Consider the following 57,671-nt stretch of genomic DNA (forward strand, 5'->3'; position numbering starts at 1 on the left):
TGCCCCCCTCTAAAAAAAACAGAAGTCCACTCATGCTAGCGAGACCCCAAACGGTGGTAACCGTTTGCGGCGACGTTCGTCGACGTAGTGGAGACAATGCAGGATGCGGTGGAAGCCTGCTCTTGGCTTTCACAAGCAAACGGCATTGAATCCACGAACAGGGGCGAGCGATTCCAACAACTCCTCCCTAGAACCACGAAACTTGCACCACCCCATGAGCGGGCACCTCACCCTTTTATAAACCACTACTCCATTCGTGCCCCCCTCTAAAAAAAACAGAAGTCCACTCATGCTAGCGAGACCCCAAACGGTGGTAACCGTTTGCGGCGACGTTAGTCGACGTAGTGGAGACAATGCAGGATGCGGTGGAAGCCTGCTCTTGGCTTTCACAAGCAGACGAAATTGAATACACGGTCAGGGTCGAGCGGTTCCAACAACCTCAGCTTTATAATGAAAAATAACCCTTGCAACAGCAAGAGTTATCGATATTGCGCTTCACAACGATAAATGCGCATCCCCTTATTCGAGAACTTCTCTTCATACTCCGTCATAATGTTTCCCTCAACATCACTATTGTGCAAATCAAGACTTACATTATTTAAAATTAACCCATACTTCGAAAAGCTATGCAACGAATATTCAAACAGACCTTGGTTATCCGTCTTAAAATGAATCTCACTTTGTGGCTTTAAAACCGACTCATACATCGCCAAGAAGCTCTTATACGTCAAACGGCGCTTCTCATGACGATTTTTCGGCCAAGGATCCGTGAAGTTAATATAAATCCGATCAATCTCTTCATCCGCAAAAAACGAAGTCAGCTCATTGACATCATCATTCAAAAACTTAACATTCTCAATTTCAGCATCTTTCACGCGCTGCATCGCACTAACGATAACACTATCATACTTTTCTATCCCAATATAATTAATCTCCGGATGAGCTTGTCCCATCCCTGTTAAAAACTGACCTTTCCCAGTACCAACCTCAACATGGATCGGATTATCATTCCCAAAAAGCTCTGACCACTTCCCACGATACTCACCCGGATTTGGAACAACAATTGAAGGGTGCTTAGCAATCTCTTCAGTTGCCCACGGTTTATGACGTAAACGCATCACTTTCACTTCCTCTTACGATTTTTAATTGATTATTACAGGACTTGTCCTTCTTCATAGACGACGACATCCCACTTCACTGCAAACGTTGGATCATGATCGAGTGCCGCAGTGACATACAGGTTTTTCGCAACGTTCCATACAAGTACATCTTTATAATCCTCTTCAGGATCATCGCCTACAAACTGCTTATGAATTTTTTTATATAACGAACTTGTTGTATCATACAAAATATCATCTATTGTTATTTGATTCCACGGATGACCTTTTACGTGCTGCATCGCTGCATTAAACATCATCACTTCCTGAACGAGCTCTTTTTTTTCAATCGACGCAGTTGTTATCCGCCTCTTCGCATCCATTAAGATTTCATCAATGATTTCATCTGTAAAAATGGACATCTCACACTCTCCCTCTTTTCTAGACTCCTACGATAGTTTACCATGATTAGTAATGATGAAAAAGAAAGGAAGCGCTGAACTTATGTTAAACCAACCACAGGCAGTCTTTAGTTATACAATTCCTTATTTTATCTCGAATGATGGGGAAAGTATAGAACTATTTGTGTCGGAAAAGACGTACGAAAAATACTTACAAGTCCAATCTGCTTTCAAAATGACCATCATTTCAGGTGACATTCATCCACTTGGCCGCGATTTAGGTCTTGTCACAACGACACTATTCGATGCAGATCAAGCGATTCTAATTATCGGTACGAAAGATATCGCAGACTATTCGAATGAACTTCTTGACATCAGTATCGCAACTGAGCTTGAGCGTATTCTACAGTTTGATCCTAACCGCTTTTTCCACTACTTATACAGCGACCAAACACCTGAACATATCCAGATGTTTATCGATGATATCCAACAAACCCTTGAAGACATCGCCATTTCAAAACGGTTAGCAAAAGCGGGTTACAGAATCGACCAACGTGAAGAAGAGATGATGGAGAGTATTGTTGCAAATGCTGATGCCTTTCACTACTTAAAAAAGGAGGACCCGATTGAAAATAAAGATGCTCAATACGTACTGATGAAATTGTTTTTTGTTTATCATTTTGATAAAACACTCTACAAATCGTACAAACAAAAATTACACGGGATTTACCCACGATTATTTATTGAGCACGAACAACTACAAAAACAAATCCAAAAATTCAACCTGTCTACAGAAAAAGGACAAGCACGAGCGTTAGATAAACTCTTTCAAACACTAGGCTATCAACGTTTCGTTCAGAAAATAACGGTTGCTGATGTGCCAAAATGGGAGTTACCCGTATCTCAATAAGAAAAGAACCAATATTTTTATGTGTAGACTCCTTTTGTGCTGGGTATAGACAAGCAAGGCCCAGAAATAAAGGAGGTTATTCAGAAGTGATTGCACATGAAGCGAAGTACACAGATACAATGATTGACATCCTTGAGGCACAAAAGAAACACCAAAGCGGAACGGATGAACAATTTCACGTGCTAGCAGAACAGTTACATCACCTCACTGCCAAGGAAGAGGTTGATCCTAACTTTCTAGGGACAGTCGCTGAATTAAAAGCGTACATTGAAACAAAAGATCAAAGTGAATCAATCGCTGAGCACGTCCGCCTCAATGAATTAAATATCAAACGATGGATCATTGAGTTGACCTTACTAGCCAAGGGTAGTCAGGCTGTTACGATTGACTTTGAACAACGAAAAGGTAGAGAAATTTAGGATAAATTCTTTTTGCAGGCACATCCTATACGTAAAAAAGGATGTGTCTTTTTCATGCCAATGAATTATCACCACCAATTAGGTTTGTTATCTGACATTTTAAAAAATCAAGCATCAGAGCAATATATGACAACCGATGAATACAATCAAGTCCAACGCTTAACCTCATCACTGTTGAACAATGCAAACATCGACCCAAACGTACAGCAAACACTGGCAGGGATCCAACAAGCCACACAAACCCAAGGAGGGACCTCGTATTTTGCTCAACAAGATGTCGAACAGTGGATAAATACGATTAATCAGTATTAAACAGATAACGACAATCGCTGTCGTTATTCCCCAGGAAATTTTTAATTTCCACAAATGAAATTTCATTTCCATGAACTAAAAAAGGGACCGCGTTCAATAGCGTTGTCCCTTTTTAGCGTTCAATTTTTAACAAGTCTATTAAATACTCTTCCCACCGCTTCACATCCTGGTACTCATTTCGCTCTAAATGCCAAATGATCACAAAAATTGTTTGTGAGATGACATACCAATGCATCCGCATTTTTAAATGGTCGGTTAATTCAATCCCATAGTTTGATAACCATTGTGCCCATTGATCTTGTGGTACATATAAATAAAGCAACAGGCCTAAATCTAGTGCTGGGTCTGCAACCGTTGCCCCGTCCCAATCAATTAAATAAAGATCACCAACTTCACTTAAAATCCAGTTGTTATGGTTAACATCACAATGGCAAACGACCACTTCATCATGATTGACAAGATCTTGGTGATCAACAAGGTACATCACGGCTTCATCAACGAGCTGACTGTTCAGTTCGACAAAACTTAAGCGTTCAATCATATCACGAACAATAATCTTTGGGGTGAGCGGTTCATTGCCTATCCGTTTGAACATATGTAACAGTTCACTAGAGTGATGGATTTTCCGTAACAATTGAGCAACTTCAGCATCTGTCATTTCATACGATTTTAATTCACGACCTTGGATCCAACGCTGCGCTGTAATGACGTCACCATTTTCTAATCGCTTCGTCCACAGTAATTTCGGAACAATCCCTTCTGCAGATAGCACAGCCAAAAAAGGTGACGAATTACGCTTTAAAAACAGCTTTTGATCACCATGCCACGCAATGTATGCTTCCCCTGTTGCACCTCCAGCAGGCTTAACCTGCCATCCATCACCTAAGAATAGTTCCAACAATTTCACCCTCGATTTCATTTGTACTAGCGTCTCTTGCTCTACAATTTCCTATCACTACCTAGTATAGCGTATTTTTTGCGGTATACCTATATAAAAACAAAAAAATGACAGAAAGGCATACACGTTCCATGTGTTTGAACGTGAAAGTAAGCAGAGCCCTATGCTTCACACTTACTCTGCTTACACTTGGTATAATACGATTGTATTTAATGGCTTTACTAGCAAGTTTTCGACATTTATTTTATATAATGGTACCAAACTTGCACTTTTTTCGTCAACGACAACATTCCACTCCCCGTCTTCAAACGGAATCTCTATCGTTGACCAGCTCCCATTATGAATGACAACAACCCTGCTCCACGTATCATCACCACGAATGTCTGTGAGCATATAACCAATAACATGACTTGGTGTATCAAAAAATGTAAGCGATCCGTGAATTTGGTCATAACTCTGTAGTCGAAAAATGGGGTGTGCCTTACGGATCGCAATCAATCCTTTAACATACTTGACATCATCCTCATACATAGCTTTTCGCTTCCAGTCAAGCTGATTAATATGATCTGGTGCGTTATAGCTATTCTCAACTCCACCCTTTGTACGATAAAATTCTTGCCCAGCGTGTAAAAATGGAGTCCCTTGTGAGAAAAGAACAAGCGCCGTCCCTAACCGTTGCATTCGTTGCCGCCAAACTGTCGATTCATCTGGATTCGATAAAGCTAATTTATCCGTTAACGTATGGTTGTCATGAGATTCAATATAATTAACTGATTGAAACGGTTGAGCAAACATGGTCGTACCATCCGGTCTGAGTCCCGCTTGAATCTGCACCTTTAACGGATCTACGGTATCTTTATTGCCGTTAATAAACCCACGGTCGCTTGACTGGAATGTACTCCCTTTCACCATATCACGAAACCGGTCATTAAAAAAACAAATGTCCGGTAACTTTTTTGCCTGGTCAATCATCGCTTTTTGATCATAACGAAGTGGTGTATCGAGGTCCCATCCTTCGCCAAGGATCACAATATTGGGGTCAATCTGATCTAGAGCTTTTCGTATCATCCTCATCGTCTTGCGATCATGCAATCCCATTAAGTCAAAGCGAAAACCATCAACACGATATTCCGTAGCCCAATACGTGACACAATCGATCATAAATTTTCTCATCATTTCCCGTTCAGAGGCGGTATCATTACCAACACCACTACCATTCGCTAGCTCGCCATCCTCCTTGTAACGAAAATAATACCCAGGGACGATCTTCTCAAAGTTTGATGTCTCCCACACATAGGCATGATTGAAGACCACATCAATAATGACTCGAATCCCCGCTTCATGAAGAGACGCAATCATTTCTTTTAATTCACAAACGCGCACAAGTCCATCTTCTGGATCACTTGCATAGCTTCCTTCTGGTGCGAAGTAATGTGTCGGATCATATCCCCAATTGTACGGCGGGTGTGCTAGTGACTCATCAATGCTGCCGAAATCATTCAGCGGTAACAATTCAAGGTGGGTAATCCCTACATCAATGAGGTGTTCGACTCCCGTGGCCGTTTGATTGGGCCCATGTGTCTGCCGCTCTGTTAATCCTAAAAACTTACCTTTGTTTTTTATCCCACTATCCGGGCTAACAGAGAGGTCACGAAGATGAGCTTCATAAATGATCGCATCGGAGATCGTCGTAAATGGTGGCCGAGGACACCATTTGTTCGGTTCCGTTTTTGTTAGATCAACCACTTGGCCTTTTTCCCCATTTGTTGTCACTGTTTTTGCATATGGGTCAACCGCTTCTTGCCACTGCCCATCAACGCAAACCAGGTAGGTGTAAAGCAAACCGTGTTGATCCCCCAACAAGCGTATAAGCCAAACTCCTTTTTCAGCGCGTGCCATTGCGAATTCAGTGCCGTCATGATCGTTTGTATCTAGATAAATGACTAGCCTGACATCTATAGCTGTCGGTGCCCAAACTTTAAAGGTTGTTTCTTTCTGATCATAGAGCGGTCCAAGTGAGCCTGAATAGCTATAGGTGCGATCAAATCGCTTGGTGCGAACAACTTCTCCAACCGTCACTGGGTAAGCATCATCGTTAACAAAGAGCGTAAACTCATTCCCAAGCGGAAGAGTCTGCTCGAGTTTTAGTTTAATTGCATCAGCTTTCCTTTGGATATTTTTGATGGGAATGACTTTATCCTTTTGCTTTACAATAAAAGTAAGCTTATCATCATGTAACGCTATCATATCCCCGCTAACCGTAATCACATCGAGTTGATCAATCGTTGCTCTGCTCACAAAAGACGCTTGCAAGTGATCCAAAAAAACAACCCCCTTCACCTCGTAAAATAACTATAGTATTATTATATTTGTTTTTTCAGGACTGCTTACCGAAATTTTTATTTTATACCTTTTTATTTCAAGGATTTTTATATATAGTTATGTAAGCAAAACATTTGTTAATGGAGGAAAAAAAATGATTGAAAACCAAAATACAAACCGAGCAAAGTTGTTAATTTCTTGCTCAGACAAACCAGGCATCGTTTCAGCGATCTCAAATTTCCTATATGAGCACGGGGCTAACATCGTTCAATCTGATCAGTACACAACGGACCCAGAAGGCGGCAGATTTTATATGCGTGTCGAATTCGACCTTTCTGATTTCGATAAAGATTTTGCAACGATTTCTGAGCGTTTCGAAGAGGTCGCACAACAATTTGACATGCAATGGCGTTTAGAAAGCGAAAAAAGAATGAAACGTATGGCAATTTTCGTTTCAAAAGAGGATCATTGTTTATTAGAACTGCTATGGAAGTGGCGTTCAAGTGAGCTACATGTGGATATTCCACTCGTGATTAGTAACCACGCTGACTTACAGCAGACGGTTGAATCTTATGGAATTCCATTTTATCACATTCCGGTCACTAAGGATACGAAACCAGCAGCAGAACAAGAAGCGATTGACTTATTAGAAAAGCACAACATCGACTTTATTGTTCTTGCTCGATACATGCAAATTCTATCAGCTGATTTTGTTGGTCATTTTCCAAACCGTATTATTAATATCCATCATTCATTTTTACCAGCGTTTATCGGTGCTAACCCTTATGCACAAGCATTTGAACGCGGCGTAAAACTCATCGGTGCTACCGCTCACTATGTGACTAATGACCTAGATGAAGGGCCAATTATTGAGCAAGATGTGTTACGCGTAAACCATCGCTATACTACTCCTCAATTAAGAGTGGCCGGACGAAATGTTGAGCGGATCACACTTGCACGCGCCGTTTCTTGGCATACGGATGACAAAATCATCGTCTATGGAAACAAAACAATCATTTTTTCTTAAAAAGAAAAGCGATCCATGCATAGGCTGGATCGCTTTTACTTATACTGTCTAACGAAATAATTAATTTGTTCAAATTCTTCTTCGGTCATTGGTGGTTGAATGTAAACAAGTTGCGTTGAATGGACAGGCTCTGGTAGTGCTTCAACCCCATGCTTCATCACCCATAAAACCATTGCTTCTTTCAAACCTTTCTTTGCTTCAGCAATCGTATCACCATAACTGAAACAGCCTTCAACCTCTTTTAATTCAATGAGATATTCATAACCGCCTATCCAATTAAACTGTTTACGAACCAGCCATGAATAAGAATGCAATGGTAGCAGGGAATTCAGTTGATCCTTCTCTTTCGTCTTCATGATAACAATCCCCTCTTCAGAATAAAGCCCCCCATACGCTCGGAGGGATCTACTTTCTATCTATTTTTAGAGTCTGTTCAAAAAAGGGCGATTATTCCCCGTTTGAATAGACTTGAAGCCATTGCAAAAAAAAACTATTTGAACACATACTTTTAATAATAAATCACAACACAAATCATGACATCAAATATAATTATACGCCCATTTCGACCGAAAATCAACACTAGTAAGGAAACATTTTCCTACTCTTCGACGACATCTTGTCGTTTATAGGCGCTTGTTTGGCAATGGCTTAACAGTGCTTTTGCCACTTGTAATTGGGTTGATTTTATAGGAGATGGCTGGCGCTTCAGCTTATCAAGCCAGTCATCAATATTCCTACGATCGACACATTCGACTTTCGAGCCTTGCATTTGATTATCAATTAAACTATATTCACTCAGGACGACCTTTCGAATGGGCATTGAAAGATTACTGTCTCTCATCATTTGACTAATGAGACTAGCCATTCGATTCAGCGATAAGAGCGGGCTTAATTTGCGCCTTTTCCCACCATCGATAAATTCCTCCCAGAACCGCTGTGAGGTTGCTGTGAAAATACTATGTTCAGTTCCCGGTAAAAGCGCGATGCAATACACATCCGTCGGGCTGATGACGATGACCTCCATTTCAACCCGCGCCTGTTTGAACCAGAACACCGGCTGGTACATCACTAAATAATTATCGGGAAGTTGCTGCACAAACAACTTTAAGGTACGGTCGTATTTATATTTCGGATCAAGCGATGACTTTTCTAAAATCGAAGAACTCGCCCAGCGTAGTTGTGATTCAAACAGTTCTTGATAGAAAATGGCCTTCACTTCATCTAGCGTTTTTTCTTTAAAATGATAGTAATCTACAGGTTCGTTCGTTTCTACTACCTCTTCTTGATCCGTTTTTTTCAAAAAGGATAAGCCTTTGATTTTTTCTAGCATCCCTGACCAGATCCCTTTACTCTCATCGGAGAACCAGTCCTCTTCTTGACTGGGCTGCTGCGCTCGGTTCGATTTTATCATCGAGTGATTTACATTCTCCCACTCGGTCTTTAAATAATACCAGCGGTCTTTTTTTAATCTCGTAAATTGACTCGGATAACGCGTGATATCAAATTGATAACGAGAAATATAATCTTCAAGTTTAATTAAATGAGCCACAACGGCTAACCTCCAAATCGTTATCAGATGATCTAGATTTTATATCTTAACCCATTTATTTTATCATATATCGTAAAGTTAATAGATGAGAAAAACGAGCATAGGCCCGATAATCGATACGACAATCGCACTTAACGTCATCGCAACTGAACTTGCTGCCCCTTCTTTCTCACCATTCTCTAGCGCCTTCGCGGTCCCAATCGCATGTGAAGCACTGCCAATCCCGATCCCTTTTCCTAAATAGTGATCGATCTTGAACCAACGTAGTACGTATGGTGATAAGACTACACCACCAAGTCCGGCAACCATAACGAATATCGCAGCAAGCGGTGGTGCCCCGCCTAATGTAGCAGCGACATCCATCGCCACAGGTGTTGTCACTGATTTAGGAACGAGTGAATAAATCACCTCTTCTTCAACGCCTAACCATTTCGCCAATTGTAAGCCACTGACAACACCAATCACGGCACCGATAAGCACACCTGTCATAATCGGTACAAAATACGTTTTTAACATCTCCCATTGTTTATATAATGGATATGCCAACGCCACCACTGCGGGACCTAATAACATCTCAATCCATTGTCCGCCAATCATATACGTATCATAATCGATTTGGAATGCAACGAAAAAAATAACCATAACAGCTGTCCCGACTAAAAGTGGAAGTGTGAACGGATTTGGGAAGCGCTGATTAAATTTCTTTGCCGCCATATAAATAAATACAGTAAAACTAATCGCTATAAGTGCAATGACAAATTCTTTCATACCCTTTCTCCCCTACATTCCTGTCGTGATTTTTTGCTCTCTGTGCTCCTTCTTAATCGTCTGCGAGCGTTCTTTTCTCACTGCTAACCATTGACTTGTCAGGCCTGAGGCGACCATGACCAACAACGTACTGAAGAGAGCTATGAAAACGAGCAAAATTCCTGACCCAGCAAATAAATCTAAATAATTTAACACTCCAACTGTCACCGGCAAAAACAATAATGGCATATGACGCAATAAGAGCGTCGTCCCCTCTTCGATCCACCTTGTTGGTAGTAGCCTCGTGGCAAATAGCACGAGTAGGAGTAACATTCCAATAATACTCCCTGGGATAAATAAGTCAAAGCGCTGTTGGATCCAAGAACCAATAAAATAAAATCCGTACAAAACGCTAATATGGATACAAATCCTGATCAATGTCATGTTCTCACCTACTTACTGTCCTAATTGGAAAATTGTTAACGGCTGATATTTAGGTGTACGGCGCATATGTGTTTGATACAAAACAGCTTCACGCACTTGCCATTCGTACACACCATCATGAGGGCGCATGCTCTTCATCAACTCGTCGTTTGTAAACCTTTCATCCCCCAGCCAGCGCCTTGCTAACGTAATATGTGGACGATAAGGACGTTGATCAAGCTGAAATCCTATCTCATTGCAAACATCACGAACATCTCTTTGTAAATCTAATAGCGCTTGATCATAGTTAAGACCTGCCCATAAAATTCGTGGACTAGTTTTTGATCCAAACGTTCCTAACTGATCAACAGCCAAAGAAAACGACTGATGACCAGCAATCACTGGTGTTAGCTGCTTTTTTAAAGCATTAATCGCTGGAAATTCAGCATGGCCAAGAAAGGCAAGGGTAATATGCAAATCAGCGGGGTGAACCCATGTTTTAAACCGAACGTTTTCTGCTAATTGCTGTGACCAGCGAGCAAGTGATTCACGAACATCGATGGCAAGTGGAAGTGCGAGAAAAAAATGCGTCTTTTGATTCGTCACTACTGACACCTTCCTTCTTTGATTTCATTTTCCTAACCTATTTGTTCCTCATTGTAACGCAATTCGTATCAATTGTCTTTATCTGTAAATAATGTTACCAAGCACACAAAGCCATCCAAATACAAAAGCTAGCTTTCCCTGATCGCGATTATCGTTATTCCTTTATCATATAACAGTCGCAGATCATTCGGAAGAAGGGATCAATGTTTTTAAATCCAATTTATGAGATAGGAATTACATTTCTATATATGTTAAAATAAAAAAAAGAATAAAAAGGAAGTGAAAAGATGCGAGTCGTAAATAATATCGCTGAACTGATTGGACAAACTCCATTGCTCAAATTAAATCGAGTTCCAGATCCAAACGGAGCAGCTGTTTATTTAAAATTAGAAATGAATAACCCTAGTGGCAGTGTTAAAGACCGCGCCGCTTACAATATGATCATTCAAGCTGAGAAAGACGGCCATTTAAAGCCAGGAGCAACGATTATTGAACCGACTTCTGGTAATACAGGGATTGGGCTGGCGATGAACGCATCCGCCCGCGGTTATCGTTCGATCCTCGTTATGCCTGATACGATGTCACAAGAGCGAATCAACCTTCTCAAAGCGTATGGGGCCGATGTTGTCCTCACTGAAGGTGACAAAAAGATGCCAGGAGCCATTGAAAAAGCGCATGAGCTTACAAAAGAAATCGAAAACAGCTACATGCCGATGCAATTTGAAAATGATGCCAACCCTGATGCCCACCGCGCAACAACCGCCGTTGAAATTAAAGAGTCCCTAGATTCAATCGGAAAACCGTTAGGCGCTTTCGTAGCTGCATCTGGAACGGGTGGAACGATTACCGGAACTGGTGAAGAATTACGAAAGTTCTATCCAGAGGCAACGGTACATGTTGTTGAACCAGCGGGCTCACCTGTACTTTCAGGAGGAAAACCTGGTCCACATAAACTAGTAGGAACGAGCCCAGGATTCGTGCCACCAATCCTCAATGAAGAAGTTTACAATGAGATCCTTAAGATTGAGGATGATGATGCATACAGGGCGGCGCGGGACCTTGCACGCCTAGAAGGCTTATTAGTTGGTCCTTCTTCTGGTGCTGCTGCTTTTGCAGCGATGGAAGTTGCAAAAACGCTAAGCCCTGATCAAGCTGTTGTTGCCATTGCTTGTGACACAGGTGAGCGTTATCTATCAACAGATTTATTTGTGTTTGAGGAATAGAAATGTTTCAAAATCACAGGTTGAGCTTTTAGAAAAATTTTTTAATAAGAATTGGACATTCTCGTTAACAGTATAACTAGCAAGTAAAAACGCTCAGATTAATTAATCTGAGCGTTTTTTGACGTGTAAATATGCTATCCTTGATCCACATGACTGTTTTGATCGGATCCTCATTTGTGTTGCTTTATTATGGAGCTACTTTATTATTTCGCTAATTCATAGATTGCTTCAGCATAGAGAGCAGTTGCTTGTAGTAAATCTTCTATGGCAATTGACTCATCCTTCTGGTGGGCTGCATCTGCTCTTCCAGGGAATAAAGGACCAAACGCTACACCTCTTTTTAAGGCGCGTGCATAAGTACCACCACCGATCGCAATCAACTCTGCTTTTTCACCTGTCTGACGCTCATAGACGCCTTGTAATGTTGTCACGAGTGGGTCCTCTTTCTCGACATGATGTGGCTCCGAGTTATCGACGTTCTCTACCTGAAAGGCATGTGGCTGAATTTGTGTTGTTAACGTTGTCATCATATCACTAAAGTTCACTGCTGCTGGATAACGAAGGTTAACACCAAGCTTCCCACCGGTTTCTTTTTCATAGGTTAGCCGTCCAATATTAATCGTCAAATCACCGACCTCTTCATCATAACAAGCAATCCCCAACGCTGTACCACGAGAATCATCGACAAAGTACTGCTTCACGAAGGTTAGAAAAGTGGCTGCTTGCTCGTCAAACGAAAAGCCAGCTAAAAACTGTGCTAAATAAAGGCCAGCATTACGGCCATTCTTTGGCTCCATCCCATGCGCAGATACCCCTTTCACTTGCAAATACACACGTCCATCCTCAGTTCGACTTGAACCTTCAAGCTCGTGACCCTCAATAAAGCGTGAAAATGCCTCAATAAGCTCCTCTCCGTTGTTATCTCCTAACGAAATCGATGCTTCCGCCAAGTCAGGCACCATATTTAAACGTCGCCCTGATTCAAAGTGCTCAAGCTTCACCTTTCCTTCGCTATTTACGTTTGCTTTCGCCTGAATAAGCTCGAAATCACAAATTCCCTTTTCCGCAAAAATAATTGGAAAATCTGCATCAGGGGCAAAACCTACGGCAGGCATCTCTTCATGTTTAAAATAATGATCCACACAGCGCCAATCACTTTCTTCATCGGTACCAATGATCATACGGACTCGTTTGGATAACGGAAGGTCGAGCTCTTTAATGAGTTTGAGCGCGTAATAGGCTGCCATTGTCGGCCCTTTATCGTCAAGTGCACCACGAGCGACAATCTCACCATCACGAATCTCAGCTGCATATGGCGGACTCGTCCAGCCATCACCTTCTGGTACAACATCGATATGACAGAGGACACCGACAATCTCTTCCCCTTTTCCCCATTCGATATGGCCCGCATATCCATCTACATTTTTAACTGAAAACTGATCATGATCTGCTTTTGTTAATAAATATTCTAATGCTTCTTGAATGCCTTTTCCAAACGGCGCATGATCTGATTTCGTCTCTTCGTCTAAAACACTCTTGATGCGAAGCAATTGCTGTGCATCAGCAATCAATTCACCTTTACGTTTCGTAACTTCTTCTTGCCAATCAATTGATTTCATTCGACTACATCTCCTCTTTTTCTACAATATGTTTCCTTACCAATGCTTTGCCAAATTGATGGAATTATTGTACAATGAACCTGAGGAAAGGGAATTGATGTGAGTGTGAGCCGAGAAGTGGCACAAGCTACTTTATTTGAATTAAAACAACTAAACATCATACCCTCACTTTACTCTAGGACACAACAGCAATCAAGAATGGCTAGTGTCATGTCAATAACGCTGATTCAGTTGTGCAATCATCTCACAGTTGCACACGATGAAACAGCCCCCTTTTAGAATGGATGTTTATGACAATCATCTTTATAAGGAGTGGTTTCTTGAGTACTTCAACTGATCGTATGCTGACTCGTATTAAATCAATTTACCTCTACATTAAACAAAGGGGGACCGTCACAACGAATGAATTAGTTGAAGAGTTCGGCATTACCCAAAGAACTGTGCAACGAGACCTTAACGTCTTAGAGTATAATGGCTTGGTACGAAGTCCAAGTCGTGGGAAATGGACCACAACTGACAAAAAAACGAAAGTATCCTAAGATACGAGTTCAAAAGGAAGGACAAAAAAGAGCCGAGAAGATCAAGAAAGCGGCACTTTGCCAACCGAAACGTATGTTTTTCATACGTAAGGAGAAAAGACAGCGGACGCTACGATTCGCCCACTATGTTTCCCGTACTTTTGAACATGACTTAAAACAAAAATAATTTCAATTATATTTTAATGTTGAACCACCGTTAACACAGTGGTTCTTTTTTTGGACGCTATCCTCACTCACCTCGACCTGCTTGCAAGAGGTCAACCTCCTCGTCCGTCAATTCACGGTACTCGCCTTCTTCTAAGCTTTCATCAAGAGCAAGTGGTCCAATGCTGATTCGTTTTAACTCCACTACCTTTTTACCAACAGCTTCAAACATCCTCTTCACTTGATGAAACTTTCCTTCAGATATGGTCAATTCGATCTGAGAATACTCCCCTGCTTCATGAATGATCAGTTCAGCAGGCTTCGTTATGTATCCATCATCTAGCTCGACACCTTCTTTAAATTGACTCACATCATCTGCAGTCACTGTCCCTCTCACTTTTGCCACATATGTTTTTGGTACATGTTTCTTAGGTGATAGCAATTCATGAGAGAGTTTACCATCATTGGTTAACAACACAAAACCGACAGTATCTTTATCCAGCCGACCTACTGGAAACGGATTATAAACAGCGTCCTCAAGCTCTAATAAATCGACGACAGTGTGATGCTCAATATCTTCAGTTGCTGAAATGACCCCTTTTGGTTTATTCATCATCAAATAAACGTATGGCTTATATTCAACAATTTCACCATGAACAGTGACTTCCTGTTCATCAGTATTGACCTGAACCTTACCATCCTTTATTGGTTGTCCATCGAGGTGAACGCCACCTCCTTTTAATAACTTTTTAACTTCTTTTCGTGTTCCATAACCCATATTCGCTAACAACTTATCAACTCGCATTTTTCATCCTCTACTTTCTTTGGTCTTCAATTTCTTTTATAACTGTCTTGCCAAATCCACCTAATTTCCCATCAGAAAACGCTTGAATCACACCTCTTGTCGTGACCTCGAGTGATTGCTGAATGATTTCATCAGGAAGACCTTGTTGTCTTAGCTTCTCCTTTAAGTCGACCGCCATTTCAACCGCCGCTCTTGTCGCTTCTTTATTCGCAGCGAGCACTTGTTGTTCGCTACCAGCGACGATCGAAACCTTTTCACCAAACCAGTCCTTCAAGTGAGAGACCTCAGATAAATGCTTTTTTGGAGTAACAAACACAACTTTTTGATCACGACGTATTTGCGCGGCCTGCCCTACACATTTAAATGGGACAACGCTCCCATGCGAGATGAAGGCTTCAATGTCTTCTACCATTAATGCCGTCGCACAGTGGTAAAAGACGGTATCGTCCGTGAACAAATGACCATATGACGTAAAAAACGGTTCGTAGGCTGTACTCGGTAGCGTAATAAAAGCATGACTCACCTGATGAAGCTGGTCTTCCGTTACTTGGACGATCCGCTGATCTTGCTTCTGTGCTTCTACGATCTTTTCAGTCGAACGAGAAAACACGTAAATCTTCTCATTACTGCTAGTTAGTGAAATTAACGCTTTCGCCAACTCACCAAATCCTATAAATAACTTCAACACCTTCACCCCTATCATCTGTCTCTACCCTTGATTGTAAACGTACCCAACCTGTCTTCTCAAACATTTCGTTTATAGGCATTACAAAGGACGTTGAAAGCCTGCTTTTTGGCTTTCACAAGGACTCAAAATTGGCTCACACGGCCAGGTGATCCTCGTAGCGGGCAACTTTCACCATCTTTCAATCCTATCATCATTCGTAATTACCTTTATAAAAAATGATTTAGAACCTTAGGCTAGCGAGACCCCAAACGGTGATAACCGTTTGCGTCGACGATAGTCGGCGTAGTGGGAACAATGCAGAGGACGTTGAAAGCCTGCTTTTTGGCTTTCACAAGGACTCGAAATTGGCTCACACGGCCAGGGTCGAGCGGGTACCGCACTCACATTTCTTCAAGCTAAGGCGGGAGCAAGCCTCTTTCTCTGAGTACCCGTCCTCGTTCACGCGCTCCACAGCCCCTTAACAACCAAAAGAGCTGTTAATCCAATCGTTAACAGCTCTTCTCACTTGATGCTTATGTTTCTTCAGCCTTAAACATGTAATGCCTCGTTCGCATATTGACGTTGAGGACAATGCCGATCGCAATCATATTGGTCAACAGCGCACTCCCCCCGTAACTGATAAACGGTAATGCCAGACCGGTAATTGGCATTAACCCAATCGTCATCGCGATGTTTTGGAAAATTTGAAAGACAAGTAAACCTATCACACCAGCAACAAGATACGTCCCAAATAAATTATTACAATTAAATGCAATAATAATCATCCGGTAAAACATTAAGAAATAAACAACAATTAACACCGTTGCACCAAGAAAGCCAAACTCTTCCCCAATCACAGTGAATACAAAATCGGTATGCAACTCTGGTACACGACCACTTTGCGACTGAATACCTTGGGTAAAACCACTTCCATACAACTGTCCTGCCCCAATCCCTTGCAGAGCTTGAACGAGTTGATAACCGTAACTACCGGCATGTTCTGTTGGGTTTAACCAACCGTAAATTCGTTCCATCTGGTGGGTTTTAATAATTTGACTAAACAAAGAGAAATGGTTGTTATGAAGCCAAACGAGCGAGATAATCCCAACGACAACCGATGAAGCAAGTAACGATAGCATTCGAAAAGTTACACCAGACATTAAGATCATCGTTGCCATCACACTTGCAACAACAAGCGCCGTCCCTAAGTCTGGCTGTTTTAAAATGAGCAGAAATGGCGGTAACCCTACTGCTAATACCTTCCCAACAAGAATACAATCAGATTTAAAGCTAATTTCACGTTTCTCCTTCGTCATCCGGTAGACAAGATGAGCCAAGGCAATGACGAGAAAAATCTTCATAAACTCTGATGGTTGAAATAAAAATAAATTAGGGTGACCAATCCAACGCTGTGACCCATTCTGGACAACCCCAAAAAACTCCACAAGTAAAAGTAAGATCATACCGATCACATATAAAGGGATCGAGAAATTTCGGAATAAATCATAATCAAGCAGCATTGCTGTGATCATAAAGAAAATTCCAATGATAAACCAAATTACTTGTCTCTTGACAAAATAAGTAGGGTCATCAACAAAATATTGCGCACCTGACCCACTATAAATGGCCAGCAAACTTATACACATCAATAAAAACAATAAGAATAACAATGTATAGTCAATTTGTTGAATATTCGATTTTCTTTCTTGCATGTCTGCCTCCATCTATATCACGTGTTCAAAAAATCGAGAAAAAATCCGTATCGACGAACATCATAGTAAATCTACTCTGAGGACGAAAGCATGCTTCACTGCTTAAAGCTAAGTTTCCCTTCTCAGACTTTTTGAACTTCATCAATACCTAAAAACGAAGCTTTACTCATCGTATCATAACTAGATAAGCTGAAAAAGCTTCGTTACAGTTTGATCGCCACTTCTAAGCAGAGACTGTCTGCTCTTCGTTAGCAGCATGTCGCTGTCTAATATTATACTTTGAAATGTTGGCGAGTATCGCAATTGATAGCAATGATACCATAAGCGACGAGCCACCGTAACTTAAGAAAGGCAACGGAATCCCGGTAATTGGCAACAATCCTGTCACCGCACCAACATTAAAAATCACTTGCACCCCAACCTGAAAAACAATACCAAAGGCTAATAAGCTTCCAAATACACTTTTACAGCGTGTCCCAATCATGACACCTCTAAAAAAGATGATTGAGAAGCACAGAAACACAAATCCAACACCAAAAATGCCAAGCTCTTCAGCAATGATTGCTAAGATGAAGTCTGTATGAGGCTCAGGTAAGTACAATAGCTTTTGTATGCTTTGCCCTAGTCCCGCACCGGTTAAGCCTCCATGTGCAATAGCAATATACGATTGCACAAGCTGATACCCAGTTTCACTAGCATAGGCAAATGGATCAAGAAAGGATGTTAACCGTTGTAGGCGGTATTCTTGTGAAGTCGCTAATATGATAAAGATCGTCCCACCGACAGTGCCAAGTCCAATTAGATGGCGCATTTTTGCTCCTGAAAAGAACACCAGTAACCCTGTCACAAGTAGAATAGATGTTGCGGTTCCTAAATCAGGTTGTAGCATAATCAGTGAAAAGACAATACCAACGATCACAAGCGGTGGCATAACACCTTTTACAAAATCATTAATATATGACTGTTTTTTTGAATAGACATGGGCCAAGTAGATAATTATACCCACTTTCACAAATTCAGACGGTTGAATCGTTAGCGGGCCAATTCGAATCCACCGCTTCGCACCATAGACTTCAGCCCCTAAGCCCGGCACATGAACAAGCAGGAGCGCAATAATGGAAACGAAGATAATCGCAACAGAGAACTTGCGGTAATATTTATAAGGAAAATGCATCACGACAAAGAAGATGAGTAAGGTGAGGACAAACCACATCAATTGCCGCAAAAAAAAGTGACTAAAACTATTTCCGTGGTCAAACGCCCACACGTAGCTGGCACTATAAACCATCACTAATCCAAAAATACATAATAGCAGAGTAGTAATGATCAGTAGCCAATCATTATCTCTCGTAAATGAATATTTCATTGCTTCCCCCATCAGCGACATTGCTTGTAATCTATGACTCTATGATACTTGTTCAATTATATCAAACCGCCAGCAGCAGGACTAGGGACATTCCTTGGCAAACCTTGTCTAATTATAGGAAGTTTCAACAGATTAGCTAAAAATAACTCGTCAGCGTTCCTCAATCACTCTCCTTTCTATTTATGGTTAAAACAACCACCTCGATGACATAGAGGACATGCTAGTTATTGCGGCTAAAACGTTGCGATCTTCACCAACTTTTGTCTACTTTATGAAACAGAATCTATAAGTGTTGCAATGTTTAAACAATACAGTTAAAATAGTCTTTCAGTAAACTAACTTTTGGAGGTGGTAACGTACGATGGGAAAACGAATCTTGTTATTTATCGGCGTTAACTTATTGATCTTAACAACCATTATGATTGTTATGTCAATTTTCGGTGTGTCTACAGGCACAAATATAGCGACTGGGGAAATTTATTTAGGCGAATTGCTAGTTTTCTCAGCAATTGTCGGCTTTAGTGGTGCGTTTATTTCTTTAGCCCTTTCACGAATCATCGCGAAAAAAATGATGAATGTTCGTGTCCTTAATCCAGATAAGGATAACCTCAATTACGAAGAAAGTGAACTCATTGAGATGGTTCACCGTTTATCACGCAACGCTGGACTCATGCACATGCCAGAAGTTGGGATCTATGAATCAAATGAGGTCAATGCCTTTGCAACAGGTCCAAGTAAAAAGCGTTCACTTGTTGCCGTCTCACGTGGCCTATTAAATCAAATGGATAAAGATGCCGTTGAAGGTGTTGTAGCCCATGAGGTTGCTCACGTTGCCAATGGCGATATGGTTACAATGACACTTGTTCAAGGTGTAATCAATACATTTGTTGTCTTCTTTGCGAGAATCGCAGCATTTATCGCTGCACGCTTTGCTCGTGAGGAGATTGCGCATATCGTTCATTTTGTCGCAATCATCTTTTTCCAAATCGTCTTTTCAATTCTCGGAAGTATTCTTGTGATGGCGTATTCGCGCTATCGCGAGTACCACGCTGATCGTGGCGGAGCTGATTTAGCTGGAAAAGACAAGATGGTTCACGCCCTACGATCTTTACAACAAACAACACACATGATAAAAGAAGATGATACGGCTTTCCAATCGATGAAAATTAGTAACAAAAGTAAAGCAGCACTTCTATTTTCATCTCACCCACCGTTAGAAGACCGTATTGAACGCCTACAACAATCATAAGACAATCAAGGCTGTCCGATTCGTGATGACTCACCTTTTAGAGGTGACACTCACTTCGGACAGTCTTTTTTGTGCCCAAATTCTCGTCATTAGGCGCGTGCCACTTACAAAACTAATCCCCATTCATAGACTACTATCGGATATCTAAATACCTATCTTAAAAGGAGACGATTGTATGGATTACAGACAGCAAGGTCCTTTTCAACAGCAATTCCCTGGAACTCCTGGGTATCCGGGATTTCCTGGATTTCCACCTCCTCGTCCGCCTGTTGGACCAGGAATTGAGCGCAGACTTTCTCAAGTTGAGCGTGAACAGGAACGACAAGCACAACGAATCGAGCGTATCAATCGCCGTCTTCGCCGCATTGAACAACAGCTTGGCTTTCCTTATGGCGGTGGTTATTAAGGAAGAACAATTTGAAAGTTGTAATCAAGGGTGCCTAGAAGGTTACTTTACTTTCGGGCACCTTCTTTCTGATTTTCTAATCGAATTTGTTACGGATAAACTCAATTATTCAAATATTTATTTGAATAAAAACAAAAATCAGGTATACTATATTCAAGCGAACATTTGAATGTAGGAGTCTGATCCCATGAGTAAAAACGATACATGTGAGATTTTTTCTTATGATGAAACGAAAGTAAAACAAATTCAAGAACTTTTTCTAAGCGAAGACCTAGCACAAGTTGCAAAATTTTTTAAAGCACTTGCTGACGAAAAACGCACAAAAATCGCTTATGCTCTCACGAAAGAAGAAGAACTATGTGTTTGCGATCTCGCGACGATTATCGGTGCAAGTGTGGCTACTACTTCACATCACCTTCGCACGATGCATAAGCTAGGGATCGTCAAATACCGTAAAAAAGGGAAACTAGCCTTTTATTCGTTAGATGATGATCATGTCAAACAGCTTCTGTTGATTACACTAGCTCATCAGAAGGAGGCACATGTCAATGTCTGAACAACAAGAGAAAACGTATCGAGTCGAAGGATTCACCTGAGCAAATTGTGCGAAAACGTTCGAAACGAACGTTAAACACCTGGATGGTGTTTCTGATGCAAATGTAAATTTTGGTGCTTCTAAAATTACGGTATACGGTATGACAACGATTGAGGAGTTAGAGGAAGCGGGAGCGTTTGAGAATATTAAAGTCCGACATGAACATGAGCAAAGAAGCAAGCGTATCCCCTTTTGGCGGCAAAAGGAAACGATCAAAGTCTATATTGCCACACTATTTGTGATTGCAGCTTTTCTTCTTCGCTTACAATACGGCGAGGACCATCTTCTTCCGGTGATGGGCTATGTATCAGCAATTATCATTGGTGGGTATACCTTATTTAAAAGAGGAATCAAAAACCTCATCCGTCTCGATTTTGATATGTCGACATTGATGACAGTCGCGATACTTGGTGCGGCCGCGATTGGCGAATGGGGAGAAGGTGCTGTTGTTGTCATCTTATTCGCGTTAAGTGAAGCGCTTGAGCGATATTCGATGGATAAAGCACGGCACTCGATCGAATCGTTAATGGATATCGCACCAAAAGAAGCGCTCGTACGCCGTGGCGGGGAAGAAATCGCCGTCGATGTTGACGATATCCAAGTGAACGATGTCATGATTGTCAAACCAGGGCAAAAGATCGCCATGGATGGGATTGTCAGCCGCGGAACTTCAACGGTAAACCAAGCAGCGATCACTGGTGAATCAGTACCTGTTGCAAAAGAGAAAGATGATGAAGTGTTTGCTGGGACGTTGAATGAAGAAGGTTTATTAGAAGTTACCGTGACAAAGCGCGTAGAGGATACAACGTTAGCAAAAATCATTCATCTCGTTGAAGAAGCACAAGCAGAACGTGCCCCTTCGCAGCAATTTGTTGATCGCTTTGCTAAATATTATACGCCAGCGATTATCATTTTTGCGTTTTTACTTGTTGTCATCCCCCCCTTATTTTTCGGTGGGAACTGGAGCGATTGGATTTATCGTGGGTTAACGGTATTAGTTGTCGGTTGTCCATGTGCCCTAGTGATCTCAACCCCTGTTGCTATTGTGACAGCGATTGGTAACGCCGCTAAGCATGGCGTCTTAATTAAAGGTGGCGTTCATCTTGAGCAAGCAGGTGCATTGAACGTGATCGCTTTTGACAAAACCGGAACGCTCACAAAAGGGGTCCCTGCTGTTACTGATATCATTGCCTTTGACAACAATGAAAAAGAGGTTCTCTCACTCGCCGCAGCGATTGAAAAAGGCTCACAACACCCACTTGCGTCTGCGATGATCCGAAAAGCAAATGAACGAGATTGCAACCTTGACCAGATAACAGTCGATGACTTCCAATCACTAACCGGCAAAGGTGTTACAGCAACCATCAACAACAAACGCTATTATGTTGGCAGTCCAACACTTTTTACAGACATTCAGCAAACACCTTTACAGCCCGATATCAACGAACAGATAACCAACCTTCAAAATGAAGGAAAAACAGTGATTGCCCTTGGTACAGACCACGAAGTACTTTCTTTATTTGCGATCGCTGATGAAACACGTGAATCAGCTGCTGCTGTGATGAAAAAGCTTCATCAAGCAGGCATTAAAGAAACCGTGATGCTTACTGGTGATAACGAGCAAACGGCAGCCGCTATAGGAAAGGCGACAGGCGTTTCTCATATCAAAGCTGAGTTACTCCCTGAAGATAAGCTTGCAGCAATTAAAGAGCTCCAACAGAACCACAAGCGTGTCGCAATGGTTGGAGATGGAGTTAATGATGCCCCTGCCCTTGCCGCATCAACGGTAGGTGTTGCGATGGGTGGTGCTGGAACAGATACAGCACTCGAGACCGCAGATATCGCCCTAATGGCTGATGATTTAAATAAATTGCCATACACGATTAAGTTAAGCCGCCGAGCACTGGCGATTATCAAGCAAAACATCACCTTCTCACTAGCGATCAAAGCTCTAGCCTTACTACTTATCATCCCCGGCTGGCTTACGTTATGGTTAGCGATCTTTGCTGACATGGGTGCGACCTTACTCGTTACGTTTAACAGCTTACGCCTTTTGCGTGTGAAGGAATAGGAACCGAAGTATCAATTAGCAGCCCAAATCACTTTGAGATTTGGGCTGCTTTCATTCTTTAAACTATTTAATTTGAACCAAAAACAAGAAAATTATTAGAATAATTGTATAAAATTCATATAAATTGGAAAATTTGGTCATATGAAAACTTTCAACCAATCATTATGATAGAAAAATTTAGGTGGTTTTATTTTGAAGGAAGAACATTACAAACTCGTACCTTTTGAAGTTAGTATTTTGTTAATAGCGATGATAACAAGTATTGGAATATTAACGTTGCCTAAGACATTAGCAACTGAAATGAATAATCCAGATGGATGGATTTCAATCTTGATTAGTGGAATGATCATGATGTTTTTATTGCATTTGTACGTTAAGCTACAAAGGAATTTTCCCGGGGAGAACCTTTTACAATTTTTAAAAAAGTCTACTTTTGGGTTCTTTATAGCAAAAACAATAGCTGTTATGTTTATTGTTAATTTTATTGGCGTTGTTGCATTTGATGTACGCTTACTGGCTATAGTATTAAAAATGTATTTGCTCGATCAAACTCCTTCAGAAATTATTATTGCAGTCATGCTTTTAACTTCAACTTATGCTGTTTCGAAAGGTCTTCAAGGAATTACCCACCTTAGTTTATTGTTTGTCCCCATTGTTATTGGCATCATGGTTGTCATGTTGATTTCCAACATCCCTAACGGTGATTTTGATGAGTTACTGCCGATTATGGGCGACGGTGTCTTACAGATAGATGAAGGTATAAGACATGGTATCATTCACTTTGCAGGAATTAAAATTTTATTTTTTTTAATGGCTTATATGGATAAAAAACATTTAAAATCCTTCCCTCTAAATACCGGTTTAGGTTTAACTGTCTTATTAAAAGCTTTTGCAGTAGTAGTTTCTTTCGCCGTGTTTTCGGTAAATATGAATAAGACGATAATTTTCCCAACAATTGAGTTGGGAAAAGAAATTGAAATAGTTGGAGGGTTTATAGAACGTTTAGAATCACTTCTGCTAGTAATATGGATCATGACTATTTTTTTGACACTAGCACTTGCACAATATTTAAGTATAAAGTTAATTCATGAAGAATTTCTCCGTCAAAAAAAGGGATTTTATCTTTTAGGGACGGTTGTCTTTATTATATTTTTAGTTTCTTTTATTCCTGATTCAATTTCTGAAATTGAATATTTAATCATAGTTTTAGAATCTTATAGTTTCTTGTTAATAATCTTTAGTTTACTTTGCGGATATGTCATCCTGTGGATAAGGAGAAAGAAAAAAAAGATTGTTACAGAGAACTCCCTATAGATTCTTGTCTATAAATCAAGAAATTAAAGCGCTTGGATTAAATAATCCAAGCGCTTTTTTTATATTTATTACTTCTAGTTTCTATTTGTGACAGTAATTTGTCACAGTGTCGGATTTTTTATCTTTCAGCCTCACTTTGCTTCTTCCGTTTTCGCTGCAAAAACTTCAGACGGTGACCGAGAATTTGTACCGCTAATTGTGTACGAATACTAAGCCATAAGTAGAAAGCTCCCCCACTGATAACACCAACGGCTAAAACAATGAGTTCATGTAGCCAAGTATTCATTGGTAAGATCATTTCTGCGATCATCCTAACAATGATCACAACAACCGCCATTGCTGAGACAAACAGGGTGATTAACAATGCTCGTTTAGCAACGAATGAATAGTTGTAGTTGGCATATTTCCCAATCGCCCAAACATTGATCGCAATCGCAACCACATATCCTAGATAAGTAGCGACAACACCACCAATTGGACCGAACGTATAGATTAACCAGTAGTTGAGAGCTCCTTTTACAACTAGCCCACTTACTAAGCTAATCACAGCAAAGCGCTGTTGGTTCATCCCTTGTAAAATTGCCGCACTAACCGCAAATAAGGAGAAGACAATCGCAATCGGAGCATAATATCGTAGGATATGTCCGCCAATCTCGACATGCTCTAGTCCATAAAGCGTCGCAAACGCCGGGTAAGCAAGCACGGCTAATCCGACTGCCGCAGGTAATGTTAAAAATAGGATGACTTGATACGTCTGCGAGATTTGCTTTTGCATCAAGTCATGATCGCCATCGGTATATGACTTCGTAATTGTTGGCACGAGTGTAATCGAAAATGCCGTCGCTAGCGCAACTGGAATTAAAATTAGTTTATGTGCTGTTTGCGTAAAAGCAGCAAATGCAACCTCTGCTTGCGCTAGTGCTACCCCCGCCGCTTGCAGGGCGTTGTTAAAGGTAAACAAATCGATAAATTGAAACAATGGAATTGCAAGGCCGACAAAGGATAACGGCAGCGCATAAGAAATTAATTCTTTATACATCTTTGTTAGTGGAAGCTGCTGATTCACTGTGCTTTCTTCTACTTGACGATCAAGGTATTTCTTCCGCTTAAACCAGTACGTAAGTAAAACAGCTAAGCCACCAAGCGCCCCGACAAACGCTCCAAAGGTTGCAAAACCAACCGCAAGTCCAACCTCACCTTGATACACACCGACAATTAAAAACGTTAAACTTAAAATAAAGATGATCCGTACGATCTGTTCAACCACTTGTGAAACCGCAGTCGGTCCCATCGATTGAAAACCTTGAAAGTATCCGCGAATAATTGACATTAACGGAACAATCAATAATGCCGTACTAACCATCCGAATCGTAAACACGATATCGGCCATCGAGTTCCCATTCAATTCATCTGGATTGCGGATAATCCAACTTGCGATCTGCGGCGCAAGGGAAAACAGGAGAATAAACGAGAGAAAGCCCGTAACCGACATCACAATCAGTCCAGATTTGAAAAGCCTTCTTCCTGTGTAATAATCACCAAGCGCATTATACTTGGAGACAAACTTAGATACCGCCAGCGGGACACCTAACGTAGCGACACTTAATAATACGGTATAAGGTAAATACCCATATGAGTATAAAGCAATCCCCTGCTGACCGACAATTGCCGTAAATGGGAAGATGTAAATTAACCCTAATATTTTCGAAATAAACGTTGCCGCGGTTAAGATCATCGTCCCCCGCAGTAATTTTGATTCGGACATCTCCTCTTACTCTCCTTCTCCTACCGATAATAAATTCAACTAACCATCCACTTCTCCATAAATATGTAATAAACACAAGACTTTCACCTTTTATACGAAACAAAGCTTACCCTGCTCAAAATGAGATCACTCCCCTAATAACGCACCGAACAGGCATTTCTTATCGCATTTCATCTACACTCAAGCGGGCACTTGTACAACTTCAACTCCGACCAACATTCGTGGACACTCTAAAAAAAGAATGATGACCCCTAGCCTAGCAAGACCCCAAACGGCGCTAGCCGTTTGCGGCGACGCTAGTCGACGTAGAGAAGGCAATGACGATCGCGCTGTAAGCCTGCTTTTGGCTTACAAAAGCGGGTGGCTTTGACTGCTCGGCAAGGGTCGAGCGGACCCACAAGCATCCCTTTTTGTATTTCATCAATCCCCTGTGCGGGCACTCGCTTCACCATTACTCCAACCCACACTCGTGGACACCCTAAAAAAAGAATGATGACCCTTAGCCTAGCAAGACCCCAAACGGTGCTAGCCGTTTGCGGCGACGCTAGTCGACGTAGAGGAGGCAATGACGATTGCGCTGTAAGCCTGCTTTTGGCTTACAAAAGCGGTTGGCTTTGACTGCTCGGCAAGGGTCGAGCGGACCCACCTACACCTCAGCCTATGTTCATTCATGTATGATTTCTTCCTACGCCAACAAAAAATAGCAGACCTTGCTGCTATTTCAACCCTCAATTGCCTTCATATAAAACGTGCGCCGACGCGGTCCATCAAACTCACAAAAGTAAACCCCCTGCCACGTCCCGAGTACAAGTCTCCCCTCATCAACAATCACCGTTTGCGAAGGCCCAACCGTACTCGCCTTCAAATGCGAAGCAGAATTCCCCTCAAGATGACGATACTTCGCATGCTCCCACGGATAAACCTCATCCAAACGCATTAACATATCATGCTTCACATCAGGATCCGCATTTTCATTAATCGTAATCCCAGCTGTCGTATGTGGACAATATACAGTCACAATCCCATTATTGATCTTCTGTTCACGAATAAACTGCTCGACCTCTGCTGTCACATCAATCATTTCATCACGTCTATTCGTCTCTAACGTACGCTTTCCTAACAAAATAACGCCTCCTTACCAGCCCGCTGACATCATCCGCGTGATTTTTATTTGCGGTAGCTCTAGCAGCACTGTTTGTTCATCAATCTTATCAAACGCCTGATCACTAATCACAATCGTAAACATCTCATACGCAGCCGCTTCTGTTAATAAAATCCCAGCATGTTCACGTTGAAACAAAACGGCTCGCTCAAAGCCATCATCAAATTGAAAACAAAAGATGTAGGCATCATTCTCCTTATCATATAACCAAGCATAGCGATAGCTTTCAAAGCTATGATTGATTACCTCTGAAAACTCGGGGATTGATAATAACAAGACATGCTTGTCTCCGTCCATCGTCCAACCACCATCGCTCGGAAAGACCGCCTCTGAAACGGTTGGTTCGTATTGATTAGCCATCCTCTCCCTCATTTCCTCTTCACAGTATTATCAAATGGTACTCCGGTACATAAAATCTCCGTTGACTTTTTGGCCATTACTAACGCTAACGATCCATTCTAGATCCTTTTCTATTTTACCGTACTTCGGTCTTGGTTACCAAGTCAAAACCATCTGCAAAGCTTATTTTCAAATTCACCTCTAAAGACGTTGGTTTTCGGGAAAACTTTAACGTGTACGTGAAACTTATGGTAAAATACCTTAATTACGATACTTGTTAAAAGAAGGTGTGATTTTTCATGTATGATGTCATAGTCATTGGCGGCGGTCCTTCTGGGCTAATGGCAACCATTGCTGCAGCTGAGCAAGGCACTCGCGTTTTGCTGCTTGATAAAGGCAACAAGCTCGGGCGCAAACTAGCGATTTCAGGCGGTGGTCGCTGTAATGTGACCAATCGAATGGACACCGAAGAGTTAATCAAACATATCCCAGGAAACGGACGCTTTATGTATAGTCCTTTTTCCGTGTTTAACAACGAGAATATTATTTCTTTCTTTGAATCGCTTGGCATTCAACTAAAAGAAGAAGATCGCGGTCGGATGTTTCCTATTAGTGACAAAGCACAAACGGTTGTGGATACATTGCTGAACAAAGTGAACGAACTTGGTGTCGACATTCGCACGAATACAAGTGTGAAAAAGGTTCGCTATGATGAGGAGAAGGTTGTCGGAGTCACGATTGATCATGGTGAGGAGATCGATGCCAACGCCGTAGTGATTGCCACAGGCGGAAAGTCAGTTCCACATACAGGCTCCACCGGTGATGGATACCCGTGGGCAAAAGAAGCAGGACATACCATTACAGAGCTTTATCCGACCGAGGTTCCAATCACATCAAATGAACCGTTTATTAAGTCAAAAGAATTACAAGGCTTATCCCTGCGTAACATCGAACTATCTGTCATCAATCCAAAGGGAAAAACGATCATTACTCATGAAGGAGATATGATTTTTACCCACTTTGGCATTTCTGGACCGGCCGTGCTCCGTTGCAGCCAGTTTGTTGTCAAAGCACTCAAAAAGTTTAAAACGGGTAAAGTAACGATGGCGATCGACGTCCTTCCTACCAAATCAAAAGAAGACGTCTTTCAAGAAATGAAAAAGATCGCAGCCGCTGAGCCGAAAAAAGCGATCAAAAATGTGTTAAAAGGGTACATACCTGAACGCTTCCTCCTATTCTTATTAGAGAAAATCGGACTTGATGCGACGACACCTTATACGAATCTCTCACATGAGACTCTCCGAGAGCTCGCTTTAGAAATCAAAGAATTTTCGTTTTCAGTCAATGGAACGTTGTCGATTGAAAAAGCGTTTGTCACTGGTGGCGGTGTATCAGTAAAAGAAATTTATCCAAAACGAATGGAATCAAAAAAGAAGGCTGGCCTGTTTTTCTGTGGTGAAGTGCTCGATATTCATGGCTATACCGGTGGTTACAACATTACCGTTGCCTTTTCAACAGGATACACTGCAGGACGTTCCGCAGGTGAACGGATTCTCCAGCTCCAATAACTACATTTATTAACAAGCTGTGGATAACCTTGTGCACAGATAATTTTACATCACGTTCGCATAAAATCAACATTTCGACAAACTTTTTAGTCTGATGTGGAAAAAGTCACCCGCTATTCACATAGTTATGCACATTTTTAGGTGTTTTCCACAGACTTATTCACAAAAACCTATGTTCTCCACACGGTTATCCACTTTATGAACAGTTTGAATACAAAAATATTCGCGAATTTTGTGACATTTACATTCGTTGACTCGACAAAATCCACTCAACAATAAAAAAAGCTGTCCACAAGGAACAGTCACCTTAACGGACAGCTAATTTTATTTATCTCAATTAATTTGCAACAATATTGACAAGCTTACCAGGTACAGCAATTACTTTACGTACCGTTTTGCCTTCAATCTCTTCTTTAATCTTTTCGTTTGCTAGAGCGATCTCTTCCATTTGCTCTTTGTTTGCATCTGTTGGAATGACAATCTTAGCACGTACTTTTCCGTTAATTTGTGCAACGATTTCCACTTCATTTTCCACTAAATACGCTTCATCATAGGTTGGCCACTCAGCGTAAGCAAGAGTTCCGCTGTTGCCAAGCTTCTCCCATAGCTCTTCCCCAAGGTGTGGAGCGACTGGTGCAATTAGCTTCACAAAGCCTTCAAGATACTCTCTTGGCAGCTCTTCTTGCTTATACGCTTCATTGATGAACACCATCAATTGTGAAATCCCTACGTTAAAGCGAAGCCCGTCAAAGTCTTCACTAACCTTTTTCACGGTTTGGTGATAAATACGCGCGAAGTCATCTGAGCCTTGTCCTGATGTAATCGCTGGGTTAAGTTCACCTGTTTCATTTGGAACAAACAAGCGCCATACGCGATCAAGGAAACGTCTTGCACCATCTAAGCCATTTTCAGACCAAGCAATTGAAGCATCAAGTGGACCCATAAACATTTCATAAAGACGAAGTGTATCAGCACCGTGAGATTGAATAATGTCGTCAGGGTTTACGACATTCCCTTTTGACTTACTCATTTTCTCATTGTTCTCACCTAAGATCATTCCTTGGTTATACAGCTTTTGGAATGGCTCTTTTGTGCTCACCACACCGAGATCATATAAAACTTTATGCCAGAAACGAGCGTACAATAAGTGAAGAACTGCATGCTCTGCCCCACCGATATAAATATCAACAGGAAGCCACTTATCAAGCTTTTCTTTATCCGCTAGTGCAGTCTCGTTTGTCGGATCAATGTAACGGAGGTAATACCAGCAGCTACCAGCCCATTGTGGCATCGTATTCGTTTCACGGCGTCCTTTCAATCCTGTTTCTGGATCGACCACTTCAAGCCAGTCCTTTGCGTTAGCGAGCGGTGACTCACCTGTACCTGATGGTTTAATTTCATCCATTTCCGGAAGCACAAGTGGCAGTTCCTCTTCGGGAACAGGCTTCATTGAGCCGTCTTCAAAGTGAATAATCGGAATCGGCTCGCCCCAATAGCGTTGACGACTAAATAACCAATCACGCAAACGATACGTAATTTGCTTTTTCCCTTTGTTCTGTTCTTCAAGCCAATCGATCATTTTTGAAATCGCTTCTTGCTTATTTAAGCCATTTAAAAACTCTGAATTTACCAGCTTACCATCTTCTGTGTAGGCTTCTTTTTCAACATCACCACCAGCAACCACTTCTTTGATTGGGAGCTCAAATGTTTTTGCAAATTCATAGTCACGTTCATCGTGTGCCGGGACAGCCATAATCGCCCCTGTACCGTAGCTCACTAATACATAATCAGCAATCCAAATTGGTAGCTTCTCACCATTCGCTGGGTTGATCGCATACGCACCAGTGAAGACACCTGTTTTTTCCTTAGAAAGCTCCGTACGCTCAAGATCACTTTTCGTTGCGACTTTTTGCTTGTAATCAGTAACAGCTGCTTCTTGTGCGTCTGTTGTTACTTTGTCAACGAGCTGATGCTCAGGTGCTAAGACCATATACGTTGCTCCAAATAACGTATCCGGACGAGTAGTGAAGACCGTAATCGCATCATCATGTCCATCAACATCAAACGTAATTTCAGCCCCTTCTGAACGGCCAATCCAGTTTCGCTGCATATCCTTAATGCTTTCAGGCCAATCAAGCTCTTCAAGATCCTCTAACAGACGATCCGCATAAGCAGTGATTTTTAGCATCCATTGCTTCATTGGACGACGTTCGACCGGATGGCCTCCACGCTCACTTTTTCCGTCAATGACTTCTTCATTTGCAAGCACCGTACCTAATGCTGGACACCAGTTCACGGCTACTTCATCTACGTAAGCAAGTCCTTTTTTATATAGCTGTAAAAAGATCCACTGTGTCCATTTGTAATAGTTCGGATCCGTTGTATTAATTTCACGATCCCAGTCATACGAAAAGCCTAATGCCTTAATCTGACGGCGGAAATTATCAATATTTGCTTGAGTAAACTCACGCGGATGCTTCCCTGTATCTAAGGCAAACTGCTCTGCGGGCAGCCCGAACGCATCCCATCCCATCGGGTGAAGGACATTATAGCCTTGCATTCGTTTCATACGTGATAAGATGTCCGTTGCCGTGTAGCCTTCTGGATGCCCAACATGAAGACCTGCGCCTGATGGATAAGGGAACATATCTAGCGCATAAAACTTCTCTTTCCCTTCGTCTTCATTTGTTTTAAATGTCTTATTTTCTTCCCAATACGTTTGCCACTTCTTTTCAATCTGCTCATGAGAGAATGCCATTGCTTAACCTCCTGAAATTGTTTTTGTAGTTTATAATGGCTCCGCACGCTACGCGCCTCTTGGAGAAAACCACTCCTAGAGGCTTATGACTTGTAGTGGCTTCGCTCATTGCTACGAGTCTGTTCAAAAAAGGAAAACCACCCTTTTTGGACAGATTCTTGTATGTAAACTTTCGAATACTCGCTAATAAAATATAAAAACCTCCCACCCCTAGCGTTATCGTTAGGGACGAGAGGTTGATCACAAAGTTAATTCCCGCGGTACCACCCAAATTAGTGTATATACGATCTATACACTCACTTAAAGTCCTTAACGCGGAAGGGACGGCAAAAGCTACTCGCTGTTCACTCTTGCAACTGTAAGGCGAGTTCATGGATTTCATTGATTGGCTTGCACCGACCGCCAACTCTCTAGACTAGTTACCCACTACTACTCCTTGTCATCGTTATTCACATTATGATGAGGATGTATGTACATCTTTTGTCTCATTACTTGATATTGTATGAATTTGTCGAACGTCTGTCAAGGATTCTTCAAAAATTCTTACCAAATTTATAAAAAACATTCATCCGGAACCAATTTCACACAAAAAATTTTCCCTATAAGAGCGTGTTTAAAAAGTGTTTAATCTGTTCGGGGAAAAACACCCCTTTTTGAACAGACTCTATACTGACTGACTTCTGCTTTTAAACGAAAAATTATGGTACGATAAGACCGTTACAATTATAACTAAATAAGACCTCTCATGAAAGAAAGGCGGATATTATGGATACAACTCAAACACCTTTACGTTTTGGAGATAAACGCTATCACTCATGGAACTATCACCTCCGTGAACAGTTCGGGGAAAAGATTTTTAAGATCCCCCTAGATGCAGGCTTTGATTGCCCAAACCGCGACGGTACGGTGGCTAGCGGCGGTTGTACGTTTTGTAGTGAGCGGGGATCGGGTGATTTTGCCGGGGACAGAAAAGATGACCTCATCACCCAGTTTCACACGATAAAAACGAACATGCATAAAAAGTGGAAAAGCGGCAAATACATCGGCTATTTCCAAGCATATAGCAACACATATGCACCTGTGGAGCAACTACGAGAGATGTTTGAAGTGATTTTAGAACAAGACGATGTTGTCGGCCTCTCAATTGCTACGCGTCCAGACTGTTTACCCGATGATGTTGTCGACTATTTAGCAGAACTCAACGAACGTACGTATTTATGGGTCGAGCTAGGCTTACAAACGATTCACGAAGAAACGGCTCAGTTGATTAATCGTGCCCATGACTATCAATGCTACATTGACGGTGTGAATAAACTACGTAAGCATGGCATTCGCGTTTGTTCTCATATTATTAATGGATTACCGACAGAAACACCAGAGATGATGCTTGAAACCGTTCGTGAAGTCACGAAGCTCGACATCCAAGGGATTAAAATTCACCTTTTACATTTATTAAAGCGAACACCGATGGTCAAACAGTATGAAAAAGGCTTGCTAGAATTTATGAGCTTAGACGAATATATCAAACTCGTTGTCGACCAGCTAGAGCTCCTCCCTCCAAAAGTCGTCGTTCATCGCTTAACTGGTGATGGTCCAGCCGATTTGTTAATTGGACCGATGTGGAGCTTGAAAAAATGGGACGTACTAAACGGAATTGAAGCGGAGCTCAAACGTCGAGACAGCTGGCAAGGAAAGTACTACAACCCAGAAAGGAAGGAAAGTTAATGAAGTTACATGGCATACTCCCATTTGCACGTTTCTTGCTTGAGGCGGCACTAGAAAAAGGAGGCATTGCGATTGATTGTACAATCGGAAACGGAAATGACACCCTCTACCTCGCCAATCTCGTTGGGAGTGAGGGCCATGTCTATGGTTTTGACATTCAAGGGCAAGCGCTCATCAACACAAAAGAGCGTTTGCAGGAACACGGTGTGTTGGAGCGAACAACATTATTTGAAGCTAGTCACGACCAAATCGACACATTGATTCCAAAAGAAACGCGGATTAACGCTGCTATTTTTAATTTGGGGTATTTACCAGGTGGAAACAAAGAGATCGTCACCGAGCCAACATCGACGATTGCAGCTCTTGAACAGCTACTCGCTCGTCTCGAGCCTGGCGGAATTATTGTCCTTGTCGTCTATCACGGACATGAGCAAGGAAAAGTTGAACGAGATGCGGTGACCGAATTTGTCACAGCGATTGACCAAAAATCGTGCCACGTCCTCCGTTATGAATTTGTAAACCAAACGAACAACCCACCATTTATCCTTGCTCTTGAAAAACGTTAACACCAGTCGTTTTTCTATTGACAATCCCTATGTCTTCGCTCAAACTATTTATAATTAACAAAAAATGGAGGGGAACTATGTCGATTTTAGATTCTATGATCGAGTTCAATCAACGGTTTGTTGAGGAAAAAAAGTACGAACAGTACCAAACAACAAAATTTCCAGATAAAAAACTCGTTATTTTAACTTGTATGGATACGCGCTTAACGCATCTCCTCCCAAATGCACTCAATGTTAAAAATGGTGATGCAAAGATTATAAAAAACGCTGGGGCTGTCATTTCTCATCCATTTGGAAGTATTATGAGAAGTATACTTGTCGCACTTTATGAATTAAAAGCTGATGAAGTCTGTATCATCGGTCACCATGGTTGTGGTATGGCCGGGTTAAAATCTTCATCGATCATTGACAAGGTGACCGAGAGAGGGATTGAGAAAGAAACACTTGAAACGTTACGATTTGCGGGTGTTGACATTGAAAATTGGCTCACCGGTTTTGATAAAGTCGAAGATAACGTTGCCCACAGTGTCGACATGGTTCGAAATCACCCTCTGATTCCCGAAGATACACCAGTTCATGGGTTAGTGATTTGCCCGGAAACAGGAAAATTAGATGTTGTCGTTAATGGCTACAAAGAATAATCAGCATTCATGGAGGAGCCTTCTCATTAGTAACTGCTCACCTCGTTTCTAGAGGTAACTGTTATTAATGAGTGGTCTCCTCTTTTTAGGTTGAAGCACGTGAACCTAACATTTCCTCGTTAGATTTCATTACAGTTTTCACCCTAATCACTTCATTATTTGCTACGATTTCTGTACAGACAAAAAATGCTCATCGTTACCATCGACCTTCCACTCTCCAGCCATTTCCCAATTGAACGATCGTTATAAAGGAGTGATCACACTGATGTTGCGGTTCCTCTGTCAATGTACCTTGATCGCCGTTTTTTATTTTATTGGCCAAGTGACCGTTACCACCTTTCACTTACCTTTCCCAGCTAGTATTGTCGGCATGCTGCTATTGTTTGTTTCACTCCTCCTAGGATTTATAAAACTAGAGTGGGTTGAGACCGTTGCCAACATCCACTTGAAACATATCATTCTCTTTTTTATCCCTCCGATCGTCGGCGTGTTCTATTATTTAGAGATTTTTAAACAGGATGGATTTAAATTGACACTTGTCTTGATTTTAAGCAGTTTAGTTGTCTTACTCGTGACAGCATTTGCTGCTGATACTTTTGTCAAAAAAGGAGAGAACAATGATGGAACATTTCATGACTAATACAAGTTTTTCAGTCGCGCTTACATTGATCAGTTATGTCATCGGATATGTATTGTTTCAGAAGCATAAGCGAACATGGTTACACCCGCTGATTATCGGTACACTCATGATTACTAGCATCCTACTCATCACTGATGTTGATTTTGAGACCTACTTGGAGGGCACAAGCCTCTTTTCATTCTTGCTCGGCACAGCGACTGTTTCATTAGCCATCCCCGTCTACAAACATTTACACACATTAAAGAAGCATTTTGTCGTGATTTTTTCTGGTGTTATCTTAGGTACAGTCACTGGTATGCTAACGGTGATCGTTTTCGCTCATTTATTTAAATTAAATCAAGAAATCTATATTTCACTCGTCCCAAAGTCGGTAACACTTCCAATTGCCACCTCAGTTTCAGCGACGCTCGGTGGAACACAATCATTAACAACGTTGTTTGTTATCATCTCTGCGCTCGTCTCCCTTATCATCGGCCCACATTTATTAACGAAGGTCGGCATCAAAAGTAAATTAGCAAAAGGGCTAGCCTTAGGTACATCCGCACAAGCGCTAGGCGTAAGCAAAGCCTTACAATGGGGCGAAAAAGAAGGTGCCATTGGCAATGTTGCGATGAATACTTCTGCGGTGTTTGTGGCAATCGTCGTTCCTCTGATCGGTCCCTATCTGCTCCTTTAACCAACAGTCATCCCCTGCTATTTCCATGTGCGATTCCTTTGAGCTTTTGAAAAAAGTCTCAAGGGTTTCTCATTATTTCCTTGTTAGATTAACTTACATAATTATACAGTGCCAAATGATGACTTGGTATGATGAATAGGGACTAGAGTTCTAGCTTGTACGTTTAGGGGGGGATTCTCATTGGATTACGCGGTTCAACATTTGCTGTTAAATGTACTCTTTATCATCATTCCGCTTTTTATTTATCAAATCTTCTTTTTAGACAACCATACCTATCATAAAAAAATTAACTATTTTCCCATCATTGTGCTTGGGTGTACATCGATTGTGTTGTGCTTGAGCTTTCCGATTTCATTTTTCGAAGGATTCATCCTTGATTTACGACAAATCCCATTAATATTAGGAGCCATTTACGGAGGATATATTGTTAGTCTTCCAATGTTTATAACGATTGTTATGTATCGTTTTTCACTTGGTGGTGATGGGGTTTATATCAACTTCTTCGTTATTTGCTCAATCATGTTGTTCGTCCCACTGTTACGTGCTAAATTTTTAAGTCTATCACCTAACCATCGCATCATCGTAACATCAACACTTTCATTCATATCCTCCACCTTGTTAGTAAGCATGATTCACCAATTTGATCCAACATCACTTGCAGGTGGAACGGTTTCACTCAATTACATTATGATCCAAAGCCTATGTATTGCACTTGTTACATATTTAATCGAAAAAATGCGTGCGAACGTCTATATGAAAGAACAAATCCAAGTACTAGAAAAGCAAAATGTCACAAATCAACTCGCAGCAAGCATTTCTCATGAGGTTAGAAATCCACTAACGGTCACAAAAGGTTTTTTACAGCTATTAGACTCTGGACAATTAACAGAAAAACAACGAGCCAGCTACATTGAATTAGCGTTGAGTGAATTAAATCGTGCAGATACGATCATTGGTGATTTTCTCTCCTTTTCAAAGCCAAGCAAACATGATGAAAAGTGTAACAATTTAGTGGATGATATTAAGCAAATTCAATCGATTTTATCACCTTATGCGTCAAACAATCAGGTAGAGGTCGTTACAAGCTTTAAAGCGGATACTTATGAGGTACAATACGACCCACATAAACTACGCCAATGTCTGATTAACATTGGAAAGAATGCAATTGAAGCGATGCCTGATGGCGGAAGATTAGAATTTAATGTATATCACGATAACCATCAAGTGATTACCGAAATTAAAGATAATGGGATTGGGATGTCTAATGGGGAGATTAAACGAATTGGAACACCATACTTCACAACGAAAGAAACAGGGACTGGGTTAGGCATGATGGTTGTTTTCAACATTATTAAAGCAATGAACGGGTCCATCCGGATTAAAAGCAAGCGAGGCAAAGGAACGACGTTTTTTGTTATGTTACCAGAGTATCGGTAGTGATGCTCAGGATGAAGATTATTGTCACTCATTAGGTTGGAGTTATTGTAGGCATTGTGGGCGATGTGGCGTTGTGGGCGATGAAGGACACTTCAGCTCCAGTTTCACCCTTAGTTGTCCTTCATAAACTCGATGAAGGACATTTCAGCTCCAGTTTTGAATATAGACTATAAAGTGGACACGCATTGGAGAGACTTGTAAAACAAGTATCTAAATGGAGCGTGTTAATATGCCTAGAACTTATGATGAAGAATTTAAAGAATATGTTGCTAAGTTAGTTGTAGATGAACGGAATAAAGCATCAAATGTAGCTAGAGAAATGGATTTATCACCTAAGACAATATCTCGTTGGATTAAGAATTACCGTGAAAAGAAAAAGGCAAATCAAGAGGAAACAGGTTATATTACTCCAAGTGAGTTTAGACAACGCGAGAAAGAATTAATGGATCAAATTAATGAATTAAAGGAGGAAAATGAAATCATAAAAAAGGCGGCGCACATCTTCATGAAAGGCCAGAAGTAATTTTCGAGTTTATGTTTAACCATCGAAAAGAATTTCGGATAGTGAAGATGTGCGAAGTATTAAAGGTTTCTAAGAGTGGTTATTATAAGTGGCTTAAAAAAGAAGAGAGTAATCAAGAGAAAAAGAAAAAGAAGTTGATGGCTATAATTCGCAGTCTATTCTTTCAGAATCGTGAAGTATATGGGAGCCCTAGAATAACTAGAGAACTACATAAAAAAGGTATTCATTTAGCCGAGAGAACCGTTGGAAGATATATGCTTGAGATGGGACTACGTGCGATTCCTGAACAGCGATTTGTTATGACTACAGACTCTAATCATCGTAATCCTATTTACCCTAATCTACTAAATCGTGAGTTTCATGCAGATCAACCAGATCGTATTTGGGTGACAGATATTACTTACATTTGGACTTTGAAAGGATGGTTGTATTTAGCAACGGTTATGGATTTATATTCACGTAAAATTGTTGGATGGAGTATGGATAAAGTCATGACAAAAGAGTTACCTTTAAAAGCTCTAAATCGAGCGATCCAGTCAAGGAATCCTTCAGAAAATTTAATTCACCATTCTGATCGTGGCTGCCAGTATACTTCGAAAGAATACATTTCACGCTTACAGGAATATAACATTCAAATTAGCATGAGCCGTAAAGGGAATTGTTATGATAACGCGTGTATGGAGTCTTTTTACGCCACGCTAAAAAAAGAATTAATATACCGGCGTAAGTTTGTTAGTCGAGAAGAGGCAAACAATGCAATCTGGAAATACATCATGAGTTTTTATAACGAAAGAAGAAGTCATTCAACGATAGGTTTTGTATCTCCAAATGAGTTTGAAAGAAATTGCCGAGCAGGAAATCCCCCAACTCAAGGCAATAAAGCCGCATAAAAGCTTGTTTGGATATCCAAGTAACTTTACGTGGAGTGGCGGGTATGTTAGCCTTTCGGGCGAGCTACCAGGTAATGAATCAGGTGGTTTCGTGGCTCGGAAAACATACCCGCAGAGGCTCCATGTCAAGTTACGGATCACAAGCACCACCCTAATATCGGGTCATAAGAAATAGTTTTAAAAATTATCGACAAAAGGTTCTCTTATAAAATTGAATAGAATCCCTCATATTTTAGGGTTTTGATAAAAAACTTCTCTCTTAAAAGAGTCCACTTTCTTGACAGAAGTCCAGTTTCGCCCGTGGTTGTCCATCATAACCCTGATGAAGGACACTTCAGCTCCGGTTTCATCCTTAGTTGTCCTTCATACACCCAATGAAGGACATTTCAGCTCCGGTTTCACCCTTAGTTGTCCTTCATACACCCAATGAAGGACATTTCAGCTCCGGTTTCACCCTTAGTTGTCCTTCATACACCCAATGAAGGACATTTCAGCTCCGGTTTCACCCTTAGTTGTCCTTCATACACCCAATGAAGGACACTCCCTCGCTCCACATACGAAAGAATGTCCTTCATCGCCTCTATTCATCCTATTCATGACTGTAGCGTATTACTTCACGCGACGAAACACCCAGCTATTTAAGTAGAAAAACAGCGATGATGTTCCACCAAGACGTAAGACTCGTTTCGACAGGTCACGGACATCTTCTTGCTTGCGAACTTTTTCATCTGCTAAATAGATCGCAAGTAATCCTTTATTAATCATTGTATGAAATTTCCGATCTGGCAGCTTCGCAATGCTCGCATCAGCTTGCTGCTTAAACTGTTGAAAGCGGTCCATCATCTCCTGCTTACTGTCATAATAGAAGCAGAAGTTTAAGTCTCCTCCTTCGCGATCCTCTTCTTGGTCAATAAAATAATCCAATAAAATATGTAAGCCTTGGACCCAAGGAAAATAACCGTCCTTGATATTCGCTACGGTTTCTACTGTCAAATGTTCATCAACGGCATAACTGACTAAGCAAAAAATTCCTAACGTCGACCCTGCACAAGCCGAAAATTCATACCAAGTCATTTCCGGCAACTGAGACTTATGCTTTTCAAACCATTCTTCCAAAAGTGGAACCCTGTCCTCTTTTTTCACGTGCTTATAGACCTGTAAATCACAATAATACCCAGCGAGCTCTTTGAGTGATGCGGCGATTTTTTCGTAGGAAGGCAACGATTGCAGAACATCCTGACAAGTCATGACCAACGACTCGAGGTAACCACCATCATCTTGTTCATCCCGGTAGCGATAATAATTCACAGGCTCTGCCCCTGGTGTTAGCGCATGGAGCATAGAATCGTGAAGGGCTCGAAAATCAGTTGGATCTAACGATGTACTGCGGTCACACAAGTTATCTAGATAATCACTGATTGTTTGATAAGCGACAATAAAACGAATCACCTTATCATTTTCCTCTTTTGCTAGCAAGCCATAGATACCACCGCCTTCACAATGGAAGGCTTTATTTTCAATACTTAATAATGCTTGTGTTCGTAATTCCTCATTTGGAATCGCACGTGCCTTCTCTTTCCAACCATTCAAGTAATGATGGACAGATGGGATCACATGTCGATAGACACTTGCGAGTAACGTTAACGGTTGACTTGGTACTTTCAAATAGCACCCTCCTTCTCCTCACGATCTTAAGACCAATGTTGCTAGTAAAATACCACAGTGGTTTCATCAAAACAAACGATTACTACTCCATCTATTTCCTTAACTCAATAAATGATTTCGTTAACCGAAAGACCTCGTCACGCTCAGGTTCATTGAATACCTCATGATATAACTGGTCCCACTCTTTGTATGATTTATCTGATAGCTGGACTTGATTAAACCAGCGTTCCACTGCAAACTTATCGACAATATGATCATCACCGGCTTGCAAGACGAGTAAGGGAACATCAGGGAATGCTTCAGTCGAACGGTTTGCGATCTTCATTGCTTTCACAAGCTCTTGATACCAGCGAATTGAAACTTTGCTTACCCGCATTTCATCTTTTACATACGCTTCACGAACTTGTTCATTGCGAGTAGCAAGTGCGGAGTTAATACCTGACTTTGCTCGAAGCGTCGGTGTCACTCGGTGCAACACTCTAGCGGCCACGTCCTTACTTTTTGATGGTGGGTTCACTAACCCAAGACACGGGGATGACAAAATCACGCCATGAACGTCTAATTTCTTTTCCATCATCGTTCGAATCACTGCTAATCCACCCATGCTATGCCCAAGAAGGAAGACCGGCAAACGGTAACTGGCCGCTTCCTCATACCAGCCCGTGATCGTATCCATGTATTGAGTAAATGAAGAGATATGGCCGCGTTTTCCTCGCGTCTTCCCTTGCCCCGGTAAGTCACCGGTGACGACGTGACATCCGTTGGTATTCAATTGCTCTATTAACCACGCGTAACGCTGATGATGCTCCCCAGCGCCATGAACAATCACAAACACAGCATCCGCTTTCGTACTTTCCCACTTCCACATCTTCCTTCACACTCCTACAATGATTAGAGTCTATTCAAATTGAATCTCTCTCTTTTTGCACCCTTTAAACAAGAACATTTTAGAGAGTTCAGACTACTCAGCACTAGAAATTTTTGCTATGCTTACGTTACTGACAAACAAGAAATGATCTACCAATTATAGCAAATCTAAACAAACAGCGAAAAGGAAGTGACTGACTTGATTTATCCTTATGACGGTAAGTATCCAAAAATAGCTGAAAGTGCATTTATCGCAGATTATGTTACGATTACTGGCGACGTCCAGATCGGTGAAGAATCAAGCATCTGGTTTAACACGGTGATTCGAGGCGATGTTAAACCAACATTTATTGGTGACCGCGTCAATGTTCAAGATAATTCAACCCTGCACCAAAGTCCGCTTTGTCCACTGATTTTAGAAGATGATGTCACGGTGGGGCACCAAGTGATCCTCCATAGCTGTACCCTTCGTAAAAATGCACTGATCGGGATGGGTTCAACCGTCCTAGATGGTGCTGAAGTTGGTGAAGGAGCCTTTATCGGAGCAGGCAGCCTCGTTCCACAAGGAAAGAAAATCCCAGCTAACAGCTTAGCCTTTGGACGTCCTGCCAAGGTCGTCAGAGAACTTACCGATGAAGACCGCAAAGATATGGCGCGGATTCGCCGTGAATACGTTGAGAAGGGGCAATATTACAAGAGCTTGCAAGAACCAAAGCGCTAGGTTACTGAACCTTCATCGTATCATATACAACATTTCATCGCTCTCCTTGAACCTGCTTTTCATACTTTTCGTGATCTCCCCTTATCTATTTTTAAAAAAGAAGCTTGAGGATGAACTCCCCAAGCTTCTTTTTATCGTAGTTAAGACGCCCTTATAGCATCGCTTGCTTTTGCAAGGCTTCAGCTTTATCCGTACGCTCCCATGGAAGGTCCACATCTGTGCGTCCAAAGTGTCCATAAGCCGCAGTTTGCTTGTAAATCGGACGACGTAGGTTCAGCATTTTGATTAGACCTGCCGGACGAAGATCGAAGTTTTCACGAACAAGCCCAACAAGTACTTCCTCAGAAACCTTTCCTGTTCCAAATGTATCAACAGAAATGGAAACTGGCTGTGCCACACCGATGGCATATGCAAGCTGAACTTCACACTTATCCGCAAGACCAGCTGCAACGATATTTTTAGCGACATAGCGCGCACCATATGCTGCCGAACGGTCAACCTTTGTTGCATCCTTACCAGAGAATGCACCGCCACCGTGACGAGCATATCCACCGTACGTATCAACAATGATTTTACGCCCTGTTAAGCCCGCATCCCCTTGTGGTCCACCGATAACGAAACGACCCGTCGGATTAATGAAATATTTCGTATCTTCATCAATTAACCCTTCTGGTACGACTGGCGCAATTACATATTCTTTTAAATTGCGTTGAATTTGCTCAAGCGTTATCTCAGGGTGATGTTGTGTTGAGATGACAATCGTGTCAATTCGTAATGGTTGACCATTTTCATCATATTCTACCGTTACTTGCGTTTTACCGTCCGGACGCAAGTATGGAAGGACCTCTTCTTTACGCACTTCTGTTAACTTACGTGCGAGTCGATGAGCAAGCGAAATCGGTAATGGCATCAATTCATCCGTTTCATTATTGGCATAACCAAACATTAAGCCTTGGTCACCGGCACCAATCGCTTCAATTTCATCGTCAGTCATTTGACCTTCACGTGCTTCTAACGCTTGGTCAACCCCTTGAGCAATATCTGCTGACTGCTCATCGATTGATGTTAATACCGCACACGTTTCTGAATCGAATCCATACTTCGCTCGTGTGTACCCAATGTTCTTCACTGTATCACGAACGACTTTCGGGATATCAACATATGTAGACGTTGAGATTTCACCAGACACAAGCACTAACCCTGTGCTGACCGTTGTTTCACATGCCACGCGGGCGTTCGGATCCTTTTTTAAAATTTCATCAAGAATCGCATCAGAAATTTGGTCACAAATCTTATCCGGATGCCCCTCTGTTACCGATTCTGATGTAAATAAACGACGACTTCTTTCTACCATGATAAGTATCCTCCTTCGCACACCGACAAAATCGACTATTTACATAAAAGTGTTCACAAAAACGGCTTGTTCTACTCTTATCATGAAATAGCAATTTGTCTACTATGCTAAAATTTGATACGGCACTCATTCCCCCCACTATTGTGAGTATGAACTGAACATGTATAACCACGAAAACCCTTTTCCATCAATGAGGAAAAGGGTTGGTCCATTCACCTTTCACCTCTTATCGATCAAGGCTACGCCTTGCAGGTTAGCACCTTTTCACCATTTTTTATTGGTGTTGGTTGCTGGGTTTCTTCGGGCCTGTCCCTCCACCTACTCGGGATAAGAGTATCCGTTCGCGACATATCATAACGTAGATGATAGACGATGTCAACCAATGACGGTTGACATCGCTATTTGTTTCCATGTATGGTACACAACCAAGCTGTTAATACGGCGTATCCTGTGTGTTATTCCTTCTATTTTCCTGCTCTTGACGTTCTTCCTCGCGCATTTGCAGTCGCAATAGTTCATTTTGGTTATCCCTAGGCTTTACCTGACTATATACCCCGCTTGCGGTTAACCCAATCACTAACGCTGTTAGCACTTCATTTCCCCACTCACGAGGAATAAACCATAATATCATCGCAAAGAAGATCGCTAGTAGCGCTCGATATTTTTTATCAATCGAAAAGGCATTCCCAACAACCGTTACAAGCGCAGCAACAACAGCCGCTACTGTTGCTAGATCCATCATTGTTATTTCTGGCATAGCATAGGTTCCCTCCCTTTCTTCCATATGCTATGCAGGTGCCGCTTTTTCGGTAACCAAAAACGACCTAGAAGCCTTAAACAAGCAATTGTTACATACTAAAAGGGACAAGTAAAGTAGCCTTTATTATTTATTCATTTGTACATTTATAACACACTCGTTTTCATTCCTTCATATTATATCTAACAATCTCCTCGCACGAACTAGTGATAACTTAAGAAATTTATAAAAATAGTATAGACTATTATTTTTAATGTGTTATACTATTTTCAACAGTAAAAGCACAGCAAAAATTAACCAATGATAAAATTAAAATATACTTAAAAAGAAAGGGTTTTGTTGCAAATGAGTACAGTTAGCTTTGGGACTGAATTAGACCAAATTTTAAGCGGAGAGAATGTTCTTTTAGACTTACCGATTTCAAAGTTAGTCGAAAAGTCACTAATGCGAAATGAAGGGGTCTTGACTGAAAGTGGTGCCTTAAACGTTGAAACAGGAAAATACACTGGTCGTTCCCCTAAAGATAAATTTATTGTAGACGAAGCTTCTGTATCAGACAAAATTGATTGGGGCTCTGTCAACCAGCCGATTGATAAAGAAACATTTTCAAAACTTTATAAAAAAGTACTTGATCACTTAAAAGAGAAAGATGAAGTGTTTGTTTCTCACGCGTATGCTGGTGCTGATTCAAGCTATCGCTTACCAATCCAAGTCATTAATGAATTTGCTTGGCACAACCTTTTTGCACGTCAATTATTCATTCGTCCAACACAAGAAGAGTTAGAAACAATTACTCCTGAATTCACAATCGTTTCTGCTCCAGAATTCAAAGCGGATCCTGTTGTTGATGGTACGAATTCAGAAACATTTATTATGGTCTCATTTGAAGAGAGAATCGTTCTCATCGGTGGTACTGAATATGCTGGTGAAATGAAAAAATCAATCTTCTCAGTGATGAATTACTTGCTGCCGGAGCAAAATGTTCTTTCGATGCACTGTTCTGCCAATGCAGGTAAAGAAGGTGATGTTGCGTTATTCTTCGGGCTTTCTGGCACGGGTAAGACAACGCTTTCAGCTGATCCTAACCGTTACTTGATCGGAGATGATGAGCACGGTTGGTCTAATAATGGTGTCTTTAACATTGAAGGTGGGTGCTACGCAAAATGTGTAAACCTATCGTATGAGAAAGAACCACAAATTTGGAACGCCATTCGTTTCGGAGCGGTACTAGAGAATGTTGTTCAAAGTGACGTCACCGGCAAGCCTGATTATGATGATACGAGCTTAACAGAAAATACACGTGCAGCGTATCCATTGGAATCGATTCCAAATACGATCATTCCAAGTGTTGCTGGACATCCAAATACAATTATCTTTCTAACAGCAGATGCATTCGGTGTCTTACCACCAATCAGTAAGCTAACAAAAGAACAAGCGATGTATCATTTCCTTTCTGGTTATACAAGTAAGCTTGCTGGAACTGAACGAGGCGTTACATCACCAGAAGCAACATTCTCAACGTGCTTTGGTGCACCATTCTTACCATTACCGGCAGCTCGTTATGCTGAAATGTTAGGTGAGAAGATTACGCAACACAACGCTCAAGTCTTCCTTGTCAATACTGGTTGGTCTGGTGGACCATATGGGGTCGGAAAACGTATGAATCTCTCGTACACACGTGCGATGGTGCAAGCTGCTCTTCAAGGTGAGTTAAATGCGTTAGAAACAACCGTTGACCCAATCTTCGGCCTTCATATCCCTCTTCATTGCCCAGGGGTACCAGATGAGGTGCTACAACCACGTAAAACGTGGGAAGATACAGCTGTTTATGACGAAAAAGCACAAGAATTGGCAACGAAATTTAAGGAGAACTTCGATAAGTTCAACTATGTATCAGATGAAATTAAAAAGGCTGGTCCGCTAGTCTAAGTGGTGTAAGAGCTGTTCCATCAGTGCTGCTCACCTTGGTTAGGTACTCTACTGCGCCTAAGGTGACGGTTATAGGAGCGGCTCTTTTTTATGTATAAAGCCTATTGCTTCTTCATCCACTTCGTCAATTCCGTCGTAATGTTGCGATAGCTTGGTTCCGGAAAATGGTGTGTAAACGTATCATAAAAGCGGATGACTACATCCTTTCCCTCACTTCGCAACGCAGCTTCAAGCCGATACGCATGTTCAATCGATACGTGCTCATCACGTTTCCCATGAATAATGCAAACAGGTGCATTTATCATACCAACTTCGGTCAATGGTGTTCGCCATTCGTAACGCTCTGGATATTTTCTAGGAGTTCCCCCAATGACTCGTTTTAACATTTTGCGAAGGTCGACGCGCTCTTCATAGGTGAGTTTCATATCAGACACCCCACCCCAGCATGTGACTGAACGAACGCTATATGTGATAGCTGTCAACAATGCCATCACTCCACCACGTGAAAATCCAAATACATGAACCTGATCTCTAGCCACGCGGGGATGATTGGCTAAACATTCGTAAGCATAAAAGGCATCATAACGGTCATCACCAGCGAAATCTTCTCGACCATCTCCACCTTTATTTCCACGATAAAACGGGGCAAGGACCACAAACCCTTCCGCTGCAAATTGAATCACTCTTGCAACACGAACCATACCGACATTTTTAATTCCGCCACGTAAATACAACAGACCAGGATATTCACCAGGAGTATCCGGGACAGCAAGATACCCTTTTACGTTGAAAGAGCCACTCTTATAGGTGATTAAATATAAACGTATGTTAGGATGTGGTGAAGGGACCCGCTGTTTCTCGATGATCTTAGCTTCCATCGTCCATCCCTCTCTTCATTCTAGGTTTTATCACTCGTTTCGTTTTTATACGATTAAATCAAGGCTCATCGTCGCATTTACAACAGACCTCGCTTTTGAAGTTGCTCAATCGTCAGTGGTAAAACCTCGTCCTTCATGATAAAACTATAGCGCTTTTCTTTCTTGACCGCCTCAGGGAGTTTGTCAATGAGGACTGGCCCATTCGTTTCTAAGTAATCTGCTTTTGCTTCTAATGAATCAATAACAGCATAATAAATATTTTTAACCAGCGTGTCCGCCTTACTCGTCACTTCGTATTGTCCAATATACGTAAGCATACGAATATATCCACCTGTTTCTTCAAACACTTCTCGACTCGCAGCGTCCTCAGGATGCTCTCCGTTCTCAACTTTCCCACCCGGAAATTCTAAACCTCGACCCGAGTGTGACGTTAACAACCATTGACCCCGAAAACGACAAACCACCCACACATGCTTTGGGTTATTTGAAAAAGGATGATTGGAAAATGATAGTCTCACATCATGCCCATAATAATCTTTAAAGGTTAACACCTGCTCCATATGTATTCCCCATCTCTTCTGATCTCCTCATTTATTGTAAAGGATTTCCGACATTTATCCAACAACGACACCTTTCTTGTCGATATAACCCTCCTAAAAGAATAAGAGCTCTACACTATCCACACGGCAAGGGGCGCGCGGCAATACTCGCCTCTATTAGTGTACTTTATCTTTACTATCAACGACAAAAAGCACCCTTAAAAAAGAGTGCTTTTTGGTGACTCCTATATGAGTTAAGCTTTCGTCACATTGACAGCTTGAGGTCCGCGGTTTCCCTCTTCCACTTCAAAGTTAACAGCTTGACCTTCTTCTAACGTCTTAAACCCTTCTTCTTGAATCGCTGAAAAGTGAACAAACACATCATCTCCACCTTCAACTTCAATAAAACCAAAACCTTTTTCTGCATTAAACCATTTTACTTTACCAGATTGCATAAAACATATCCTCCTAAAAAATAAACACATGCATGTGCGTATTGTTTTTATGACTGCTTCATGGGTACTAGATAGTGCCATGAAGTCGTCAGTAAGTAATATGTTCGTAAGAGGAGGAAATTATGCACATGGCTAATCGTTATTTTTTTGGAGACTTTGTTTAGAAGGCAAAGCTGATTCTTCGAAGACAGCGTCTATATCTAATGAGCCAGTTTGCTGCAGTTGCTTATACAGCCGCTCTTTCAAAACAGTTGTGACTCCTTCAACAGACGTTCGTTTTGTAAATTCAGTCAGCAGTTCTTCACCACTGTAACCTTCACGTACGATTTGTTTTAGGATCGTATTGACGATTTGATCTTTTCTCACCGCCAATGAACCCGTAAAGAGGACACTGATTTGTTTTGACAAAGTGGTCATTTGTCGAATCGTTGCTGTCATCGTAGCTGGAAAATTACTTTCATTTGTAATAACCACTTCAATTAAAATCTGCTCTTGTTTTTCAGACAGACGTTCAAAAAGATCCTTATACTTGGTGCTGACAACAGCATCAATTAACCACGATTGTCCATCCACTTCTTTGTTTACGATCAATCCATCATCAAGTGGGATATTCTTGAGGTAGACACCTTCCCCTTCATCTAAGAGCATTTGCAATGAGTACAGTTTGAAGGTTTTCATCGTCTCACCTTCTTTTTATAGTCAATTTTTTTGTTCCTTAGAAACTAATTCAGATTCTCTCTCTTCCATCCATTTAACTAGATCCCTTTCACTCTCTGTTAGCTCACGACCTAAATTTGTACGAAATTCATCTACCAACTCATTATATACGAAATGAACATCCATCTGATTACCCCTCTTTATTAGCATAGTTAGCAAAATGAATACAGGCTCGCTCTATCCTTTTCTTGCCAGGATAGTATATTACACTTTCGCTAAGATTATGATAAATCCTGCAACAAAAGTCTAATTATTTAGATTTTAATTGTAAATAAAACGATTAGAGCCCTTTGTTGCTTATTGCTTCAAAGGGCTCATCATTTATTATGCTGCTTTTGCTTCTCGGTTTTCGTAACGTACCTTGTTGCTAAACATGTGCTTTAGGTAAGGGAGCACCCAACGGTCTCCACCAAACTTACCAGCATTTGCACCTGCCGCTAAAATGAACATTGAAATAAGCACTAACAATGGGTTTGTTGAAATTGTTCCTGCGAACATAAAGCTAAAGTTCATTACAACACCAAAGAATGCTGCTGCAGTCGTAAATACACCTAAAATAAGTCCAAGTCCTACTAACACTTCGCCCCAAGCAACAACTACACTAAATACTTCTGCATTCGGAATTGCAAATCTTTCAAGAAAAGCAACATAACTCGGGTACTGGAGTTGCTCACCTGACATGACCGGGTTAGCCACAGATCCTTGAAGATATCCAGCGGCACTAAAGTCACCTGTTACTTTCCCCCATCCTGCTGTCAACCAAGCCCATCCGACATAAAGACGTAAAGCTGTTAATATTCCTGCTACCCATACATTATTTCTTAAGAAATTCATAAACATAGATGATTCCTCCATTATTATATATTTTTATTTTGATGAGATAACAGCTGCTGTTTTAATTGTGAAGAATTTCACATAAGTTTGTGAAGTGTTTCACAACCTCTAGTCATAGTATAGAATAGACGTCATTAAAATGCTAGTGTGTTCACGATTTATTCAAAATAAATAGCGATAATTGTGTCAAATTTGTAGCCACCACAGATTCATGACTCATCTTTTAGAAAAAGGCTGTCACATTTTTATAACCTTTGTCGAATGAGTAGAAATTGAGGTTCATTACCAGTACTATAGCTTATAGTGATTTTTTAATGTCTACAAAAAGGGTGTATTCGAATGGTAGAAGAAGTACTTTTTCGACAAGCGTTTCAAGCTGCGAATGTCGGCATTGGAATGCTTGATATCAACAATCGTTGGCTAAAAGTAAATCCTGCTTTTTGTGAGATGGTTGGTTATTCAGAAGAAGAGTTATTATATATGACAGATGAGGCAATTACCTTTCCAGACGACCTGAAACATGAAGCGGAATTAAAAGACAAACTGTTTAAAAAAGAAATAAAAAATCTTCACATTGAAAAACGATACATCCATAAAGACCGTTCAATCCTCTGGGTTTCTTTACATATCTCAATGGTCTTTAATGAGAATGATCAACCTCAATGTTTTATCATTCATGCTGAAGATATAACAATGAAAAGGCAAACAGAACAAACAATAGTTGAAAATGAACAAACGTATCGCCTTATCGCCGAACAATCAGCTGATATCGTGGGCAGATATTATCCAGACGGGACAATTTTTTATTGCTCCCCTTCTGTCCGTGAAATTCTGGGCTATGAGCCTTGTGAAGTGATTAATAAAACACCCTATGACTATGTCCACCCCGATGACCAACATAAACTTGCCGCGTGTCACAACCAAGTGACCAACACAAACAAAGAAAAGACGTGCGCTCGATTCCGTACGAAAGACAATACATTTGTTTGGCTCGAATCAATCATAAAAAGCATCAAAGACCCCACAACAGATCAACCAAAAGAAATGATCGCTTTCTCTCGCGATGTAACAACAAGAGTAACAGCTGAACATGAATTGAAAAAATCGAAACAGCGTTTGGAACAACTATTTAAGCACATTAAACGTAGTTTAGATGGAGTCACTGATAGCTTCATTACTGTTGATAAAAACTTTTGCTTTACCTTTATAAACAAAGAAGCCGAGCAAGTGCTCAATCATAGCCGTACCAAATTGATTGGAAAGAATCTTTGGAGTACATTTCCTGAATTAGTAGGCACTAATTTCGATTTAAAACTCCATCAAGCATTCGCAGAACGATGTGCCATTCAATCAGAGTTCTACTTTCCAACACTTGATGATTGGTTTCATTTTCGCATTTATCCAACTGAGGAAGGTGCGCTCATTTATTTTCTAAATATTACGAAACGAAAGCAGATCGAAACAAAGCTAAGTGAGAGTGAGGAGCGGTACCGCAGCTTAGTCGAGTTCTCACCAGAGTCAATCGTTGTGCATATTAATCAAAAGGTTGTCTATATTAATCCTGCCGGTGTCGCACTTCTTGGAGCTACCGATCCTAGTGATGTGATTGGCAAAAGAATATGGGATTTCTTCCCTGAAGAAAATCATGATGTTCTCTACCAAAGCTTCAGGCAAAATTTAAATGGTAACCATAAGCAACGGTTCACAGGCCACCAAGTAACAACTTTGGACGGGGAGACAAAACATATTGAATTTACAACGAAACGAATTATGTATGAAGGGAAGCCAGCCGTAAAAGCAATTTTACGTGATGTGTCTGAACGGAAAAAATACGAAGAGTTAATGTCGAAATCAGAAAAGCTATCGCTTGTTGGTCAATTAGCTGCAGGTGTTGCTCATGAAGTTCGCAACCCGTTAACTTCGATTAAAGGCTTTGTTCAAATCTTTCAAGCTTCTAAATCGTACAATGACGAGTTTGCACGAATCATCCTTGACGAGCTTGATCGTGTGGAATCGATTATTTATGAATTTTTAACACTTGCAAAACCGAATCAAGAAATGGTATTTAAAAAGCTTGACCTAAAGCTCTTGCTAGAGCAAGTCGTTACCTTACTTGATACACAAGCGATGTTTCGTGATCATCAAATCTTCACTGACTTTGATGAATTACCATTCGTCGAATGTGAGGAGAATCAATTAAAACAAGTTTTTGTTAATATTATTCAAAACGCACTTGAAGCAATGTCCTCAAAGGGAGCCGTTTATATTAAACTCAAACGGCATAGCGAGGAAACCATCTCGATTGATATTACCGACACTGGACGCGGCATGTCTGATGAGCGGATACGTCAATTAGGTGAGCCTTTTTATTCTAATAAAGAAAAAGGGACAGGCCTTGGGCTGATGGTCTGTTTTAAAATTATTGAACACCATAACGGCAATATCCATTTTTCCAGTAAAGTTGGTAAAGGTACAACCGTGACCATCACACTACCTATTAAACAAAACAAACACGCCTATGAACTCATTTCCCAATAAAAAATAGGAGAAGTGTTAACAGTTTACCTTCCTCATACATGAATAAGAAAACAGGTGACATGGCTTAGAGGCTTGTTCTCTAAGTCATGTTGGTTTTACTCCCCACCCTATCAATGGCGCTCACCACTAATGCTTAATATAATAATAATGCCACCTCAACAAAGGAATTATTATTACATAAAAAAACGCATGTGTGCTATTAAGCCACATACGTTTTCATTCATCTTTAAAATTCCTGTTCTTGATATGCACGCTTCAACCGTTCAAGCCCCTCTGTTAAGGTTTGACGTGGACAAGCGATGTTCATGCGCTCAAAGTCTTTGCCTTCCTCTCCAAAAGTACTCCCGTGACTTAAGGCAACTTTCGCCTTGTCCTCAAGCCATTTTCGTCTTTCTGCAGCGGTCATCCCTAACTCGCTGCAGTCTAACCAAACTAAATAAGTCCCTTCTGGCTCAACAACCTTAATTTTTGGCATATGCTCGCCAACAAAGTTAATCACATAGCGTAAGTTATCTTCTAGATAGGCTCTTAGCTCCGTTAGCCATGGCTTTCCATGACGATATGCGGCTTCTGTTGCGACACTAGCGAATAAATTAGGCATAAATAAAAATTGATTTTGCAAATGCTTGGCAAATTTTTTATAGTATTGCTCATTTTCAATAACTGTAATTGACGATTGAATCCCTGCTAAATTAAACGTTTTACTTGGAGCAAGGCAAGTGATTGTCCGATTGGCAGTATCGCTTGATAGACTTGCAAACGGCACGTGATGGTGACCGTTTAACATAAGGTCGGCATGAATTTCATCAGAAATCACAAGTAGATCGTGCTTTTTACAAATCTCAGCTAACCGTTGCAGCTCCTCTTTTGACCAAACTCTCCCTGCTGGGTTATGTGGGTTACATAGGATAAGCATTTTCGTATGTTCGTCGATGCTAGCTTCTAGGTGATCGAAATCGAATCGGTATTGTTTTCCGTCAAACTGAAGTGGATTTTTAACAAGTCTGCGGTTCACATTTGTAACCACACTATAGAACGGATAGTACACCGGGGTTTGTATGATGATTTTATCGTCTTCATCCGTAAACGCCTGAATCAATTGCGTGATCGTCGGTACAACCCCCGCTGTGTACTGCAGTGCTTTCGGATCAACGGTCCAGCCATATTCTGTTTTAAACCAGTTAACGACGGCTTGATCAAGTGATTCTGGTCGCACCGTATATCCTAAAATCCCGTGCTCAACCTTTTCTTGGATTGCTTCTAACACGGCCTCTGGTGCGCGAAAATCCATATCAGCTACCCACATGGGCCAAAGATCTTTTCCATTATAAAGCTTATCTACAGCATCCCATTTTGTTGAATTCGTATTTGTGCGGTCAATGACTTTATCAAAATTCCCCATGATCGCGAATCCCCCTCTTTTCGTTACATATGTTAAAAATTAACATGATGATGTAATCTTTTCAACTGTTTCGACATCCGCAGGTGCCCATCTAAGCTCTTTTAATTGATTGAAAGTACACCAACGAACCTCATCATGTTCGGTTGCTTTTGGCACACCTGACGTAAGTGTAGCCCAAAACGTATGTAAATGGACGATTTTATCACTGTATTCATAAACAGTATCTGTAATTTTGTCTTTGACAACAATGTCGCAATCAAGCTCTTCATGAATCTCCCGACGTAGTGCTTCTTCTAACTGCTCACCTTGTTTTACCTTACCACCTGGAAATTCCCACAGATTAGCCTCCGCCATCTTTTCTGAGCGTAACGCCGTAAACACTTGCTCATTCTCATTTTTAATAACCGCAGCAACAACGGTAATGGTTCTTTTCACCTTTCTCCCCCCTTCTTCCTTCAATCAACGTCTTTTTCCTCAGTAAAAGGCGGCGCGAGTAAGCGCAACGCCCTTCCCTGACTACTCCTCCTTGTTCGCGCACCCCATTAGCTTAAGGATGGCTTCATTCGTTTTGCTTGTCGCTGAAGGGATTCGCGAACTTCCACTTCAAGCATATCTTCAGCCAATTCTTCATGATCCGTATTTAATGGACGAGGGTCATTATTATTTCTTGACGATTGTCCATTCCAATTTTTCTCAACCATTGTATCCCCTCCTTGTCCCATAGTCTACTGAAAAAAACTGAAAACATTCATTGCTGATCTTTCCATGTATGTAAAATTAGGTTTAAAAAAAGAAACACTGGACATACTAACAACTAGATTGCGGTTATACCGAATCTTCCTCTCCCCTTTAACGCTACAGTGGTTACCACTGTAGCGTTTTTTATATGTGTCTCCTCAAAGGTCGCTCTTTACCTTTGAGGAGATATATATGTAATGAGCGAAGTCGCTACCATGTTTTAAGGACTACGATGGGTGGTTTCCCCAGCGTAGGCCGCGTAGCGTACGAAGCCATTACATCTTTTGTCAAAGGTATGCTTTTAACCTTTTAGCGATGAAACTTCCAGCTTCCCCCGAACATAACAACTCAGGCGAGCGGAAATGATAATACTGAACCGACAACAAGGGGAGGTTTTTCTCTGTGAGTAAACGCTCTAAATCAAAACGCTTTATGCAAAAAAGCAAAGATGCCGTTCAACCACGTAACCAAAAAGGCCGAATTACGATTTCTAAATTCGGCGATGCACTTGAAGATAAACAAAAATAACGACCATACCCCCTTAAGCTTGAGGATTCATTCGTATCCTCAAGCTTTTTTATATTTTTACGGTTTTTTTAGTTGTACGAGCACGACTTTCTGAATAAGATGTACGAGCCATAAATTTTCGGAACCGCTTGGAGGTGCCCGTACATATGAGTATTTTCTTTAGCTATATTATTTTAGGTTTATCACTCGCTGCTCCGATCGGTCCTGTCAATGCAGCTCAATTAGACAAAGGGATCAAAGGAGGTTTCCTACACGCTTGGCTTGTAGGGCTTGGGGCCACCATTGCTGATGCGATTTATATGATGCTCGTTTATTTAGGCGTGGTCCATTTTCTCGAGGTTTCATTTATGCAGACATTTCTCTGGTCCTTTGGCTTTTTTGTATTAGTCTATACCGGGATTGAGAGTTTGTTTGGCGCTGGCAAAGTCGAAGCAAATATGAGAAGTAGTAGGGAATCACATGCGAGATCTTTTTTTTACGGATTTTTCATGTCGCTCACGAACCCTCTAACGATTTTGTTCTGGTTAGGGATTTTCGGGTCGATTTTAGCGAAAACAGCTTCATCCTATGGGACAAATGAGCTGATTCTGTATAGTGCTGCGATTTTTATCGGGATCACACTATGGGATGTAACGATGGCAGGACTTGCGAGCAGCTTCCGCAAATTTTTAACGAACCGATTATTGAAAGGTATTTCTTATTTGTCCGGTCTGTCGTTGATTGGCTTCGGACTCTATTTTGGCTATCAAGCGTTACAAGCTCTGTTTCAATAGGCCTCACGGTGACCGTGTTCGCTCATTCAAGACGATCGAATACGGTCGATTTTGGTTTCTCGCCCTCAGTCTTCTTCCACATCCGTGACATGATTAAGGTCACAAGAGCAATAACAACGAGAAAGATCAGGCTTACGTAAAGGCCTGGACGACTCGTATCATGCACAAGTGTTCCACCTACCGCTATCAAAATCAATACCATACCTAAGATTCGTTTTATTTTCTCTCCTGTTGATAATGAAAGCAGTCGCCCGAACGAGCCTAGAATAAACACCCAGTTGTATAAGAGCATCAAGCCAGCTGCGGTCGTTAAGTACTCATAGATTTTTCCTGGCATGAGGAGTGCTAATAAGACAGAGATCCCAGCGCCTAATGTCGTAACACCAATTGCAGGCAGGGCGACTCTTCCTTTTACCTTTTTAGAAAGAAATGCTGGTGCGTCTCGGTCTTCAGCCAGTGTTACAAGAATACGAATCACTGCAAATAAGGCGGCCACCATCGTTGAAAAGCCAGCGATGATTAACACCGCATTGAAGACATGCGGAACATAAGGGAGGTTATATTGGTTTAAAGCCAGAACAAATGGGCTTTTATCCGTTGTCATCGCCTGCCATGACACCATTGTAAGTGCAAGTCCAATTGAAACGACATAAATCAACGTTAAACCAAATAACATGATTTTCCCTGACTTTGGTGCCTCTTTTTTATCTTTAAGACGAATCGCTAAAAGCCCCATAATTTCAATCCCTGCAAATGCATAAAAGCCGTAAATGACTGATGACCAAAGTCCAGTCACCCCACCTGGAAAAAATCCTGAGAGTGTCTTTGGCACATTTGTTTCCCCATTACCTTCACCCAAAAGACCAAACAATGCCGCAACAGCAAGGATGATGAACATGACGATCGCTGCAATTTTCAGAACGGCAAACAGCCCCTCCACACGGTCGAAACCTTTTGTTCCAGTAATAATAACGATAATACCTAGAATCGCATAGCCGCTTGCAAATAGCCAGAGCGGAACATCCGGGAGCCAAAAGCGAGAAAAAATGGCTAGCGCGGTCATTTGACTGCCCATGATTAACATTTCCGATGCCCAATACACCCAACCGCTTGTAAAGCCAGCCCAGCGCCCATAGGCATTTTTGGCATATGTACGAAATGATCCTTTCTGTGGATCAGCTACAGTCATTTTTGCCAGGGCTTCATAAACTACATATGTCCCAATCGCTGCCAGCACAAAAGAGAGCATGACGGCAGGACCAGCCATGCTAATCGCAATGCTAGAACCGAGAAAGAAACCCGTTCCGATAATACTTGCGATTCCAAGCATTGATAATTGCCACCATTTTAACTTACTCTCCCCCTGATTACCGGAATTAACCTTCATACGATTCACCCCCGAGCTTCTGTGCTCCTATTTTGCGAAGGAAGTCAGAGGTTTATGTACACATTCATTGATAAAAAAAATTTGAGCAATCTATGTATAACATTTCAAAAATTAGGAGATAACTACTATTATAGGTTGGTAATGTCATTTTAAGTTTATCATTCTCTCCCCCTTTTTACGCGCTATAGCACCGTTGCTATAGCGTTTTTTATTAAAGCACTGATATTCGCTCGACCCTGACCGAGAAGCCAAAGGCACCGCAAACGGCTGACGCCGTTTGGGGTCTTGCTAGGAGGGGGGTATCTTAACAAGCTAAGGTAATGTTCGTATAGATGATTCAAATCAGGAAAGGGAGCTGTTACACACAGCTCCCTAAACTTTATTTATAAATTGAATGTATGTCCCACTTGCGAATTCGACACTTCACTGACTGCCCACTTAAAAACGATAATAGTTGCTCTCCTGTTGGGAAGATCCT

At 41.3% G+C, this 57,671-nt stretch carries 57 protein-coding genes, 1 pseudogene, 1 riboswitch and 1 other annotated feature (1 of these 60 cut by a window edge); of the genes and pseudogenes, 24 read left to right on the forward strand and 34 right to left on the reverse strand.

Annotated features, from left to right (window positions below; all coding sequences use genetic code 11):
- Window positions 1–479 precede the first annotated feature (479 nt).
- Window positions 480–1,118 (reverse strand): tRNA (guanosine(46)-N7)-methyltransferase TrmB, encoded by a 639-nt coding sequence (gene trmB / locus KH400_RS01420; RefSeq protein WP_217221558.1) that lies wholly within the window; start codon window positions 1,116–1,118, stop codon window positions 480–482.
- A 35-nt stretch (window positions 1,119–1,153) separates the two neighbouring features.
- Entirely contained in the window at window positions 1,154–1,519 is a 366-nt protein-coding gene (locus tag KH400_RS01425; RefSeq protein ID WP_217221388.1) for a hypothetical protein, read from the reverse strand.
- A gap of 82 nt (window positions 1,520–1,601) precedes the next feature.
- Here KH400_RS01425 and KH400_RS01430 point away from each other — a divergent pair, with 82 nt between their 5' ends.
- From KH400_RS01430 to KH400_RS01440, 3 genes are all read left to right on the forward strand, one after another.
- Entirely contained in the window at window positions 1,602–2,408 is an 807-nt protein-coding gene (locus KH400_RS01430; RefSeq protein ID WP_217221389.1) for a hypothetical protein, read from the forward strand.
- Between the two features lie 86 nt (window positions 2,409–2,494).
- On the forward strand, window positions 2,495–2,827 hold the full coding sequence (locus KH400_RS01435; RefSeq protein ID WP_217221390.1) for a YtzH-like family protein: 333 nt from the start codon (window positions 2,495–2,497) through the stop codon (window positions 2,825–2,827).
- A gap of 54 nt (window positions 2,828–2,881) precedes the next feature.
- The gene (locus tag KH400_RS01440) at window positions 2,882–3,139 is read left to right on the forward strand and encodes a YtzH-like family protein (RefSeq protein ID WP_217221391.1); all 258 of its coding nucleotides are present in this window, start codon (window positions 2,882–2,884) and stop codon (window positions 3,137–3,139) included.
- Between the two features lie 112 nt (window positions 3,140–3,251).
- Here the strand turns inward: KH400_RS01440 and KH400_RS01445 are convergent, their stop codons facing one another.
- Window positions 3,252–4,037, reverse strand: coding sequence for a phosphotransferase family protein (locus KH400_RS01445; RefSeq protein ID WP_246589118.1), 786 nt, complete (start codon window positions 4,035–4,037; stop codon window positions 3,252–3,254).
- Window positions 4,038–4,220: 183 nt separating this feature from the next.
- The gene (pulA, locus tag KH400_RS01450) at window positions 4,221–6,359 is read right to left on the reverse strand and encodes a type I pullulanase (protein WP_217221393.1); all 2,139 of its coding nucleotides are present in this window, start codon (window positions 6,357–6,359) and stop codon (window positions 4,221–4,223) included.
- 154 nt (window positions 6,360–6,513) lie between these two features.
- On the opposite strand from pulA, the gene purU reads away from it, so the two are divergent.
- Window positions 6,514–7,386, forward strand: a complete 873-nt coding sequence (purU, locus tag KH400_RS01455) for a formyltetrahydrofolate deformylase (RefSeq protein WP_217221394.1) — start codon at window positions 6,514–6,516, stop codon at window positions 7,384–7,386.
- A 35-nt stretch (window positions 7,387–7,421) separates the two neighbouring features.
- Here purU and KH400_RS01460 read toward each other — a convergent pair whose 3' ends face one another.
- From KH400_RS01460 to thpR, 5 genes are all read right to left on the reverse strand, one after another.
- The gene (locus tag KH400_RS01460) at window positions 7,422–7,742 is read right to left on the reverse strand and encodes a type II toxin-antitoxin system HicB family antitoxin (protein WP_217221395.1); all 321 of its coding nucleotides are present in this window, start codon (window positions 7,740–7,742) and stop codon (window positions 7,422–7,424) included.
- Window positions 7,743–7,984: 242 nt separating this feature from the next.
- Window positions 7,985–8,935, reverse strand: coding sequence for an NERD domain-containing protein (locus tag KH400_RS01465; protein WP_217221396.1), 951 nt, complete (start codon window positions 8,933–8,935; stop codon window positions 7,985–7,987).
- A 78-nt stretch (window positions 8,936–9,013) separates the two neighbouring features.
- Window positions 9,014–9,703, reverse strand: coding sequence for an LrgB family protein (locus KH400_RS01470; protein ID WP_217221397.1), 690 nt, complete (start codon window positions 9,701–9,703; stop codon window positions 9,014–9,016).
- Between the two features lie 12 nt (window positions 9,704–9,715).
- Window positions 9,716–10,126 (reverse strand): CidA/LrgA family protein, encoded by a 411-nt coding sequence (locus tag KH400_RS01475; protein ID WP_217221398.1) that lies wholly within the window; start codon window positions 10,124–10,126, stop codon window positions 9,716–9,718.
- A 12-nt stretch (window positions 10,127–10,138) separates the two neighbouring features.
- Entirely contained in the window at window positions 10,139–10,711 is a 573-nt protein-coding gene (thpR, locus tag KH400_RS01480) for an RNA 2',3'-cyclic phosphodiesterase (protein WP_217221399.1), read from the reverse strand.
- A gap of 287 nt (window positions 10,712–10,998) precedes the next feature.
- On the opposite strand from thpR, the gene cysK reads away from it, so the two are divergent.
- Window positions 10,999–11,934, forward strand: a complete 936-nt coding sequence (gene cysK / locus KH400_RS01485) for a cysteine synthase A (RefSeq protein WP_217221400.1) — start codon at window positions 10,999–11,001, stop codon at window positions 11,932–11,934.
- 203 nt (window positions 11,935–12,137) lie between these two features.
- Here cysK and pepV read toward each other — a convergent pair whose 3' ends face one another.
- Window positions 12,138–13,553 carry a dipeptidase PepV gene (pepV, locus tag KH400_RS01490; protein WP_217221401.1) on the reverse strand — a complete coding sequence of 472 codons (1,416 nt, stop codon included), beginning with the start codon at window positions 13,551–13,553 and terminating at the stop codon, window positions 12,138–12,140.
- Between the two features lie 320 nt (window positions 13,554–13,873).
- On the opposite strand from pepV, the gene KH400_RS01495 reads away from it, so the two are divergent.
- On the forward strand, window positions 13,874–14,092 hold the full coding sequence (locus tag KH400_RS01495) for a DeoR family transcriptional regulator (protein ID WP_217221402.1): 219 nt from the start codon (window positions 13,874–13,876) through the stop codon (window positions 14,090–14,092).
- A 229-nt stretch (window positions 14,093–14,321) separates the two neighbouring features.
- Here KH400_RS01495 and KH400_RS01500 read toward each other — a convergent pair whose 3' ends face one another.
- From KH400_RS01500 to ftsW, 4 genes are all read right to left on the reverse strand, one after another.
- Window positions 14,322–15,041 (reverse strand): pseudouridine synthase, encoded by a 720-nt coding sequence (locus tag KH400_RS01500; protein ID WP_217221403.1) that lies wholly within the window; start codon window positions 15,039–15,041, stop codon window positions 14,322–14,324.
- 10 nt (window positions 15,042–15,051) lie between these two features.
- Window positions 15,052–15,726 (reverse strand): NAD(P)-binding domain-containing protein, encoded by a 675-nt coding sequence (locus KH400_RS01505; protein ID WP_217221404.1) that lies wholly within the window; start codon window positions 15,724–15,726, stop codon window positions 15,052–15,054.
- 515 nt (window positions 15,727–16,241) lie between these two features.
- Window positions 16,242–17,420, reverse strand: coding sequence for a rod shape-determining protein RodA (gene rodA / locus KH400_RS01510; protein ID WP_217221405.1), 1,179 nt, complete (start codon window positions 17,418–17,420; stop codon window positions 16,242–16,244).
- Window positions 17,421–17,643: 223 nt separating this feature from the next.
- On the reverse strand, window positions 17,644–18,786 hold the full coding sequence (gene ftsW, locus KH400_RS01515; protein WP_217221406.1) for a putative lipid II flippase FtsW: 1,143 nt from the start codon (window positions 18,784–18,786) through the stop codon (window positions 17,644–17,646).
- Between the two features lie 361 nt (window positions 18,787–19,147).
- Between ftsW and htpX the strand changes: the two genes are divergently transcribed.
- The 5 genes from htpX (at window position 19,148) to KH400_RS01540 (ending at window position 24,421) form a co-directional block, all read left to right on the forward strand.
- On the forward strand, window positions 19,148–20,035 hold the full coding sequence (gene htpX / locus KH400_RS01520; protein ID WP_217221407.1) for a protease HtpX: 888 nt from the start codon (window positions 19,148–19,150) through the stop codon (window positions 20,033–20,035).
- A 175-nt stretch (window positions 20,036–20,210) separates the two neighbouring features.
- Entirely contained in the window at window positions 20,211–20,441 is a 231-nt protein-coding gene (locus tag KH400_RS01525; protein ID WP_217221408.1) for a hypothetical protein, read from the forward strand.
- A 187-nt stretch (window positions 20,442–20,628) separates the two neighbouring features.
- Window positions 20,629–20,997 carry an ArsR/SmtB family transcription factor gene (locus tag KH400_RS01530; RefSeq protein ID WP_217221409.1) on the forward strand — a complete coding sequence of 123 codons (369 nt, stop codon included), beginning with the start codon at window positions 20,629–20,631 and terminating at the stop codon, window positions 20,995–20,997.
- On the forward strand, window positions 20,990–23,107 hold the full coding sequence (locus KH400_RS01535; RefSeq protein WP_217221410.1) for a heavy metal translocating P-type ATPase: 2,118 nt from the start codon (window positions 20,990–20,992) through the stop codon (window positions 23,105–23,107). Before KH400_RS01530 ends, KH400_RS01535 begins: the two co-directional genes overlap by 8 nt.
- 192 nt (window positions 23,108–23,299) lie before the next feature.
- Window positions 23,300–24,421, forward strand: a complete 1,122-nt coding sequence (locus KH400_RS01540; RefSeq protein WP_217221411.1) for a GerAB/ArcD/ProY family transporter — start codon at window positions 23,300–23,302, stop codon at window positions 24,419–24,421.
- 118 nt (window positions 24,422–24,539) lie between these two features.
- Here the strand turns inward: KH400_RS01540 and KH400_RS01545 are convergent, their stop codons facing one another.
- From KH400_RS01545 to KH400_RS01560, 4 genes are all read right to left on the reverse strand, one after another.
- The gene (locus KH400_RS01545) at window positions 24,540–26,186 is read right to left on the reverse strand and encodes a putative polysaccharide biosynthesis protein (RefSeq protein WP_217221412.1); all 1,647 of its coding nucleotides are present in this window, start codon (window positions 26,184–26,186) and stop codon (window positions 24,540–24,542) included.
- Window positions 26,187–26,482: 296 nt separating this feature from the next.
- Window positions 26,483–26,653 carry a hypothetical protein gene (locus tag KH400_RS01550; protein ID WP_217221413.1) on the reverse strand — a complete coding sequence of 57 codons (171 nt, stop codon included), beginning with the start codon at window positions 26,651–26,653 and terminating at the stop codon, window positions 26,483–26,485.
- Between the two features lie 254 nt (window positions 26,654–26,907).
- Window positions 26,908–27,309 carry a secondary thiamine-phosphate synthase enzyme YjbQ gene (locus tag KH400_RS01555; RefSeq protein ID WP_217221414.1) on the reverse strand — a complete coding sequence of 134 codons (402 nt, stop codon included), beginning with the start codon at window positions 27,307–27,309 and terminating at the stop codon, window positions 26,908–26,910.
- A 12-nt stretch (window positions 27,310–27,321) separates the two neighbouring features.
- Window positions 27,322–27,708 carry a hypothetical protein gene (locus KH400_RS01560; RefSeq protein WP_217221415.1) on the reverse strand — a complete coding sequence of 129 codons (387 nt, stop codon included), beginning with the start codon at window positions 27,706–27,708 and terminating at the stop codon, window positions 27,322–27,324.
- Window positions 27,709–27,986: 278 nt separating this feature from the next.
- Between KH400_RS01560 and KH400_RS01565 the strand changes: the two genes are divergently transcribed.
- On the forward strand, window positions 27,987–29,255 hold the full coding sequence (locus KH400_RS01565) for a BaiN/RdsA family NAD(P)/FAD-dependent oxidoreductase (protein ID WP_217221416.1): 1,269 nt from the start codon (window positions 27,987–27,989) through the stop codon (window positions 29,253–29,255).
- Between the two features lie 337 nt (window positions 29,256–29,592).
- Here the strand turns inward: KH400_RS01565 and leuS are convergent, their stop codons facing one another.
- Window positions 29,593–32,013, reverse strand: a complete 2,421-nt coding sequence (gene leuS, locus KH400_RS01570; protein ID WP_217221417.1) for a leucine--tRNA ligase — start codon at window positions 32,011–32,013, stop codon at window positions 29,593–29,595.
- A 221-nt stretch (window positions 32,014–32,234) separates the two neighbouring features.
- Window positions 32,235–32,465 (reverse strand) — a binding site (T-box leader).
- 313 nt (window positions 32,466–32,778) lie between these two features.
- Between leuS and mnmL the strand changes: the two genes are divergently transcribed.
- The 7 genes and pseudogenes from mnmL to KH400_RS01610 all read left to right on the forward strand — a co-directional run bounded on the left by mnmL (window position 32,779) and on the right by KH400_RS01610 (window position 39,111).
- Window positions 32,779–33,738, forward strand: a complete 960-nt coding sequence (mnmL, locus tag KH400_RS01575) for a tRNA modification radical SAM protein MnmL/YtqA (RefSeq protein ID WP_217221418.1) — start codon at window positions 32,779–32,781, stop codon at window positions 33,736–33,738.
- Window positions 33,738–34,304 (forward strand): tRNA 5-(aminomethyl)-2-thiouridylate-methyltransferase MnmM, encoded by a 567-nt coding sequence (mnmM, locus tag KH400_RS01580; RefSeq protein WP_217221419.1) that lies wholly within the window; start codon window positions 33,738–33,740, stop codon window positions 34,302–34,304. Before mnmL ends, mnmM begins: the two co-directional genes overlap by 1 nt.
- A 77-nt stretch (window positions 34,305–34,381) precedes the next feature.
- Window positions 34,382–34,945, forward strand: a complete 564-nt coding sequence (locus tag KH400_RS01585; RefSeq protein WP_217221420.1) for a beta-class carbonic anhydrase — start codon at window positions 34,382–34,384, stop codon at window positions 34,943–34,945.
- Window positions 34,946–35,210: 265 nt separating this feature from the next.
- Entirely contained in the window at window positions 35,211–35,585 is a 375-nt protein-coding gene (locus KH400_RS01590) for a CidA/LrgA family protein (protein ID WP_217221421.1), read from the forward strand.
- A complete protein-coding gene (locus tag KH400_RS01595; RefSeq protein WP_217221422.1) occupies window positions 35,563–36,261 on the forward strand; it encodes an LrgB family protein in 699 nt (232 codons plus the stop codon). The genes KH400_RS01590 and KH400_RS01595 overlap by 23 nt, the downstream gene beginning before the upstream one ends.
- Before the next feature lie 180 nt (window positions 36,262–36,441).
- Window positions 36,442–37,698 (forward strand): ATP-binding protein, encoded by a 1,257-nt coding sequence (locus KH400_RS01600; RefSeq protein ID WP_217221423.1) that lies wholly within the window; start codon window positions 36,442–36,444, stop codon window positions 37,696–37,698.
- A 229-nt stretch (window positions 37,699–37,927) separates the two neighbouring features.
- Window positions 37,928–39,111 (forward strand): annotated as a pseudogene (locus KH400_RS01610) (IS3 family transposase).
- A 609-nt stretch (window positions 39,112–39,720) separates the two neighbouring features.
- On the opposite strand, the gene tbcS reads toward KH400_RS01610, so the two are convergent.
- Both tbcS and KH400_RS01620 read right to left on the reverse strand, forming a co-directional pair.
- Window positions 39,721–40,776, reverse strand: coding sequence for a tetraprenyl-beta-curcumene synthase (gene tbcS / locus KH400_RS01615; RefSeq protein ID WP_217221425.1), 1,056 nt, complete (start codon window positions 40,774–40,776; stop codon window positions 39,721–39,723).
- A 91-nt stretch (window positions 40,777–40,867) separates the two neighbouring features.
- Window positions 40,868–41,644 (reverse strand): alpha/beta hydrolase, encoded by a 777-nt coding sequence (locus KH400_RS01620; protein WP_217221426.1) that lies wholly within the window; start codon window positions 41,642–41,644, stop codon window positions 40,868–40,870.
- Between the two features lie 198 nt (window positions 41,645–41,842).
- On the opposite strand from KH400_RS01620, the gene KH400_RS01625 reads away from it, so the two are divergent.
- Window positions 41,843–42,364, forward strand: a complete 522-nt coding sequence (locus KH400_RS01625; protein WP_217221427.1) for a gamma carbonic anhydrase — start codon at window positions 41,843–41,845, stop codon at window positions 42,362–42,364.
- A 151-nt stretch (window positions 42,365–42,515) separates the two neighbouring features.
- Here KH400_RS01625 and metK read toward each other — a convergent pair whose 3' ends face one another.
- Window positions 42,516–43,718: a methionine adenosyltransferase gene (gene metK, locus KH400_RS01630; RefSeq protein ID WP_217221428.1), complete on the reverse strand. Its 1,203-nt coding sequence runs from the start codon at window positions 43,716–43,718 to the stop codon at window positions 42,516–42,518.
- Between the two features lie 223 nt (window positions 43,719–43,941).
- Window positions 43,942–44,052, reverse strand: a riboswitch (SAM riboswitch).
- 99 nt (window positions 44,053–44,151) lie between these two features.
- Window positions 44,152–44,475, reverse strand: coding sequence for a hypothetical protein (locus tag KH400_RS01635; protein ID WP_217221429.1), 324 nt, complete (start codon window positions 44,473–44,475; stop codon window positions 44,152–44,154).
- Between the two features lie 345 nt (window positions 44,476–44,820).
- On the opposite strand from KH400_RS01635, the gene pckA reads away from it, so the two are divergent.
- Window positions 44,821–46,404, forward strand: a complete 1,584-nt coding sequence (gene pckA / locus KH400_RS01640) for a phosphoenolpyruvate carboxykinase (ATP) (protein WP_217221430.1) — start codon at window positions 44,821–44,823, stop codon at window positions 46,402–46,404.
- Between the two features lie 101 nt (window positions 46,405–46,505).
- Here pckA and KH400_RS01645 read toward each other — a convergent pair whose 3' ends face one another.
- The 6 genes from KH400_RS01645 to KH400_RS01670 form a co-directional block, all read right to left on the reverse strand.
- A complete protein-coding gene (locus KH400_RS01645; RefSeq protein ID WP_217221431.1) occupies window positions 46,506–47,282 on the reverse strand; it encodes an alpha/beta hydrolase family protein in 777 nt (258 codons plus the stop codon).
- 77 nt (window positions 47,283–47,359) lie between these two features.
- Window positions 47,360–47,833, reverse strand: coding sequence for an RNA deprotection pyrophosphohydrolase (gene ytkD / locus KH400_RS01650; RefSeq protein WP_217221560.1), 474 nt, complete (start codon window positions 47,831–47,833; stop codon window positions 47,360–47,362).
- A 242-nt stretch (window positions 47,834–48,075) separates the two neighbouring features.
- Entirely contained in the window at window positions 48,076–48,276 is a 201-nt protein-coding gene (locus KH400_RS01655; RefSeq protein ID WP_217221432.1) for a cold-shock protein, read from the reverse strand.
- A gap of 132 nt (window positions 48,277–48,408) precedes the next feature.
- The gene (locus tag KH400_RS01660) at window positions 48,409–48,954 is read right to left on the reverse strand and encodes a YwpF family protein (protein WP_217221433.1); all 546 of its coding nucleotides are present in this window, start codon (window positions 48,952–48,954) and stop codon (window positions 48,409–48,411) included.
- Between the two features lie 21 nt (window positions 48,955–48,975).
- Window positions 48,976–49,119, reverse strand: a complete 144-nt coding sequence (locus tag KH400_RS01665; RefSeq protein WP_217221434.1) for a hypothetical protein — start codon at window positions 49,117–49,119, stop codon at window positions 48,976–48,978.
- A gap of 198 nt (window positions 49,120–49,317) precedes the next feature.
- Window positions 49,318–49,833 carry a DoxX family protein gene (locus KH400_RS01670; RefSeq protein WP_217221435.1) on the reverse strand — a complete coding sequence of 172 codons (516 nt, stop codon included), beginning with the start codon at window positions 49,831–49,833 and terminating at the stop codon, window positions 49,318–49,320.
- Window positions 49,834–50,166: 333 nt separating this feature from the next.
- Between KH400_RS01670 and KH400_RS01675 the strand changes: the two genes are divergently transcribed.
- Entirely contained in the window at window positions 50,167–52,365 is a 2,199-nt protein-coding gene (locus KH400_RS01675) for a PAS domain-containing protein (protein ID WP_217221437.1), read from the forward strand.
- A gap of 226 nt (window positions 52,366–52,591) precedes the next feature.
- On the opposite strand, the gene KH400_RS01680 is transcribed toward KH400_RS01675, so the two are convergent.
- The 3 genes from KH400_RS01680 to KH400_RS01690 all read right to left on the reverse strand — a co-directional run bounded on the left by KH400_RS01680 (window position 52,592) and on the right by KH400_RS01690 (window position 54,468).
- Complete coding sequence (locus KH400_RS01680) at window positions 52,592–53,767, reverse strand: MalY/PatB family protein (RefSeq protein WP_217221438.1); 1,176 nt, start codon at window positions 53,765–53,767, stop codon at window positions 52,592–52,594.
- 39 nt (window positions 53,768–53,806) lie between these two features.
- Window positions 53,807–54,202, reverse strand: coding sequence for a (deoxy)nucleoside triphosphate pyrophosphohydrolase (locus tag KH400_RS01685; protein WP_217221439.1), 396 nt, complete (start codon window positions 54,200–54,202; stop codon window positions 53,807–53,809).
- Window positions 54,203–54,309: 107 nt separating this feature from the next.
- Entirely contained in the window at window positions 54,310–54,468 is a 159-nt protein-coding gene (locus tag KH400_RS01690; protein ID WP_217221440.1) for a hypothetical protein, read from the reverse strand.
- Window positions 54,469–54,907: 439 nt separating this feature from the next.
- On the opposite strand from KH400_RS01690, the gene KH400_RS25240 reads away from it, so the two are divergent.
- Together KH400_RS25240 and KH400_RS01695 are read left to right on the forward strand one after the other, a co-directional pair.
- Window positions 54,908–55,033 carry a hypothetical protein gene (locus KH400_RS25240; protein WP_281418620.1) on the forward strand — a complete coding sequence of 42 codons (126 nt, stop codon included), beginning with the start codon at window positions 54,908–54,910 and terminating at the stop codon, window positions 55,031–55,033.
- A 146-nt stretch (window positions 55,034–55,179) separates the two neighbouring features.
- Window positions 55,180–55,806 (forward strand): LysE family transporter, encoded by a 627-nt coding sequence (locus KH400_RS01695; RefSeq protein ID WP_217221441.1) that lies wholly within the window; start codon window positions 55,180–55,182, stop codon window positions 55,804–55,806.
- Between the two features lie 22 nt (window positions 55,807–55,828).
- Here the strand turns inward: KH400_RS01695 and KH400_RS01700 are convergent, their stop codons facing one another.
- A complete protein-coding gene (locus KH400_RS01700; RefSeq protein WP_217221442.1) occupies window positions 55,829–57,193 on the reverse strand; it encodes an amino acid permease in 1,365 nt (454 codons plus the stop codon).
- Between the two features lie 379 nt (window positions 57,194–57,572).
- On the reverse strand, window positions 57,573–57,671 hold the end of the coding sequence (locus KH400_RS01705) for a sucrose-6-phosphate hydrolase (RefSeq protein WP_217221443.1). 1,356 nt of this gene lie beyond the right edge of the window; the window shows 99 of its 1,455 coding nt (coding positions 1,357–1,455); its start codon lies off the right edge, out of view; it ends in the stop codon at window positions 57,573–57,575.

The sequence above is a fragment of the Desertibacillus haloalkaliphilus genome (genome assembly GCF_019039105.1).
In the GTDB taxonomy this organism is placed as follows: domain Bacteria; phylum Bacillota; class Bacilli; order Bacillales; family KJ1-10-99; genus Desertibacillus; species Desertibacillus haloalkaliphilus.

Excerpts from the sequence above, each read along its gene's own strand:
- trmB (WP_217221558.1), bottom strand. The coding sequence starts at position 1,118 with ATGCGTTTACGTCATAAACCGTGGGCAACTGAAGAGATTGCTAAGCAC.
- KH400_RS01425 (WP_217221388.1), bottom strand. The coding sequence starts at position 1,519 with ATGTCCATTTTTACAGATGAAATCATTGATGAAATCTTAATGGATGCG.
- KH400_RS01430 (WP_217221389.1), top strand. The coding sequence starts at position 1,602 with ATGTTAAACCAACCACAGGCAGTCTTTAGTTATACAATTCCTTATTTT.
- KH400_RS01440 (WP_217221391.1), top strand. The coding sequence starts at position 2,882 with ATGCCAATGAATTATCACCACCAATTAGGTTTGTTATCTGACATTTTA.
- purU (WP_217221394.1), top strand. The coding sequence starts at position 6,514 with ATGATTGAAAACCAAAATACAAACCGAGCAAAGTTGTTAATTTCTTGC.
- KH400_RS01460 (WP_217221395.1), bottom strand. The coding sequence starts at position 7,742 with ATGAAGACGAAAGAGAAGGATCAACTGAATTCCCTGCTACCATTGCAT.
- KH400_RS01470 (WP_217221397.1), bottom strand. The coding sequence starts at position 9,703 with ATGAAAGAATTTGTCATTGCACTTATAGCGATTAGTTTTACTGTATTT.
- KH400_RS01475 (WP_217221398.1), bottom strand. The coding sequence starts at position 10,126 with ATGACATTGATCAGGATTTGTATCCATATTAGCGTTTTGTACGGATTT.
- cysK (WP_217221400.1), top strand. The coding sequence starts at position 10,999 with ATGCGAGTCGTAAATAATATCGCTGAACTGATTGGACAAACTCCATTG.
- pepV (WP_217221401.1), bottom strand. The coding sequence starts at position 13,553 with ATGAAATCAATTGATTGGCAAGAAGAAGTTACGAAACGTAAAGGTGAA.
- KH400_RS01500 (WP_217221403.1), bottom strand. The coding sequence starts at position 15,041 with ATGCGAGTTGATAAGTTGTTAGCGAATATGGGTTATGGAACACGAAAA.
- rodA (WP_217221405.1), bottom strand. The coding sequence starts at position 17,420 with ATGCAAGAAAGAAAATCGAATATTCAACAAATTGACTATACATTGTTA.
- ftsW (WP_217221406.1), bottom strand. The coding sequence starts at position 18,786 with ATGAAATATTCATTTACGAGAGATAATGATTGGCTACTGATCATTACT.
- htpX (WP_217221407.1), top strand. The coding sequence starts at position 19,148 with ATGGGAAAACGAATCTTGTTATTTATCGGCGTTAACTTATTGATCTTA.
- KH400_RS01525 (WP_217221408.1), top strand. The coding sequence starts at position 20,211 with ATGGATTACAGACAGCAAGGTCCTTTTCAACAGCAATTCCCTGGAACT.
- KH400_RS01530 (WP_217221409.1), top strand. The coding sequence starts at position 20,629 with ATGAGTAAAAACGATACATGTGAGATTTTTTCTTATGATGAAACGAAA.
- KH400_RS01545 (WP_217221412.1), bottom strand. The coding sequence starts at position 26,186 with ATGTCCGAATCAAAATTACTGCGGGGGACGATGATCTTAACCGCGGCA.
- KH400_RS01560 (WP_217221415.1), bottom strand. The coding sequence starts at position 27,708 with ATGGCTAATCAATACGAACCAACCGTTTCAGAGGCGGTCTTTCCGAGC.
- KH400_RS01565 (WP_217221416.1), top strand. The coding sequence starts at position 27,987 with ATGTATGATGTCATAGTCATTGGCGGCGGTCCTTCTGGGCTAATGGCA.
- leuS (WP_217221417.1), bottom strand. The coding sequence starts at position 32,013 with ATGGCATTCTCTCATGAGCAGATTGAAAAGAAGTGGCAAACGTATTGG.
- mnmL (WP_217221418.1), top strand. The coding sequence starts at position 32,779 with ATGGATACAACTCAAACACCTTTACGTTTTGGAGATAAACGCTATCAC.
- mnmM (WP_217221419.1), top strand. The coding sequence starts at position 33,738 with ATGAAGTTACATGGCATACTCCCATTTGCACGTTTCTTGCTTGAGGCG.
- KH400_RS01585 (WP_217221420.1), top strand. The coding sequence starts at position 34,382 with ATGTCGATTTTAGATTCTATGATCGAGTTCAATCAACGGTTTGTTGAG.
- KH400_RS01590 (WP_217221421.1), top strand. The coding sequence starts at position 35,211 with ATGTTGCGGTTCCTCTGTCAATGTACCTTGATCGCCGTTTTTTATTTT.
- KH400_RS01595 (WP_217221422.1), top strand. The coding sequence starts at position 35,563 with ATGATGGAACATTTCATGACTAATACAAGTTTTTCAGTCGCGCTTACA.
- KH400_RS01620 (WP_217221426.1), bottom strand. The coding sequence starts at position 41,644 with ATGTGGAAGTGGGAAAGTACGAAAGCGGATGCTGTGTTTGTGATTGTT.
- metK (WP_217221428.1), bottom strand. The coding sequence starts at position 43,718 with ATGGTAGAAAGAAGTCGTCGTTTATTTACATCAGAATCGGTAACAGAG.
- KH400_RS01635 (WP_217221429.1), bottom strand. The coding sequence starts at position 44,475 with ATGCCAGAAATAACAATGATGGATCTAGCAACAGTAGCGGCTGTTGTT.
- pckA (WP_217221430.1), top strand. The coding sequence starts at position 44,821 with ATGAGTACAGTTAGCTTTGGGACTGAATTAGACCAAATTTTAAGCGGA.
- KH400_RS01645 (WP_217221431.1), bottom strand. The coding sequence starts at position 47,282 with ATGGAAGCTAAGATCATCGAGAAACAGCGGGTCCCTTCACCACATCCT.
- KH400_RS01655 (WP_217221432.1), bottom strand. The coding sequence starts at position 48,276 with ATGCAATCTGGTAAAGTAAAATGGTTTAATGCAGAAAAAGGTTTTGGT.
- KH400_RS01660 (WP_217221433.1), bottom strand. The coding sequence starts at position 48,954 with ATGAAAACCTTCAAACTGTACTCATTGCAAATGCTCTTAGATGAAGGG.
- KH400_RS01665 (WP_217221434.1), bottom strand. The coding sequence starts at position 49,119 with ATGGATGTTCATTTCGTATATAATGAGTTGGTAGATGAATTTCGTACA.
- KH400_RS01670 (WP_217221435.1), bottom strand. The coding sequence starts at position 49,833 with ATGTTTATGAATTTCTTAAGAAATAATGTATGGGTAGCAGGAATATTA.
- KH400_RS01675 (WP_217221437.1), top strand. The coding sequence starts at position 50,167 with ATGGTAGAAGAAGTACTTTTTCGACAAGCGTTTCAAGCTGCGAATGTC.
- KH400_RS01680 (WP_217221438.1), bottom strand. The coding sequence starts at position 53,767 with ATGGGGAATTTTGATAAAGTCATTGACCGCACAAATACGAATTCAACA.
- KH400_RS01690 (WP_217221440.1), bottom strand. The coding sequence starts at position 54,468 with ATGGTTGAGAAAAATTGGAATGGACAATCGTCAAGAAATAATAATGAC.
- KH400_RS01695 (WP_217221441.1), top strand. The coding sequence starts at position 55,180 with ATGAGTATTTTCTTTAGCTATATTATTTTAGGTTTATCACTCGCTGCT.
- KH400_RS01700 (WP_217221442.1), bottom strand. The coding sequence starts at position 57,193 with ATGAAGGTTAATTCCGGTAATCAGGGGGAGAGTAAGTTAAAATGGTGG.